Genomic DNA, 56,098 nt, shown 5'->3' on the forward strand with positions numbered 1-56,098 from the left:
GGGTCAACGGTGCGGCTGGCCACACCAGGGCCTTGCCCCGGGCGTCATTCGCCAAACACGAATCTGTCGGGAAGCTCAAAACGCTGATCATCCACGCGCACATGGTGAATTTTGTTTTCGAGACGCCAGTCCATATCGGTCCCGACACCTGACATTGTCGCGCTCGCTTTCACGAACTCACCGTGGACAAAATAGAGTTTGCGCGCAAAGCCGTTCTGAAACGTGACTACGACGGTCGCATCGCCGCCAACTCCGCGCGCGGCAGCCGCATTGCATTTGCCGAGTGCCTGCCCCTGTTCCTGCGCACAGGAGATCACCGCCTCGGCGTCGAAATCACGTTTTCCCGCACGCACGCGGCTGTCGTCCGTCCCGGTTGCCACGATACCGTCCGGCCCCTTTGCCGGTTTCAAATGCGCTGCCAGAGCGTATCCCCTGACATTGCCGCTCAGTGACCGGATATCGCACCAAACCTGACCAGCGTTCTCCGAGCAGCCTCTGTTCTGCAGAACGGCACCTTCGCCGAGCGTCATGACACGCTTCGCCGCTTCACCCGGCACTGCAAAGATCCCCGCCTCAGCCACAGTGACCTGCCAGCGCCGGACACCGCCATCGCGGGGCGGCTTCAGGTTTTCAGCGCTGGCCCTGTCCTGCGCCATGACAAAGCCGCCAGGTACCGTCACGGCGACAAAACTGATCAGAATTGTCCACAGCACTGCGCGTGACTGGTTCATCTCTTCTGCGCTCCGAAATGAATTCGACAACAGAAAAGGTATCTTATCACGCTCCCTTGCGACACCCTGCTGCGCGTTGCCGCGGTCTATGCGCAGCACGTCATTGCGAAAGCGACGACCGCGCTATAGGGATATGGTCATAAATAACAATCAGAACGCGAGGAAGTCCCGTTGCGCCACATCCTGCCGATCCTGTTGATCTCCCTTATCGCCCTGCCCGTTTTTGCCGACGTCAAGGCACCCGCGGGCCATGTTCTCGTAACGTTGGGGGGAGCCGTTAGCGAGGGCAACATGCCCGCGAGACGCGGGAATGAAGGCGGATTGTTCGGTTTTCACGATATCGTCTACGACAAGGCAGTCGGCTTCGACGAAGCCATGCTGAACGCCCTGGACCAGGTGGAAATCACGAAGCGATATGGCCCGAAGGACAATCAGCGGGACATCTCCTTTTCAGGGCCGCTCCTGGCGGAGGTGATGAAATTTGCAGGTGCCGAAGGCAAGACCGCTTTGCCACTCGCGATGGATGGCTATCAGTCGGAAATATCTTGGCAGAGCATCGACACGCACGGCCCCATTCTGGCGACGCATGCGGACGGAAAACCGATGGGGATCGGCGGTCTTGGCCCGACCATGATCGTTTTTCCGCCTGTCGAGGATGAAAGCCTGACGGAAGAGCATTCCCGCCAGCAGGTCTGGGCGATTGCCTATATCGGGATTGAGTGATTGGCAGCCGGCATTTGCTTTGTCCACCAACAACCCGGAGAAACCCGCCGCAATGCGTCCGTGTGAGCGGGTAGTGACAAACGGCAATGACAGCCACCATTTTTCATCGCATCGAGCGCAGTTGGCAGCTTGTCCATTGCCATACAGACAAGTCCGGTGGTGCAATTGGCGTTCTTGAGAGCTTGGAGCCATAGCGCAGAAAAGCGCGTTGCGAATTCCAGAATTTGTTTTGCAACTTCACATGATGCACGGCTTCAATACCTGTGAAATCCGTCAAAATCCGCCTTGCCGATGTGCAACCCTGCATGTCGCAAACCTGCGTAAGCCTGTGTGAAGTGAAACAACATGTTTGGATAAGCGAAACGAACAACATAGTCGGCGGTCACCTGATCCAACTGAGCCTCACCGGCGATGTGCAAGAGCTTTTCATTCCAATCAAGGGACGTTACTGACTCTATCCCTTGAGTCACTTCCTTGTACAATGATCGAAGGCTGTCTTCGTTATATGGTTCGACTATTTCTGGTACAGGACGACCTAAGGGTAAGCAAAGCGCGCGCGCTGCGAACTGGATAGCGACGGCAAAATGAAAACCCGTATCGAAAGTATCGGGCGCCAATCGTACTGCGAGCAATTCTTTTGCGTCAGGTCGTCTCAGGACCACGTCCAACAACTGGCCGGTTTGATTGAGGTAGTGCTTGATTGCGTCAATAACCGCACTGTCTACACTCGGGTCGTCACGCATCTGGTTTCCTGTTTGTTGATCGAGCACACCGTAAAGCAGACCACAGGGCGATTGCTCCCGAATGCTCCTTGTTTCGTAACTCGCCCGATACCCACAACGGAAATTGCATACAAACGCGTTATGATTGGCGGGCTTTGCATCGTCAGACATGGCTTCATTTCGAGCAGGCAGAATGATGAACAATCCTGCTGATCATAGTGTCGATGGATCAGGTTTGGGCCTGCGTGAACATCATATCGGCCCAAGCAACTTGTTAAATACGCCTGGGGCACTCCTTCAGGAGCGTCTTCGCGACGGATTTCCTCAAGATTTTGGATATCTTCGAAGCGCTCCAGGACCGGTCACAATGCAATACATCCCAGATCTGGATCGATGTGCCCGCCCATAGATAGTCAACGGCGTCGTCAACCTGCCAGCCATCCGAAAGCGCACCGTCGCCAGCCAGCGATTGAACAAGTTGACGTTCCCAGGTCCTAAGGTCTGTCATTCGGTCAATCCATGCGGCATCTGCATCATCGTCTGTTGTTCTGAGCCGGATAAGATCAGTCGCAACCGGATGAATTTTTTCGGCAAACTCAAACCAGACTTTCAGACATTCATCCAGGCGCTTGACCGGATCCTCGATTTCCAGTGCAGAAAAGAAATCTTCCTTCACTTCGAACCTCTCGTCGGCCCTTTGGACCAAAGCGAGCAATAATCCCCCGCGTGTCTTGAAGTGAAGATACACGGATTGCCGGCTCACTCCGGATTCCGCTGCGATCTCGCTCATGGAGATGTCCGCGCCCCTCTCCGAGATCAAATCCCAGGCGCGATCCAGGATTTCATTGCGGGTGACACCCTTCGCCTTTTTTCTTGACACGTGTAAAGCCACCTTATTATTTACATGTGTAAAGAATATCTGATTTGTAAAGGAATTCAAACATCATGGATGAACAGGTCACACAATTCGCAACGTGGTACGGTGACGGTCACGACGGAAGCTGCCCTTCTGCCGATCAATGGAAAAACATTCTGCAAAGGCCATCAGATTCCGAGATAACCCTCATCAATTTCTTCAAGCTCCGGGAAAAGGCCGACTACACCGATAAAGACTCGGTGGAAGGCACCCCAGCCACATCCGGTCAGGAGGCTTTCAAGTCTTATGCCGCCGTGAGCATGCCAACAATGGAGCGTGTCGGTGGGAAGTTCCTTTTCGTTGGAGCTTTCAGCGGAATGTTCCTTGGGCCTGACGAAGACTGGGATGTGATTGCAATCGGCTCTTACCCAAATCTTCAGGCACTGGTCGATCTATACTCCGACCCCGACTATCGCAAAGCCTTTGCCCACCGGACCGCTGCGTGTGAGCGGCAGAAGGTGCTGACCGGCAACTCTTTGATCTAAGTCGGGATGCGCGGTTGCTTCTCCGGGCAAAGACGGTATCAACCTGCCGGGCGATGACTGTTGGCTTTACCGCCGGATTCATCAGGGCCGGGTATTCAATCCCGTAAAAGCCAGACGCCCATTCTAACTGTGCCTCAGCCACCAGCTGTGCATCGCCTGGAACATTTCTTCCAGGTCCAGAGCTTTCTGTGTCGCCGTGTATTCAACCCGCGGCGGCACTTCGGCGTAGATCTTTCGCTCAACAAGACCATCACCTTCCAATGCACGCAGCTGGTTGGTCAGCATTGTCTGCGTAACACCATCGCAAAGCCGCCGCAGCTCATTGAAACGCTTGGTGCCCTGAAAGATCAGGATTTGCAGTATGATCAGCTTCCACTTCCCACCAATCAGTTTTGCTATGTCCGGCATCGGGCACGGTTCCGTCGGTGAAGGCTGATTGGTGTCAGATTTCTGACGTGCCGATTTTGAGGCTTTTTCGAGCATCTGCGTCCTTTTCGTTCCAATAGTATTATTTTTGGTACTATATACGAAAAATCTGCCTTCTTGTCGATCAATACCAATACCCAATATTGTTTCCGTCAAACGCCATTGCCCTTCCGATCTCTGATCTCTGGGCTCAATTGGAAAAGGAAACCGGCATGAATCCGATCAGGACAGGCTCTCGTGAAGAATGGCTCTCGGCCCGCAAGGCGCTTCTTGAGAAAGAAAAAGCACACACACGGGAAAAGGACGCCCTTTCGGCTGAAAGGCGCGCGCTGCCGTGGGTGAAGATCGAAGAAAACTATGTCTTTGAAACCGAAACGGGCGAAGCCTCGCTGACCGACTTGTTCGGCAACCACAGCCAGTTGATCGTCTACCATTTCATGTTCGGCCCCGAGTGGATCGAGGGGTGCAAGAGCTGTTCGTTCTGGGCTGACAGTTTCGACGGCCTGGAACCTCACCTGAACGGCCGTGACATAGCATTCGTGGCGATCTCGCGCGCGCCGATGAGCCTGCTTTTGCCGTTCAAGAAACGCATGGGATGGAGTTTTTCCTGGGTGTCCTCCCACGCAAACAGCTTTAACGCGGACTTCGGTGTCAGCTTCGGCTCGAACCACAAGCCCGAAAATCCCGTCACCTACAACTTCAGGGAAAAGACGTTCTATCCCATGGATGAAGCCCATGGCACGAGTGTCTTTGCCAGGGACGAAGCAGGCACTCTCTATCATACCTATTCCACTTATGGACGCGGGCTCGACGTGACCAACGCGGCGTACAGCTACATCGACATGGCACCCATGGGTCGGAACGAACAGCCAGAGGGCAATCCCATGGAATGGGTCAGGCATCATGACGCCTATTGACCTTGGCATCGCAAGGATGCTCCGCAACGCACCGGTTGTCGGATCAGGCGTGATTGCCGTTACTCTGGCGTGCTGGATGTTCTTCTTCGCCGGGGCGGGAACCGGCATGAACGTCTGGAAAATGTCCGTGCCAGGGCTCCCGCCGATCTCCGGTCAGGCCAAAATGATGGCTTCAACAACCGGCATCGGCATGACGTCCATGACATTCATGTGGTGGACCATGATGCTCGCGATGATGATGCCGGGAGCCTTGAGCCACCTTCCCTCACATGGCACGGAGCGCTTGCCGGCGGTGGAAAACACGATCGGATTCTGGATCTGTTACGCGTGCGTCTGGCTCGGGTTTTCCATAGTCGCGGCCGCATTCCAGTACCGGTTGGTGGATGCAGGCCTGCTGCACGCCATGAACATGTGGAGCACAAACACCTGGTTCAGCGCGGCATTGCTTGCGATCGCGGGGTTTTATCAGTTCACGGGGTTCAAGGCGCGCAGTCTGGCGACCTGCCGCGAGATGCCGTCCGGGACCTCTCCGTTTCGCAGCGGCCTGACCTATGGACTGAACTGCCTCGCCTCATCACTTCCCTTGATGCTGCTGCTCTTCGCAGGCGGTGTCATGAATGTTTTCTGGGTCGCGCTGCTGACTGGCGTCGTGACGCTGGAGAAGGCGCTGCCAAACCCGAAACCGTTCCGCATTGCAGTCGGTGCTGCCAGCCTTGGCGCTTCCGCAGTGCTGCTCATCACACGACACTGACAAAAGTCTGGAAACCGTATGAATTCACGTCGACAATTCTTGATGGCAGCAAGCTTTTTGCCTTTGTTGCCAGCCGCTTCGTACGCCTCCATGGGTCAAGACGCAGAATTTGAGGCTCGCGACGCAATCAATCACCTTCTGAATGAATACTGCCGGACGCTCGATGCAGGTCAGATCAGCAAGTGTGCCGCGTTGTTTGAAAATGCCGAGTTTTCAATCGAAGGCGTGGCCAAGGTCCGTGGCCGGCAGGGCGTGCTGGACTTGTTTTCGGGCATCATCCTTTACGAAGACGGCACTCCCAAAACGAAGCATGTCCTGACAAATGTGATCATTTCGATCGCCGCTGATCGCAACTCCGCTGTGGCTTCGAGCTACCTCACGGTTTTGCAGCAAGTCGAAGACACTCCACTGCAACCCATTTTTTCAGGAAGCTACGCAGATACGTTTTCCAAAGAAACGGGACTGTGGATGTTCGCTTCCCGCGTGGTGTCCGCCCCCATTTTTGGCGACATGTCACGACACCTCGTCAATCCTCCAAAACAGTAGAGCAAGCAGATGAGAAACTACGAAAGAGCCCTTATTGTCGGTGGAAGCCGTGGTGCGGGAAAAGAACTCGCGCTCATGCTGTCCGGACAGGGCGTAAACACCACCGTTGTCGCCCGGAGTGAGGACACTCTGGCGAGACTGAAATCCGAAGCGCCGGAGGTCAGCACACGCGCCATGGATGCCGCCGCTGACGGTGTCGCCAACGAGCTCATGAAGGAAGTTGACCCGGATCTTCTGGTTCTGACGGTTGGCCATGAGCCGAAAATGGTTCCGTTCTACGAGCAATCCTGGGATGAATTCAGCGGCGCATGGAATACGGACACCAGAATAGCACATGCGTTTTCATCGGCCGCGCTGACGCAACCGATGAAAAAGGGGGGCGTCGTTGTAAGCTTTTCGAGTGGTGCGGGCCTTTCCGGGTCGAGGCTGACGGGAGGATATGCCGGCGCAAAGCGGATGCAGCACTTCCTGACCGACTATGCGCAAAAGGAAGCGGAGCTCCTGGGTCTGGGACTAACATTCTATTCGATCATACCGAAGCAACTGGTTCAGGGGACGGTCCTTGGCCTTGCCGCTGCTGAAGCTTATTCAACCGCGGTTGGCAAACCCCTCGCTCAATTTCTCAACCAATGGGATGAGCCACTCACTGCAAACAAGATTGCAAATCACGTGATGTCCCTTTTGAGGCATTCCGAACCCGCGGAAAAGAAAGCTTATGTCATAACTGGTACAGGGATGGCGACCGCATGAACCGTGCAATTCTAACGACATGGATCGGTGCGTTTTCCTTGACGGTGGTGACCAGCATCGTCTGGCACGTGGTGCTGTTCGAGCAGCGTTATGTCGAACTTGGCGTCTTCACTCGCATGGCAGATCCTATCTACGCATTCGGCTGGCTTGCATGGATCATGGAAGCAACCGCGATTACCTTGCTTTACGTCAATTCCCGATGGGCAGACGCCGGGATTTGGGGCGCACTTAAACTCAGTTGGTGCGTCGGCTTGTATGCCGCCGCATCGACTTTGTTTGGAACTGCCGCGAAAGTCGAGATAAGCGATCTGACGGGTTGGTTCCTGATTGCGGGCGGGTTCACAGTCTTGCACGCGACGATGCTTGGTGCCTGGTTGTCCTTCGCTCCAAAGTCCAGGCCATCATAGATGGCCGAAACGCTCTGACCTCCCTGCTCTGATTTCTGGTGCAGCGCAAACGGCCTGTCAGTCGTCGAAACCTCCTCCGAGATCATCCGACCGGCTTCCCTGATTGTCCGCATTCATAATGGAGTGCTACCCAACGCTGGAGTGTTACCGAGCGCGCACACCGGAGGGCCACCATTGTCCGAAACAGCTTAAAAGTGCGGTGGACGCGATCGATTGTCGGTCTGCGAAGAAAGACAAAAAACGGCTGAGCCTGTGCGCCCAACTGAACGGGCACAAAACTTCGAATATTTCTTTTCAATCTAAGTCATTGGAAAAAGTGGCGACCCCGGCAGGATTCGAACCTGCGACCATTCGCTTAGAAGGCGAGTGCTCTATCCAGCTGAGCTACGGGGCCTGAAATCAAAACAACCGCGAGGCCGGTTGGAGTACGTCTTAAATTCTGTTTTTACGCTCGTGTCGATGCGGCTTTCAAGGTTTCAACAGACAATCGCGAACCGGCACCGTTTCCGGATCCGCGGGATGCCCGGTTCCAGGCATCAGTGTGTCCAGGGCGCGACCCGGTTGAACTTGAAATTGTCCGCGTAGGCTGCGCCGCGCACCTTGCGTTCCTGTGGTTTTTCAACCCGGTGCGCAATGCCGTGACGTTTGGCGTAGGCGACCGCCTCTTCCTGCGTGTCGAAATAAAGCCGCACCTGCTGCTTCATGTCCGAAGACGACGTATAGCCCATCAAGGGTTCAACGGATTTGGCGACTTCCGGCTCGTAGTCCAGAACCCAGCGCTGTGTCTTTGCCTTGCCGGACTGCATCGCGGTTTTTGCCGGGCGATAGATGCGCGCAACCATGTCTACGTTCCCTGATCCATCGGTGTTTCAACCTTCTGAATTGCTTTTTCCCGTCTTTCGCCCGGAAGTCAACTCCGTTGTCTCAGTCTTGTCTTAAAGGAACGTCACTGCCAGCGGGTTGAAACCGTCACGTCTTCCGGGAAACTTTCTGAATATTGGCCTGATGGTTAGATGACACCGGCACGCAAGATGTGCTAATAGCTACTTTAGCGTGAAGGGCGAATTCTTCTTTCTGCCCTTGAGTTTCTCGCGCTCAAGAAAAATGCCGACCGGAATGGCCGGCGCAAAATACAACAATCACGGCTACAGAGTGGGCGCATGCATCATCAGTTTCACAAGACGCTAGGGGCCTATGTCCCCGAACACGTCACCCCGTCCACAACGTCGCCGCTCAAACTGAAGTCAGCCGTCGACAAGGCCAACCTTGGCGAAATGTGGGACATGATCCTGACACTGGACTACGGTGTTTCCAACGTGAACGAATTGCCCCACGACAGACGCGACGAGTTTCTCAACGTGATGTCGCTCCTGCTTCAGGCCTTCGACCGCTAAGCCGATTACGCCGCCCGCAGCGAAATGCCGGCACCACCTAAAATTTTTCAGCCGCTTCGCGAACGCGGGATTACCCCCATTCCTCAAGCGCCTTGGAATACGCGCTGATGTCGCCGATATACTGCGCCACCCACACCGGGTCAAAATAGGTATCCAGATAGCGTTCGCCGCTGTCGCACATCAGCGTCACGACGGAGCCGCGTTCGCCGCGTTCCATCATCTCGCGGGCAACCTTCAAGGCACCCCAGAGGTTGGTTCCGGTCGAGCCCCCTGCCCGTCTGCCGATCCGTTTTTCCAGCCACAGGATTGTCGCGACGCTGGCCGCATCCGGCACCTTCAGCATGGTATCGATGACATCTGGCTGAAAGGAAAGTTCGACTTCCGGCCGGCCAATACCCTCGATCCGGCTTGACTTACTGGATGTGAGGTTGCGGTCACCTGAAATGTAGCTGTCGTAGAACACCGAATAGTCCGGGTCGACCACCATGAGCTCCGTGTCATAGCCCTTGTAGCGGATGTACCGGCCGAGCGTTGCAGACGTGCCGCCTGTGCCCGCACTCATGACAAACATTTTCGGCACGGGATGGGGCTCGAACTCCATCTGCCGATAGATGCTCTCAGCGATGTTGTTGTTTCCGCGCCAGTCCGTCGCCCGTTCGGCGAAGGCAAACTGGTCCATGAAATAGCCCCCGATCGAGCGGGCCAGTTCGATCGAGGCACCGTGCATGTCAGGAGCGGACGCGACATAGTGGACTTCGCCGCCGTATAATTCGATCAGCCGGATCTTGCTGTGCGCCGTGCTCTTTGGAACAACCGCGATGAAGGGAACGCCGATCATCCTGGCGAAATAGGCTTCCGATACGGCGGTACTGCCCGAAGATGCCTCGACCACCGCCGTTCCTTCCCTGATCTTGCCGTTGCAAAGCGCATAGAGAAACAGCGAGCGCGCCAGCCGGTGCTTCAGGCTGCCGGTCGGATGCGTGCTTTCGTCTTTCAGGTAAAGATCGACCCCCTTCAGCTTCGGTATCGGCAGCTTGAAAAGATGCGTATCCGCAGACCGATGCGCATCCGCGGAGATCTTCGCGACCGCCTGTGCAACCCAGTGATCCATGTGGCCTCTCTTCCCGTGACCCGCGAGCCTCCCGGCTCCGGCATGATCCGGCAAGACTACAAACTTTTCAGCGTGTTGTTCAGGTTTTTGCGGGCAACGGGGCCGGACCATACCTGCAGGCGGACGCGCCCCGCTCCACGACAAAAAGATCCCGGGCTTTTGGCCCGGGATCGTGAACAGCCTCATCGGATGCCGCAAGACTGCGAAATCCGGCAGGTGTTATTCGGCTGCAAGCAGCTCGCCTGCCGCTCTTCGGCGCATCTCGTAGCTCATGATCTGGCTCACATCGCTTGGCCCGCCAACCTCCGTCACCAGGTCAGCGTCTGAAAGCGACCTGCAAAACGGCTCGGCAAATCCGTCTGACGAGCGTCTGGACAGACATGAAACAATCCGGGCGTGGGCATGCGCGGTCGTGATGTGGCAATGAACGCGCGACGTGGAAACGGCAGCGGGTGCAATCAGCAGACTTGCCTCGCTGTCCTGATGCACATCATGGTCAGGAAACTTCGACTGGAGTTCCTTGACGATCAAGGGCAACTCGCGGTGCTCGCTTTCCCAGGTCATGTAGGTGCTTAGCTGTCCGATCGAGGCCTTCGTGCCAGCGAGGCAAACCCTCAGCGTTGCCGGACCATTCTCGATCAACGGTGCATCCTTGGCCGGATAGGCACTGTTTTGAACGACCTTCACCAGGTATTCGTAGAGATCGTCGGAAAACGTGTGTTCCACACGCTCAACCACCTCGTCTGCGGTCCACAGTTCGGCGCCGGAAGAGGAAAATACGCCCTTGAAGGCCTTTCTGACACTTGTTGGCAACCGCGTCATCAACTCGTTGTAGGAGACACTTGTCAGCAGGTAACACGGCCGGGAATTTGCAAAAGTGCGAAGGTAGACGGCAAAATCATGATCAATCTGGCAACAGGTTCCCGGGACCAGTGCCGCAAGGTCAAAAACAAAGACATCTTCAGCTACGGACACGGCGCGTTTGTCAAAGGATGTAAACTCGGCATGGGAAAGCATAAAAAACTCCTCCGGTTCTCTCGTGAGGACTGAAATGCAAATCTTTTGCCAAAACCCGAGAGGATCTTGGATTTAATTTTTTCCTATTTCTTTCAATGTGTTAAGCGCCACAATATTGCGCTTACAGTTAACAATTTCATTAATGAGACGACTTAACGGGCAAAGCATTTCTCAAAATCGAACATTCCAAAATTGAAACAGTTCCCGTTACGGCACTTAATTTAACTATAGCTATTAACAACTGCTCCTTTCCAGACGTCAAACATTTTCTGACTTCGTGCAAAGTCCTTGCCCGGGATCGGTCGAGATGCCGAACTTTGAAGCATGTTCTTGAGAGGCAACGCGAAACAGGGCCTTAAAACGTCAGCCCTCTCAGCGGCACGGTTGGGTTTGTGGCCCTGAGCGGGGCACAAACGCCCTGGCGGCGAACCTGTACTGTCCGCAAAAAGGCAGCATCCCGTGGACATAATGATGCTTCTCATGACGCGGCTATTTTCCTACCCCAATCAGGGAACGTGTTTAAGTGAACTGAGGTAACGCAGATGGCAAAGTGCTTTTACTGGAACGAACTGAACACGTCCGACTTTGCCGATCTGGATCCCGAGCGGGTCATTGCGATCCTGCCCACAGCCTCGACTGAACAACACGGACCTCATTTGCCGATCTCGACCGATGTCTCGATCGCGCGCGGTATGCTGGACGAAACCCGGCGGCAATTGCCCGACGAACTGGATGTTCTCGTCCTGCCGGTGCAGGAAATCGGCAAGGCAAACGAACACAAATACGGCCCGGGTACACTGTCGTTCGGTGCCGATCTGCTGATCCCGGCCTGGACCGCGATCGGAGAAAAAGTCTGCGAAGCCGGTGTCCGCAAAATGGTGATCGTCAACTCCCATGGTGGCAACACGGATATCATCAGCATCGTCTCCCGCGAGCTTCGGGTGCGCTTTGACATGGCCGTTCTGGTGACCCACTGGAGCCGTTTCGGGCATCCCGACGGCATGATTTCCGATCACGAGTCGCGTTTCGGCATTCATGGCGGCGACGTGGAAACCTCGCTGATGCTTCATTTCCGTCCTGATCTCGTGCGAATGGAAAACGCCGAAAACTTCCGCTCCAGGGCCGAAGACATGAAAGCAAGCTCGAAATACATCCAGCCGACACCGCCGCATGCGCTGGCGTGGATCGCGCACGATCTCAACCCAGCGGGTGTCGTCGGTGATGCGTCCAATGCAACTGCGGACAAGGGTTCGGCCATCTGTGCACACCAGGTGTCCGGGTTCATCGACATGCTGAGTGATTTTGCGGCTTATCCGCTGTCAGGTCTTTATCGGCCCGAATGAGCCCCTTTGAACCGGCAGGTTGCCGTCTTTCTGCAAGTCGGCCACCAGGGCACCGAGTTCCTTCAGCAAGAACTCGATGAAAAGGCTGGTTGATGCATCCATCGAGGCCCTTGCCCGAGTAAACAGTTTCATGGGCTGGTGATGCGTTTGCATGGCTGCGAGCGGCCGGAACACCAGTTCGCCGCGCCGGCACTCCGCAACCACATCGAGCGGGTTCAAAAGGCTGATCCCAATTCCCTTGCGTACAAGCTGCCGGACTGTTTCCGACGAATTCGTTTCAAGAACAGGCTCAACCGGCACCGGAACCGACGACAGAACAAGGTTGATGACATCCCGGAGGCTGGTTCCCGATTGCGCCAGCACCATACGCTCCTGAACGAGATCAACAAGATCAACGGGACCTGAGCTTTCCGCGAGCCTGTGCTGCGGCGGCACAACGGCTCCGATCGGAATATCGAAGGTTGCCAGGGTACGGATGCCCGGCATCGCCGCGATATTGAAGCCAAGGCCTATGTCAACGTCTCCGGTCAGAACGGGATTGACCGTCGTCGTGCCGCCGTCGCTGCGCAGTTTGATGTGAACCCTCGGATTCTGCTCAATGAACCGCCCGATGATTTCCGGTAACGGCCCGGAGGCGAGCCCGACGGTCGTGACCAGCGAAATCCGCCCAGCCTGCGGCATCTTCAGCGCTCTGATCCGCGTTTCCAGCTTGGAAAAATCCTTCAACACGTCGCGCACATGTTCAATGCACAGTTCACCGGCCGCCGTCAGGCGAAGGCCCCGGGGCAAGCGTTCGAACAACGGCACACCGAATTCCTCTTCAAGAGCAAGGATCTGGCGGTTGATGGCTGAAGACGAGACATTGAGGCGATCCGCCGCTTTCCGGATAGACCCCGAACGCGCGATTTCGTCGAGATACTGAAGCTTGCGGGAATGTAACTGCGTCAACGGCCGCCTCCTTTTTGTGCATGAAGCACAAATGATCGCCACTCAATTTCCGTGATGACTAATAGTCATCGCTGCGGGCGAATTTTGATGCTTTTCAACGTGCACTTCAAGGGCTCAAATATTACTGAAAAGTGCGGTTACACGGCAGGTTTGCTTTATTGGAGGGTATGAAATGACCGTTTTCCCGACTGCAAGGACGCTTCTTGCAACTGTTCTCTTGGCTGGAACCGCGACTGCCCCGGCATTCGCCCTGGACGAGGTCACATACGGCACCAACTGGCTGGCACAGGCCGAGCATGGCGGCTTCTACCAGGCCGTCGCTGACGGCACCTACGAAAAATACGGCCTGAAGGTCACCATCGCGCCGGGCGGTCCGCAGGCCGCCAACGATGCTCTCCTGATCTCCGGCAAGATCGATTTCTACATGGGCGGCGCCCTGAAAGGGTTCGACTACGTGAAGGAAGGTATCCCTTTCATCAACGTCGCCAGCATGTTTCAGAAAGATCCGCAGATCCTGACGGCGCATCCGGATCAGGGCATCGAAAAGTTCACCGACCTGACCAAACTCGAAACCATCTTCATGGGCAAAGACGGCTACGTCACCTACTTCGAGTGGATGAAGAAGAACTTCGACGGCTTCACCGATGCGCAATACAAGCCTTACACCTTCAACCCGGCTCCATTCATCGTCGATGCGAAATCCGCGCAACAGGGTTACCTCACCTCTGAGCCCTACGAGATCGAAAAGCAGGCCGGTTGGGCCCCGAAGGTGTTTCTGCTGGCGGACGAGGGCTGGACGCCTTACTCGACCATGATCACCACGTCCAAGGCCCTGGTCGTCGAGAACCCGGATCTGGTCCAGCGTTTTGTCGATGCATCCATCGAAGGCTGGTACAACTATCTTTACGGCGACAATGCCGCCGCGAACGAACTGATCAAGAAAGACAATCCCGAGATGACCGACGGGCAGCTCGCCTATTCCCTCGCCAAGATGAAGGAGTACGGCATCGTGGATTCCGGCGATACGCTCGAAAAGGGCATCGGTTGCATGACCGACGCGCACTACAAAACCTTCTTCGACACGCTTTCTTCGATCGGCGTTGTGGATGCTTCGCTTGACTACACGCAGTCTTATACCCTTGAGTTTGTCTGTAAGGGGGTTGGGCTCGACCTGAAAAAGTAAGGTCGAACCGGATCTATTCCCGCTCCGCACGAACCCGTGCGGGGCGGCGCTCACACTTTCCAGAGTTCAACATGGTCATAGCCGAACAAGGCAGCTCAGAAACACACCTGCAACCGACCGCCGACACCGCCGCATCTCGGCCCCTTGTCGAGATGACGAACGTCACCAAGGTCTTCTCCAACGGCACCGTTGCTCTTTCGGACATGACGATGACGGTCATGCCGGGCGAATTCATCAGCCTTCTCGGCCCGTCCGGTTGTGGCAAGTCGACAGCGCTGAGGATCATCGCCGGTCTTGGCGGCATATCGGCGGGGAGCATCGACTGGCCCAGCTTCAGGATCAATTCACGCGGCCTGCCCGACGGCGATATCAGTTTCGTGTTTCAGGAACCGACCCTGATGCCCTGGCAAACGGTTTTCGGCAACGTCTATCTGCCGATGCGCCTGAAGGGTATTTCTCGAAAGGCGGCCAGTGAGCGTATCATGTCTGCGCTGGAAAGCGTCGGCCTGGCCGATTTTCACAAGGCCTACCCGAGAGAATTGTCCGGCGGCATGAAGATGCGTGTCTCCATCGCGCGTGCGCTCGTGACGGAACCAAAGCTGCTTCTGATGGACGAGCCATTCGCAGCGCTTGACGAAATCACGCGCCAGAAACTCAATGACGATGTGCTCGCGCTCTGGAAATCAACAGGGATCACGGTCGTTTTCGTGACGCATTCGGTGTTCGAGTCCGCCTACCTTGCCAACCGGATCGTCGTCATGAAGGCGCGCCCTGGCCGGGTCGATTCCGACTTTCCGCTGCACACAAGCCTGGAGCGGGACAGTCACTACCGGACTTCGGAGGAATACCGTCAGGCCTGCTCTGAAGTCTCCGCCAGATTGTCAGAAGCGATGGGGGGTGAGGAACACGCATGACGCTTTCGCTCGACAAGGCACCCACATCCGCCAATTCGGCAGCACAATTGCCGACGAAGGAAACGGCGGCGGCGCAGAAACGCCGGGAGCGCCTTCTCACGATCTCCATACCGCTTTGCGTGATCGCGTCGCTGATCGTGCTGTGGCACGTCGTCGTCACGGTCAACGAGATCCCGCATTACATCTTGCCGGGGCCTTGGCTGGTCGTGAATTCGCTTGTCAACGACTGGCACATCCTGCTTCCCGCGCTCTGGGTCACAACCAAGATCACGCTCATGTCGCTGGCGCTTGCGCTGATCGGCGGCGGCGGCATGGCAATCCTCCTTGTGCAGTCGCGCTGGATCGAGACGGCGCTTTATCCAATCATGGTCATTCTTCAGGTTACGCCGATCATCGCGATTGCACCCTTGATCCTGATCTATGCGCCGACAACTCAGGCCGCGCTTCTCATCTGCGCCTTTGTCGTTGCCTTCTTTCCGATCCTTTCCAACATGGTTCAGGGGCTTAAAAGCGTCGACCACAACCTGCTCAACCTCTATGAGCTTTACGGCGCAACGCGCTGGCAGACGCTGATCTACCTGAAACTGCCCTCGTGCCTGCCCTACTTCATGACCGGTCTCAGGATCGGTGGCGGGCTTGCCCTGATCGCGGCGGTCGTTGCAGAGTTTGCGGCTGGGTCTGCCGGAGCCGGGTCAGGTCTCGCATTCCGGCTGCTGGAATCGCAATTCCGCCTGAATATCTCACGGCTGTTCGCTTCCCTTTTCCTTCTTGCCAGCCTTGGTGTTCTGATCTTTGCACTCACCTCGTTCATTTCCTGGTGGACCCTGCATCGCTGGCACGAAAGCAGCCTGAAACGGGAAAACTGATGCAGCTCGATCTTCCAACAGCCAGCCGGTTTGTGCTGCGCTCCGCAACGCTTCCAAGCGTGCTTGCACCGGAAACGGTTGGCGCGGGAAAGGACGGCCTCTGTTCCGCAGACCTTGTCATATCAGACGGCAGGATCGAAGCCGTTGTCGAAGAAGGTACAGCACCTGCGGGGATTGCGGGCCTGGATCTTGAAGACCGGATGGTCTGGCCCTGCTTCGTTGACATGCATACGCATATCGACAAGGGCCATATCTGGGAACGGCAGCCAAACCCGACGGGGGATTTCGAAGGTGCTCTGACGGCAGTCAGAGCCGACACGAAAGCGAACTGGCACGCAAAAGACGTCGAAACCCGCATGGATTTCTCGCTGCGCTGCGCCTACGCCCATGGGACTAGTCTTCTGCGAACCCACATAGACAGCCTCGCGCCGCAACACCGGATCTCGTTCGAGGTGTTCTCGGAGATGCGCGAGCGCTGGAGCGATCGCATCAAACTTCAGGCCGTTGCCCTTTTCCCGATCGATGCGATGGACGACGACGCCTATTTCACCGATCTTGTAAATGTCGTCGCTGAACACGGGGCCCTGCTCGGAGGCGTCACCTATCCGATGCCAGATCTCGACGCCCGTCTCGACCGCCTGTTTCAGGCTGCATCGGACAAGGGGCTGGATGTCGATTTGCACGTCGATGAAACGCAAGACGCCAGTGTTCTCACGCTTGCCCAGATCGCCGCGGCAAAGCTGCGCAATGGTTTCGAAGGCGCTGTTACGGTCGGACACTGCTGCTCGCTGGCACGGCAGGATGAAGACACGGCCGCCGCAACCATCAAAAGTGTCAGGCAAGCCGGCTTGTCGGTGGTCTCCCTGCCGATGTGCAACATGTATCTTCAGGACCGGCAAGCGGGCCGGACACCGCGGTCGCGCGGGATCACACTCCTGCACGAACTCATGGATGCCGACGTTCCGGTTGCGATCGCCTCGGACAATACCCGCGATCCGTTCTACGCCTATGGAGATCTCGACATGGTCGAGGTCTTCCGTGAAGGCGTCAGGATCGCACATCTGGACCATCCGCTAGACGATGCAGCCGGGCTGGTGACACGTGTTCCGGCGGATATCCTGCAGGAACCGGGTTTCGGCCGTATCGCAGTGGGGCGCGCGGCCGATCTGGTCCTCTTCAACGCCAGAACATGGAGTGAATTTCTGTCCCGTCCGCAGGCGGACCGCATCGTGATGCGGAATGGCATGGGCATCGACCGCCGCCTGCCGGACTATCGTGAACTTGACCCACTGATGAGAGGCTGACGATGGCCGATTACGAACAGATCAAGGCTGAACTCGACGGTGTGGCGATTGAAGACAATCCGCGCCTCGTGCAGGCGAAAAGCCGGGATTTCTACTGGTATTCTCCCATTTTGAAGCGCCAGCTCGACAACGTCACCGGAGACCTTCTTGTCTCACCAAAGAACGAAGACGAAGTGATCCGGGTGCTGAAAACCGCCTTCGCGCACGGTGTACCTGTGACACCCCGGGGAACGGGAACCGGAAATTACGGTCAGGCCATGCCGCTATCCGGCGGCATTGTGCTCGACATGTCGCGCATGGATGAAGTGACGGAAATCGCTCCGGGACGGGTTGTCTGCGGGCCAGGGATCGTCATGGCCAAACTGGACGCGCAGACAAGGGAACATTCCGGCCAGGAACTGCGGTTCCACCCCTCCACAGCGCAAACCGCGACAATCGGCGGCTTCATTGCCGGAGGCTCAGGCGGTGTCGGATCCATCCATTGGGGAGGCCTGCGCGATCTCGGCAACATATTGCGGCTGCGCATTGTGACGATGGAGGCTGAACCGCGCGTAATCGAACTGTCGACCTGGGACTTGCAGAAAGTCAGTCACGCCTACGGCACCAACGGCATCATCACCGAAGTCGAGATGCCGTTGACCACGGCCTATGACTGGGTCGACGTGATCGTCGGTCATGACACGTTCATGGATGCGGTCGTCTTTTCCGACCGGCTTGCGCGCAGCAACGGCCTTCTCCTGAAAGAAGTCGCGCCGATTGCCGCTCCGATCCCGTTCGACTTCTTCACACGGCACAAGCCATGGCTGAAGGAGGGTGAAGCCGTCACCGTGCTCATGGTCGCGCCGCATTCCATGTCCGCCGTGCTGGCGCTTGCCGAGCGCATGAAGGGAAGCATTCGTTTCCGCTCCGACGAAGTGGAGAGCATGAAGGGCATCCCGCATGCTTACGAACTCGCGTGGAACCACACCACCCTGCGCGCCCTCAAGTTCGACAGCTCGTTCACCTACCTGCAGACGCAGTATCCGGGGCCCAACCACGTGGAGCTTGTTCAAAAGACGACGGAGATGTTTCCCGGTGAAATCTTCGGCCATCTTGAATTTCTGCGCTTCGACGGACAGGTGCAGTGCTCGGGTCTCCCGCTTATCCGTTACACGACGGAAGAACGGCTTGAGGAAATCATCCGCCTGCACGAGGAAAACGGATGCCCTGTCTTCAATCCGCACAGGTACACGCTGGAAGAAGGCGGCATGAAACGGACCGATCAGGTACAGCTGGACTTCAAGAAGGAAACCGATCCAAAGGGTCTGCTCAATCCAGGCAAGATGATCGCGTGGGAGAACCCGGATTTCGACTTTGATGCCGGTGGAACCTATCTCTTCCCCGGTCTTCAGTCCTTCGCAGAGGCTTGATGCGATGCGCGTTCTGGTTCTGCATTCCCACCCGCAGGAGGCAAGCTTCGGCCGTGCCCTCTTTCACAAGACCTGCGAAAGCCTGGAAAAGGCCGGGCACGAGGTCGACCGCTGCAATCTGTACGAAGAAGGCTTCGATCCCGTCCTGTCCGCCCATGACCGGGACATCTATCACACGGTTCCGGACAACCGGAAACTCGTCGACCCCTATTGCGAGCGGCTGCTCGCCTGCGAGGCGCTCGTGTTGTGTACACCGGTCTGGAATTTCGGCTTTCCCGCCATCCTGAAAGGCTATTTCGACCGGGTCTGGCTGCCGGGCGTTTCCTTCGACCTGGTAGACGGCACGCTCACCCCTACCCTTCGCCATATCCGCAAACTCGGCGCGGTGATGACCTATGGCGGCAGCCGGTGGCGCGCCCTTCTTGTGGGGGATCCACCACGCAAGATCGTCAAGCGCGTGATCCGCGCCCAGATCAAGATCGGGGCGCCGGTGAAATACCTCGCCCACTACGACATGAACAACTGCACGCCGGAGACGACCTCCGCCTTCCTCAATAAGGTCGGTGAAGAAATGGAGCGTTTCTGACACCTGACCGTGTCTGTGCATCTTTGTCTGGCCGCGAACGTTCTTCAGAAAACCTTCGCGGCCGTCACCTCCACCTCGACCAGGAATTCGGCACGGGTAAAACCGCCCACGACCAGAAGCGTCGAAACAGGCTTGATTGCACCCGTGTACCGGTCCCGGACGGCCATGTAGTCGGCAAAATCCTCGCGCCGCGTGACAAAGCCCGAGATCCGGATGACATCTTCAAAGCTCATGTCCGCTTCGCGCAAGATCGCGCCGATCGCCTCAAAGCAGATCTCGGCCTGTCCGATGACGTCCGCCGGGATGGTGTCATCCGGCCTGATGCCGAGCTGGCCCGATGTCACCAGGAGACTTGCCCCCGGCGGCACATAGAGCCCGTGATTGTAGGCTCCGAAAGGCGCGCGCACGGACGGCGGATTGAAGGTTTTCGTTTCCGGATCGCTTGGCATTGACTTGAAGGCTCATATTGAAATTGCCGGACCGGTATCGATCCAGGCTCACTCATATCACTCTTTTCACTGCCAAGTTGGAACAACCGCCTATAGCGGCAGGTTTTATGCAACCGCGTTCAATTCACCCAAGATGCATCAATCCTCTTAACAATTTTCGCGTGTATCACGATTCTGTAGCCTGCCTCTTGTCTAGCAACCAGACGAGGACATTCCCATACTCAAGCCCGGTATGCAGGCAGTGGTGCACGGTCCTGCAGTTCGATCATCCGGCGCAGCATGGTTTCCGTCATGTTTTTGCGAACATCTGCTGCAGTCGCAGCGTCGAACAGATTGGTGAGTTCGTCGGGGTCGGTCTCAAGATCGTATAACTCATCCCAATCCTCACCTTCACGCAGCGACATCCGATAGCGATCCGTGACAACCGTGCGGACACGCTGCGGGCGGTCAAAACCGGTCATTGTGCGTTGGCTGTCCTCTTCCACCACGATCGCTTCAGGCGGTTCCGTGGTGAAGAGGTCCCGGCCCTGAAGACCGTTGTAGGGCTGTATTCCAGCTCGGGCGAGGATGGTGGCCGCGATGTCGATTGACGATCCCAGCCCGTGATCGACGTTGCCACGGATTGCAGCGGTAGGATCGTTCCAGATGAACGGCACCCGAATGATGCCCTGGTAGTGCAACAGCAGCTTCAGCATCAGGCCGTGATCGCCCATGTAGTCGCCGTGATCCGAGGTGAAAACCACGATCGTATTGTCGGCCAGACCCAACCTTTCGAGCCGGTTCAATACCCGGCCGATGGCATCATCGATCATGGTGATCATTCCATAGGTCAGCGCGATGATGCCCCGCGCCTCATCTTCGGTCACAGCGAACGGGTTCTGGTTGTCTCTCGGATCAGTCCCCTTCTCCATCGCCTCTTTCATGGCCCTGATCGGCGGCAGGTCCCCAAGGCCGAACGATGCCGGCAAGGTGATGTCGGCGGGATCATACATATCCCAATAGCGTCCCGGCGGCGTGAATGGGTGATGCGGGTCCGGAAATGACATCTGCAGGAAGAACGGGGCGTCCTGATCCGCCTGATCCGCAAGCCAGCTTTGCGACCGCTCGGCAATCCATGACGTGGAATAAAGCTCCTCTGGAACGGCGGTACGCCAGGCCTGCGGGGCCCTGATACGATTGTCAGGCATCGCGTTTTCCGGACCGGTCAGCATATCGAATTCCTGCGCCTGTGCACGCGCCCACAAAAGGTAATCACCGGAGGCCTGATCGCCGTGATCGGCGGCAACCTCGACATGATTGAAACCGTAGAAATCCCCATTCAGCCGCTCGGCCAGCGGCGTCTGCCAATTGGGAACAACTTCGAGATCATACTCGCTTGAGTGGCGGTTGTTCTTGTAGGCATCACGCAGATGCGCCGACGGAGTGGTCAGGCCTTGCCTGGCTTCAAACCGGTTCGTTGCCGGCAAACCGGTGAAGCTCTGCAGGTGGGATTTGCCGATCAGACCGGTGTTGTAACCGGCGTCACGCAAGAGTTCGACGAATGTGGTGTGATCCTTCGACAGGGGAATGCCGTTGTGACGGGCACCATGCACCGAACACATGCGTCCGGTCATGATCGAGGCCCGGTTGGGCATGCAGATCGGGTTGGCGACGTAGAAACGGTCCCAACGCGTACCATCTGCCGCGATCCCGTCGAGATGCGGCGTTTTCACGACCGGATTGCCGTAGCAGCCCAGATGATCGGCCCTGTGCTGATCGGTGATGATGAACAGGAAGTTTGGTCTCTTGGTCATTGGGATGCCCTGGAAATCATGGCTTTGGCCCGGCCGGCACGGATATCGAACGCAACCAGTGCCATACCGATGGCGATCCCCGGCATGTGGATCAGCGGGTCGGTTGCAAGGCATGCGAACGCGGCCACGAAGCGGATAACGATCTCGGGCACGGTCAGCTTACGGCGGTCGAATCCGGACAAGGCGGACGAGAACAGCCAGATGCAGAAGCACGTACGCGCCACGATCCACAGGAAGGGAAGCAGGCTGAATTCCTCGATGATCAGGATTGTCGGATAGAAGGCGAAGATGAACGGGATGATGAATTTCGCCATGCCCAGCCGGAAAGACATGAACGCGGTCATCAGGGGGTTGGCCTGTGCAATGGGAGCCGCTGCATAGGCGGCGATTGCGACGGGTGGTGTCAGCGACGAGGCCACGCCGTAGTAAAAGACAAACATGTGCGCTGTCAGCATCGAGACCCCAAGTTCCTGAATGGCCGGTCCCATCACCAGGATGATGATGAGATAGGCAGGCAGCGTCGGCATTCCCATCCCGAGGATCAGGGCTCCGGCCATGGCCACGAGAAGCGCGGAAAACAGGCTCTCACCCCGGATGCTGGCAATGACGTTGGCCAGTTTCAGGCCGAGGCCCGTACTGTCGAGCGAGCCGACAAGAATGCCAATGGCAGCGATCGCAATCAGCAACGTGGCCCCGGACTCGGCCCCTTTCAGAAAGGACCGCCAGAGCCGTGCCGGATCGCTCCGCACGTCCGGATTGATGACCGACAGGACCAGAAGAACCACGACCGCGTAAAACCCGGCGGCTGATGTGGACAGACCGGCAACCAGCGACCCCACAACCACGACAATCGGCCCGACGAAGAGCACCGAATTGATCAGATCCGTCCGTGTTATCTGATCATCGACGGTCATCTCCTGCACCTCGATCCCCTGGCGCCGGGCTTCGACCGTGACAGCTGCGAACAGGCTGAAATAGTAGAACAGCGCCGGCAACAGGGCAGCGACGATAATGTTGAGATACCCGGCCCCTGTGAGATCGGCCATGACCAGGGCCGCGGCTCCCATGATCGGTGGCATGATCTGCCCGCCGGACGAGGCTGTCGCCTCGATCCCGGCTGCGAAGGTGGGCGAAAACCCGCGTTTCTTGATCATGGGTATGGTGAATGTACCGGTACCGACGATGTTGGCGACTGTCGAGCCTGACATTGTGCCGAACATCGAGGACGCAAGAATGGCGGCATGGGCCGGGCCACCCCGGGTGCGGCGGGTGGCCAGAAAAGCGAATTTCAACAAGGTGTCACCCGCACCGGTGCCTTCCAGGAGCACACCGAAGATGATGAAGATGAAGACCGTACTGAGCACGATATTGGTAATCGAACCGAACACACCCTTGTTGGTGTTGTACCAAAGCGCCTCGGCGACTTCCTTCAGAGAAAAGCCTGAATGGGCCAGAATTCCCGGCAGGTCCTGCCCGAAGAGAAGGTAGACGACCCCGAACGTGCCGACGGCAAAGAGACCCCAGCCCCAGAGGCGGCGGCAGAGTTCCAGAAAGACGACCAACCCTGCCAGAGCCGGCCAGGCATCGCGGTTTGTCACGTCATAGAGCGCAGTCTCCATCTCGGTCTGGACGAAGTAGAACGACCAGATCGACCAGAGCCCGGCGAGGACCAGGACCACATCGACAGCCAGATGCAGAGGTTTTGTCGCCCCTCGCCGCTTCTGCGAAACGGAGACGGCGACGATCAGGGCAAGCGCGAAGCCGAGCGCCCGGTGAAGCTTGGGATCGATCAGGCCAATACCTGAACTGTAGAGCGTGATCAGACCCAGGGCGCAGCACGCCAGAGCCGCCGCAAAGCCGAACAGACGGGTCGTGACGCCGGCAGGAGAAGCCGCATCGGTCATGGCGTATCTTCACTTTTGGAAGGGATCGGGGACGCTGCCGGGTGACGGTGGGAGCCGTTGCCCGGCAGACACGAACTGTCAGGGACGAAGAGCATCCGGGACCGCGATACCTGCCTCGTCATAGTAACGCACGGCGCCTGGATGAAGCGGCACGTTGACGGACGTAAAGGCAGTGTCGCTTGTCACATCCTTCAGGAAGAATGCGGTGCCATGAACCTCATCAAGGTTCTCCCAGAATGCCTTGGTGGCTTCGTAGACCACATCATCAGAGACCCCGGCATGGGTGCCCACAAATTGCGTGAAACCAAGTGCCGTGATCTGGCCATCGGTCAGCTGGCCCTTGTAGACATCGCCGTCGAACTGAAGCATTCCGCGCCCCGGCCGGCCGAACAGGGCCTGCATTTCTTCGCTCTCAACCTTGTCTTCAGGGATCGACAGCACCCGGAACTCGCCGCTGAGGCCGAACCGTTCGATGTTGGCCGAACCGATCTCGGCGGGACGCACCATCATGTCGATTTTTCCATCTGCAAGCGCGGCATAACCCTCACCCCAACTCAGGCGAACGGCGGTGTAGTCTTCGCCGGCCACGTAGCCCGTGATGATCTTGATGAGAGCTTCCGACGTGGCGGAGGCCGACCCGGCGGGTGGACCGGTGAAGACGGTCTTGCCCTTGATGTCTTCCCAGCTTTCAATCCCAGAACCTGCCAGGGTCACCGGATGATAGGCGCCGGCCTTGAAGCCGAGAATAGCGCGAATGTTCTTGGCCAGTTCGGGCGCGGCCTCGATCTTTTCATACATCCGCTTCTGACCTGCCATCAGGTTGACCAGAGACGGCACTGTCGAAAAGAAATCGATGTCGCCCTTTGCGCCCTTGAGCATGGACTTGGTCAACGTCTGTCCCGCGTTGACCTGGATTTCCACACCTGCCTTCCCGGCCTGGTTGGCAAAGGCAACGAACATCGTATGTACCGGGTCGCCGACACCTGCGGTCTCTCCCTTGAAGATTTCGGCTGACACGGTTCCGGTCAGAGCAAGGGCGACGGTTGCGCCCAGAAATGCCCGGCCCAATGGCTTGAAATGAAACATGCTATCCTCCCATAGACGTTTCATGGACGTTACCAAGCCTTATTGATGTGGAATAATCAAACTTTTGGCGTTATACATATCAATCTGGCATGAAACTCGATCCCAAACATCTGGCCCAACTCTCTGTCGTCGTCGAAGCAGGCTCCTTTCAGTCTGCCGCCAATCGCCTTGGCACGACACAGCCTGCACTCAGCAGAAACATGAAGGCCTTGGAGTCCAGGCTCGGAACGCCTCTCTTCCAACGTGAAGGACGCCGGTCGATCCCAAACAATCTGGCGCTGCGGCTGGCAAGAAACGGGCTGGCCATCCGGCTTGCTGAGGAACAGGCCGGTATCGTTGCGGACCAGTCCGCAAAGGGCTCTGTGGGAGAATTGCGCATCGGGGCGCCGCCGATCGTTTCAGGCCGGTTCCTGAGTAATGCCCTGACGCTCTTCATCAAGGCCAACCCGAATTGCAGTGTCGAAATCCGCACGGGACTGGTTCACGAGTTGCGGACAATGCTGGAGCGCGGTCAGGTCGATCTTGTCTTCGGCCCTGAGAGCCTCGCCGAACCGGTTGACGGGTTGGAGTTCGAGGAACTGATCGACGACGGTGTCGGTGTGATGTGCAGGTCGGGTCATCCCCTGACCTCACGCCAACGGATCATGGCGTCTGATCTGGAAGCCCAGGTCTGGCTCGCCCATTCCCGGGGCAGCCTGCTGCGCCAGCAAACCGAAGCGGCGATGATCGCTTCCGGCGTCCGCTCGATGCAGATCGGCTGCGAGACCGATTCCATCCGCTCGGTCCTGGAAATCGTCTCGGAAACCGACCTGATCACCACGATGCCAAAGGCCACAACCGCGCCTTATCTGGAAGACCGGCTGGTTTTTCTGCCCTTCGACCACCCGCGATTTCACCGGCCCCTGGGCGCCGTCCGCCGTTCGAACGCCAAGTCGAGTGCCATCGAGGATCGGTTTCTGAAATTGCTGAAGCAGAGAATTGAGTTCGAACACCACCGCTGACGCCGTTTACGGCCCGACGCCGCGCATTGAGGAACAGTTTCGCGAGCAGAACCGCTGCTTCAGGTACCCGCCTTGAGATCAACCCAATTTCCGGGCTGCCTTCCTGCTCAAATCGCCCTAGTCCAGCGGCGGAAGCCGGTTTTCAAAGACGAAGGACTTCACAATCGAGGTGTTCGTCTCGGCACGGTCGTGGAACGGCAGTAAAATATCGTCCAGTTCGGCAACATCCTTCAAAAGCAACCGGGCGACATAACAATCGTCGCCGGTAACCCGGTCACAGGCTATGAACCGCGCCTCCTCGCGGATCATGTTTTCAACCGTGTGAAGCTGCCCGCTGCGGGGCTTGATCCTGACCAGTGCCTGGATCGTGTAGCCGAACCGCTTCAAATCAAGCCGCGCGCCGAACCCGGCAATAAAGCCATGATCCTGCAGACTCCGCAGCCTTTCACCAACGGCAGGACCCGAGAGGCCGACCTCCTTGCCGATATCTGCAAGGCTGGTGCGGCCATGAGATTCAAGGATCTCGACGATCCGGCGGTCTGTTCGATCCAGTTCCTTCGACATGAAAACAAGTTAAGTCAGACGACAACGAACCGAAAGAAAAAAGGTCAAAGTGCCATCGGTACTGCGGGGACAACCCCTCGCCTGACGGCTAAATTCGCTTGACGAAAAGACAGGAGCTTTCAATGGACATTCAACGAATAGCGGCATTCAGCCAGGGATCTGAAGGCGGTAATCCAGCTGGCGTGGTGCTGTTGCAGGACGCTGTCAGCGAAAACGAAATGGCGCGTGTTGCAGCCGAAGTCGGGTATTCCGAAACAGCTTTTGCGGTCGCACACGGAGATGATGGAAAAACCTGGCGCGTGCGATACTTTTCACCCGAATCCGAAGTCCCCTTTTGCGGTCACGCGACGATCGCCCTTGGTGCTGCATTGGGGAAACACAGTGGTACCGGCACTTATACCCTCGTTCTGAATGACGCCACGATCACGGTCGATGCGGAGGCCACACCGGAAGGGATGATGGCAACCCTTTCGTCGCCCCCGACCAAGAGCCGGGCCATGACCGGTTCTGAGATGGAAGACGTCATGGCGCTGTTCGGTCTGACCTTGGAGGATCTCGATCCCCAACTGGCACCGGCGCACATTCACGGCGGTGCCAATCATGCTGTTCTGCCCCTGACGGACCGCGCCCGGCTTGCGGCCATGACTTACGATCTTGACCAGGGACGCGCCGTGATGCGCAAGCACGACCTTGTGACGGTGATGCTTGTTCACATCGAAGGACCTCAAACCTTCGTTGTCCGTAACGCTTTTGCCTCCGGTGGCGTCCTTGAGGATCCGGCGACCGGGGCGGCTGCTGCTGCGTTTGCGGGATACCTAAGAGACAGTCGCTGGCCCCACAACGGCGGCTTTTCAATCCGTCAGGGCGAAGACATGGGCAGCCCGTCCCTTATCAAAGTCGCGCTGGACGACACCAAGGGTGCCTCCGTGCAGGTGTCCGGAGGGGCCAGAGACATCAAATGAGCGATTTGCCGGATGCGCCGCGTCCTGCTTGACCCGCGATCACCGGCCACCTGCAAGGCCGCCATCAGCGCCTTGTGGTGGTCGGGACATCTTGTAAAGGTGGGCCAAATGGGTCCGGATGACCTCCCATGGTGCCAGGATGTTCAGCGGCACGCCGAACTCGCGCGCAGTCTTTATCACCATCCGGCTGAGTGCCCGATTGTGCGAGTGCGCAAAACGCGGAAAGAGGTGGTGTGCGCAATGGGCGTTCGCCCCGCCTGTCAACGCGATTGCCAGTCTGGAGGTCGGCGCCCAGTCAACGGATGTGCGAATTTGATGATGCGCCCAATCCAGCGGCAGCGTGCCGTCTTCTTCGGGGTCATAAAACTCTGCCTCATCGCTGATGTGGCTGCCGACATTTATCGCGACAAACAGCAATGACGCGGACGAGACGAACACGATGTAATAGCCCAACACCATTGAGATCCCGTGTTTGGACAAGACCAGCGGCATCACCAGGAATAAGCAAATGTGGATGATTTTCGATGCGGCGAATTCGGCCAATGGCCGGAGACCCGAAAACTTGTCCGGCCAGTCCCGTCTTGCTTTGCGGAGGTGTTCAAAATCTTCCACGAACGCCAGATGGGGCAGCACAAGTGCATACAGGAAAGCGGCATACCAGCACTGAAACCTGTGCCAGGCGCGCCAGGGTCTCGATGGCGACAGCCTGAGCAGGCTGGATCCATCGGCATCAATGTCGGTTCCGGCTACGTTCGGATACATGTGATGCAGCCTCAGATGCCGCTCAGCCCAGAGCTTCCCGGAAACCCCGATGAGCGAAAACCCGGCGAACAGGCAAATCCCGTTCACCCATCTGGATGCCGCAAACGAACCGTGGGCCGCATCGTGACACACCGTTGCGATCAGCGTGTAGATACACGCACCCAACATGGCGGCAGAAATCAAAACAAGCCAATGGCTAAGGTCAATGTACAACAGGCCGTAGATCGCAGCGCAGAGCAGGAACAGAAGGCCGGATCTGATCCACTGGCCGCTTCCGGCGAACCTGCCGGTCTTGCTTCGGGAGAGATATCTGCCTGCACGGCTGTTGAGCCGCGATGTGAACTCGGTCTTCGGCTGAAAGTTTGGCATTGGCTCGCATCACTTGACGGTTCTGACTGATTCCAGCGCGCAACAAATCTGCCCTGAAACGGTCTTTGCGGATGCGATAGACCTGTTCCGCGCCCGCATCGTCCTGCCCTATAGGCCGGGAACGCGAGCCGGTTCGGCACAAGCGGGCAGCACACACCCCCCCTGCCCGGAGGTGTCTCCGGTTAGCGCATGACAAGCAACGTCTTATCTTCCTAATGTCTGGCTGTTGCCGACTTGTAAGACGACGGCGTGTGACCGGTTTCGCGTTTGAACGCGGAATAGAAAGCCGATCTGGAGTTGAAGCCGACCTCGTAGGCGATGGCGAGAATGGTTGCCTCGCCCTTTGCAACGAGCGGCATCGCTTCCCTGATGCGCCAGCCGTTGACGAATTCAAAGAAAGACTGGCCAAGGTTCTGGTTCAGTGTCTGCGAGACATAGTTGAGCGATACACCCACATGCCGCGCCAGCATAGCGAGTGTCAGATTGGGGTCCCGGTAAAGAAAGTCGTGTTCCATTGCATGCACGAGCTTGCGGGCAATGCGTTCGGATTGCTCTGCATCCAATGCGCTTTTTTCGTACTTCTTTTCTTTCCGGGGCTCAATTTCAGCCAGGATCCTGGTTGCCTTCTCCAGATCCGGAGACGGCCGCAAACTCCACAGCGCCAATGCCGTGACAACCACGAGGACCAGAAAACTGTCCAAGAGCGGGGTCACTGGATCCTGCCCGCCCAGGAGGATGATGATCTGCCCGATCAGGTGTTGCAGGACATAGACGCCCAACGCGCAGGCCAGGATGGATACCCATCTGAGTTCCAAGCCTTCCGTACTGGCATAATACTGTTTCAAACGTTCGACATGTTTTGCCTGCGTGATCAGAACCCAGACAACATAAACAGCCCATTGTACGGCGAGTGCGACGGACAGAAACATGAAGCCGTAATGCACAAATGTCAGGAGCAGCGTTTCAAGGCTCGACAAGTTGCCTGATTGCCGATTGTCATGCGTGATTTCCAACAACGCAAACGTACCGATCACAAAGACAGTCACCGCGGCTGGCAATAGAAAATGCCGGTTGCCGATCCACCTGCTGCCGGGTTCGCGCCCCATGCCGGCGATGTCTCTTACGTAGGTGAAAAACAGCGGCCCAAGCCAGAAGTTGGCTGCGAAACCCGCGAACTCCGATCCGTCCCGCACACTCTGCGGCGGCGTCTCGATCAAGATGGCGGCAATTGAATCCACCTCGCTTGCTGCAAAGATCGCAAAAAACATGGCGAGGGTTGCGCGGGACGGGTTGATCCGCCTTTGGGACAAGCTCAACAAGGCCGCCAAAAGGGTAACAGCCAACGTGGCCGAAATCATTGCGGCTCGTAATACATTCGCGTCAAAGGTCATCTTCAAGACTTGTGTGCGGAAGTGGAGGCTTCTTGCGCTCCATCACTATCCTCAAGACCACTCCAGCTCAACGCCGGTCCGGAAACCCTTGTCCGCGCGTGCCGGGAAAGACAGCTTGACCGCCCGTTCGGACGACTGTCCCGCTTCGCACATTGACCGGATGCCTGTGTTGATGAACACCGGCTCACCACACAAGGGCAGCCATTGGCAGGTTCCACTTCCAGGCTGCAAACAGAGACCAGACAAAAAGCGGCAATGCGGAAATCAGAGCCAACCGTTCGGCTCTCAGGGTGCGTTCCTTGCGTGTCGCCAACAACCAGGCAGCGGCTAACAGCAACGAGGCGGCACCGGTTCCGTGAAGGACTGTCATCGTCCACATCCCAGCCCCGGGTGAAGCCAGTTTCGCCAGATCATTGCCTTGCGTGATCTGCTCGAGGATCTCAACGGACCCGAAAACGATGCCGATCCACAGGACACCCAGACAGACAGGCATGCTCAGGTATCGCTGCCGGCTTCGCCAACCAAGTGCACCGCCTGTCAGGCAAAGAAGCGAACCGGTCAAGGCCGTCCACAAGGCTGAATCCAGCGAGACGGAGCTGTGCCAGAAATCCAGCGCATCAAAGCTGTGAATCCCGCCATTCAAGTAGGCACCGGCGATGAGGCCGTTTTCGTTGCGCCGAAACCCCAGGCGCGTGTCGCCTTCCGGGGTTTCAAACCCGTCGTCGCCGATAGCCTCGAACCGGCGCGCGTGGCCAAGCCCGGTGACCAGCAGCGTGCTGTTTCCCATGGCCGTGACGGTGAAGGCCGTTTGATGCGGGACCAGAATCCGGTCCAAACCGGTCTCGTTCCGCCGCGTTGTAATGTACCGGCCCTGATACGCATGAAGGCACGCCTGATCGCAGTTCATCCGTTTGGCGACAGGTTGTTCTCCGGGGAAAACGAGCTCGCGCAGAACACGTCGCGGCAGCGCCATCAGCGAACCGCCGTTTGGGCCATTCGCCGCGACAAAGATCCCGATATCCAGCGCAGGAACAAGCGTCATGTTGGTGTGAAAACCGAAATGAGTACCGCCATGATGAAAGACCTGCTTCCCTGCCCAGACCTCCGTCCAATATCCGAGTGTCCGCGCTGCAAATGCCTGCCGGTCCGGCCATGCAGCCCGTTGCAAATCCGCGATTGCCCTTGTGACGGGCAAGGCATCTGCTCCTTCGGAACCCTTGCGCAGCAGGGCCTGCATCACGCGGCCCATGTCAGTGGCGGTCAAAGCAAGCCCGCCGGATGGCGTATGGATGGCAGGAAAAGGTTCCGGATCGACAGCTTCATAGCGACCGGCTTGCCAGACGTGAAACGGGCTTATGGTTCCCGCCGCTTGGCGTTCAAGCATGAAATGCGCCGTATCCACATCCAACGGGGTCAGAACCGCCTCTCGAAGATACGCCTCGAACGGTTGGCCCGAGACGCGCGCAACGATCGCACCGAGCAGGACAAAACTTGCATTGGAATAGGAAATCACGTCTTCCGGCGGTCTGACCTGTGCCGGAAGTATCGCCGAAATCCGGTCAAGCCCGGTCATGTCCAAACGATCGCCGTGATCTGCCAGATAACCCCAGTAGCGATCTTCCAGTCCGGCTGTGTGGCTCAGCAGATGGATTATGCGCATATCCCCGAACTGCTGGTCCAGCTTCAAGCCCGACAGATGCTCTGAAACCCTGTCATTCAGGGCAAGACGGCTTTCCCGGGCAAGCCGAAGGATCGCAAGCGCCGTGAATACCTTCGTTACCGACGCCAGCGGCACCACGTCGTCATCCGGTGTCATCAATCGTCCGGTTCTCGCATCGCCCAGCCTGTAGCCTTTCGACAGAAGGACATCATCACCCGAAACAATGACGACAACCGCACCCGCCACCGCGTCCTGATCCATCCCGGTGGTGATCAGCCCATCGACGAACCCCTCCAGAGACGATTGCCAGGAGGGAGTTGTCCGGGCGCCTGCAGCCAGGGCCGAGCAGGATACGGCGATGCCCATCCATAAAACCAGGACCATGAAACAGAGTGCGCGCTCACCGTGGAAGCGGATCGCAACGATGGAGAATTTAGGCATTGCCGCTGCTGAGAAGGAATTTAGGGAACCGTGGCTGATGACAAGCGCACATACGCCGCGCACGCCCCTGGACGTCGTCCTGCTGTATCGGCCAGGACAGCTTTTTCAGTGTTACAAGATCACCTGTTAATTGCCCTGATGGGCGGGCGGCTTGCGATGCGTCCGGAAGCGTTGAAGGAACACGCCGTCCTTCCGCTGGAAGTTCCTCAAAAACCGCTTTTCACGTTCCCGCTTCAGCTCCCGCAATCCGGCCTAGCGAATGTCTGGCGCTCACGGTGTCCCCGTCTCCGTTTTGACGGGAACTTTTTCGGCGCATTGCGACACGCCATATGAAGCCGGTCAAAGGACAGCCCAAAAGGATGCGGGTTTTCAAAAGCGCTGATCGACGACGAAGGCGCGCAAACGGGCGCAGCTCATCAAAAACAGAAACGTGAGCCGGATATCCCGGATCCAGGGCACGAATTTGCTATCAGACGGCTCCTGCAAGAACCCCTGATGCGAAACGCAAAATCGCCAAAACGTTGGAAAAGTGGTCGGGGCAGCAAGATTCGAACTTGCGACCCTCTGGTCCCAAACCAGATGCGCTACCAGGCTGCGCTATACCCCGATCCGTTGATTTGGGCGGTGTACAGAGGTTCGCAGATCGCGTCAAGCGAGAATAGAATGCGATGTCACGGCCCGTGTGGACAAAGACGGACTATGCGCTTTCAAAACAGTCATGAAATCCGTTCATTGTGTGTTCTCACCACGGAACACTATAGTGGTCCAAGCTTGGCCGTCGGACGGTTTCGGTGATGTCGGCTGGCGCGCGGGCCCGGGAAACAAAACGCGCGCGCATCTCGGAACTTCGTTGCGGCAAAAGGAGGATGGTTTGACGACCTGCCGAACGGCAGTTTCAAGGACAACGGCACCGGTGTGTCCACCGTTATCGTTATGATTGAAAGATGACAGGGTTCTGGAGCTGCTAAAGCAGCCGCACTGGATAGCCGAACATCGAATCTATTGGGAATGTGCGCTTATCAGAACCAAACGCGCTAAAAGATGCCTACAATCCAATCAACTGCACCAGGGAGACGGTCGAGCCCTTCTTTCATTAGTCGCTGACCCACAGTTCGCACGGCGCTTGACGGCATTTTTTGAATTTCTTCGATAATCTTTGACTTTGTGGCTGCATCTGTATCTGAGGCGGCCACTTTGTCGATCAGCAACGCCTTAATTGTCTCGTCATCCAGACGAACGGTAACAACCCCTAAAACTTCCCCTAACCCGCCGTCATCTTGCAGAAAATCAAGTCCTTTCGCCGTTATGGTGGCAAGTTCGAAATTCTGAACAATCAGGCCTTCAAACCATTTCATTCTTACAAGACCGTGCTCCTCAAGATAAGCCATGTTAACCAGTTGCTCATTTCCTGATCCCGCTGGTAAATCTTGCTGAAGGACAAAACGTGGGTAGCTGTCAGCAAGAACTTCCAGCAGTACTCTTTGAAAATCTCTGTTTAATAATTCGCCCATCAATTTCTCCGTTGTTCTGATGTTCTTCAGATAGGTGGCTATTGTCTCGCTGCCAACCTATCCCGCTCCGTCCTTAGGATCGCGTTGCCGATCACCTGTGGGATCTGCACCTGGACCGTGTTGCCTACAGCTCCAATTCGGTCTACTGCTCCGGGCAAGGCGGTGTGGTCTTACGAAATGCAGCACCACCCGCACCGCAGCAAGCGCCGGGTAGTGAGCTACAACAGTTTCAAGCGCACGACGCACAAGCCTCTGAAGGCGGCACGCGTCACCGACTTCAGGATCCATGATCTCAGGCACGATTTCGCATCAAAGCTTCTCCGCGCTACCCGCGATCTCGCGCTTGTTCAGAACGCCCTCAAGCACGCCGACATTTCCTCAACCGTTCGCTATGCCTACGTTCTCGACGAAGATGTCCGTGACTGTCTGGCAGCGTTCGAAACCAGAAGCCCGGCAATTACGCACAACTTGGGAAAATTTCGGCGGTGACGATACCGCTTTCATCTTGGTTTTTGCTAAAATACATTGCGGTCACCTATAGAATCGCTTGGCGCACGAAACAAAAACTGAGATAAAATAATAACAATACAACAGATACTTAGGCAATTGAAAGGCGGCATTAACCACCACCGCTGATAGTCGGGCAGATAATTCGGGAGAATAGCAATGTACGATGCACGTGTCGTCGCAAATGAAGTACTCATCCGCGCATGGGATGAAGAGTTAGAGTTGACACAGATTGATGTTCAGAAAATCTGCTACTTCTTGCATGGCCATTTTTTGGTTGAACACGGCCAACCATTGATCAGCAGTGAATTTGAAGCTTGGGAGTACGGGCCGGTTCAGAAAACAGTTCACGACGCATTCAAGTCGTTTGGCGATCAACCGATCGACAAACTGGCGCGAAAATTTGATCCGGTCAAAAGAGAATACAAGGAACTTCCCCGACTGCTCGACAATTCAGCTATCGCGTCAATTGAGGAGCATTTGTACAAATACTTGGAAATCCCAAGCTTTACACTAGTTGACATCACGCATGCGCCAAACACGCCGTGGTCGAAAACTATGGATGACGCGAAAACAAAAACAAATATTGGTATGCGAATCAAAAATGATGTGATTTCCTCAAACTTTGAAGGACTGATACACGCATAAGGGGTGGCCCTTGAGCAAACGTAAGCGCAAAGTTGCAGCTCTCATAAATCGCATACAATTTATTGACTTGGCCAGCGCGGTGGTCCTACCCGCCTCCTCACGAAAGGATTGGCTGCGACGCTATGTCGAAAGGGCAATGAAGGGAGGTGACTTTGCCACATATAAGCCACTTCGTAATGCCTACCCAACAATTTACGGCGTTCAACGTGGACTGGACGTATCGCCCAAAGTTGAGTGGGGCGAACTGGAGCGGTCTCTCGTTCAGGCTTGCAAGGGCAAAGATGAAGAGATGAACGTCAGCGCGGCCAAGGTTCTGTTCGATTTGGTGCGCGCCAAGGACTATCTTGCTTACGACCATACGCCTCAAGATCTGTCGCTTGGCCTCAACAGAAAGGCCGCAATAGGCATATCAATCTATCTGGTCGAGGGCGAGGAAGTTGTTTTCCAGTTTCCATACCCAAGACGGAACAGACTGGATGCAGCCGTCAATAATCTGATGATGTCGCTCATCTATCATTCTTACGCGCGAGGCGACTTTGCTGGCGCCGCTGTGGAAATTGCTGACTTGAGCTGCGCTACCAGCACTTATATCAAGGGGAAAGATGGTACCCGGAGGCCACCCCCACGCGACCCACGTATTGTCCGTCTGGAGCAGGACAACCTTATTCAGTTGGATGATCTGACTCCGCACGTGCAAAATGTGCATGAGCTTCTCATCGAAATCGGCACTGAGCCTGATCCCACGTAAAAGGATGTCGCGACAGCGCGCAACATCGTCCGATGTGGTGCGTGGGATTTCGCGCTTGTTCAGAACGCGCTCAAGCACGCGGATATTTCCTCGACCGTCCGCTATGCCCATGTACTCGACGAGGACGTTCGGGACGGTCTGGCGGCGCTGGAGATCAAGAGCCCGGCAATCGGGCACAATTCAAGTAAACTTCGGAAGACTTAGAAAAGGGTCAATAGAGTGCTGCAAGGACAAAAGAAGCACATAATCATATTCGGCTGCTTCTGGTTACTATTCACATGCGGAATGCTATATTACGAGCTTACCAAAGGCCTTGCGATGCCGATTGTTGGAATTTTAGTGGTTCCGTTAGTTTTTGCGGCCCTCGCCGCTTTGTGGAGTATGGCTAGGGACTGGAGGGCAAGAGTATTGCAACGAGCCAGAGAATAGAAAAATAGCGCTAAACGGAAATAGCTTCGTTGTTCGCAATGCCCATGTCCTCGACGAGGATGTTCGGGACGGACTCGCGGCACTTGAAACTGGCAACAGGGTCTCGGGACTGGGTTCCGGTAAAATTTAACGCTGATACGGAGGATAAGCGATGCTTGATCCCAAAGCGCTACTGAAAGTCCTTGAAGATGACGAGGCGGTTTTCATTGACCGCATAAACGAGATCAAAGCGGGCCGCGCGCGGTTCTGGTCGCTTAACGTGGACGGTGACCAGGTCGAGACAACAGAGAAAGACCTGATTTACGCGAGACAGAAACTTGATACGATTCAACCAATCATAGAGCGGCTCAAAAAGCAGATCGAAAACGAAGAGTAGGTTTTCAGATGATTGAGTTATTAAGCTGGTCGTCGGTCGCATTCGCTTTTCTGGCGGCGCTATTTTGGTTCTGGTCTGGCCTCGTGAAACTCCCGAAAGACATTACAGTCGGCTATGGCGGTGTTGGTGGTTCTGTCCAAGAACTTGGCGACGAGCTACGCAGACAAAGCAAACGCAGTGCAAGAGCGGCTATCTGTGCCGGCATCGCCGCTATTTGTCAGGGGTTGGTTCTTCTCCTGACGACTTAAATCTGATTGGAACTTAGGAGTGATGAAATGCTGCTCGGAAAAGCGCTGAAGTTGCTCGCAGTTATTTTAGCTCTCATTTGGTTTTGCGGTTTTTTCTACGTTCTAAAAAATCATGTCCCAAACGGCGACAGCTCTTTCTGGGTTTATTTTGCGACAATCGCGAACTTGAATCATTTCACCTTCGCCATTCTTGTTGCAGCACCGGTCCTGGTCACCTTCTTTCCCTTTGCGATCATTGGCGAATGGCTTTCTCACAAAGGAGAAACAATTGAAGACCGTGCAAAAGAAAAAAGAGACGCGGCAAACCCCAAACCTCGAATGGGTCAATTCGCCCCGCCTAAACCACGACTCACCAGTGAAGAAAAGCAAAAATTTGTAGAACTCAGTAAAGCTGAAACCGATAAGACAAAGGCGCACTTGGACGAATTCTTCAGCAAACCCCGGAGCTACAATAAGGCTGACAATCGCCGCAAACGCAGCAGCAGAAGAAGGCGATATTGATGTCGTTCTTTCGCACCTTGAGTCCCAGAAAAGTCCCAGAAAGCTTGTTTTGGGCGTGGGAAGAAGCTGATTTATAGAAGTTTTTTCAACGGGTTGTGTATTTTAGGAGCCGTCCTCCCAAACCAGATGCGCTACCAGGCTGCGCTATACCCCGATCCGTTGATTTGGCGGTGTACAGAGGTTCGCAGATCGCGTTAAGCGAGAATAGTATGCGATGTCACGGCCCGTGTGGACAAAGACGGACTATGCGCTTTCAAAACAGCCCTGAAATCCGTTCTTCCCTAGTTCTCAGTCCCGACGAGCGTTTCCCTCTAAGGTTTCAACGCCACCGCCAGACCGGTGAACCTATCGTGGTTGACAAGCACAGTGACGCAAATCGAGCGATGACGGAATAAGGCCTGATCTGAAAGGCCCGACGCGGCCCGTCACGCAATAGCGTACTTTTCAAGTTGAGAGCAGATCGAATTTTATTATCAAACGTGGTAGGAGGCCGCGATCAAAAGAGACAAGGAAAAAACAATGTTCGGCGAATTGCTCTCAAAACTGAGATCTGGTGATCGCAAATCCAACCGCCGCGCTAAATCCGACGCTGCGCGAATGGCTGGTTTGCCGGAGGAATACCTTGCTCTGTATGAAGGTATCCACGAGACCTGTGCACCCGGTGTCCCAGCCTCCCCGTTGAAAATTCGCAGGAAATACTTCGTTTTTCAATATTTGAAGCTGCTGAGGGCAAACTCGACAAAAGCAACGACCGCGGAGTTCGGAGTGTTCCGAGGCCAAACGTCGATGATGATGACGAAGGTCCTGGACCGCCCAGACGATCAACACCATATCTTCGATTCGTTTGAGGGACTGTCGGAGTCGACGAAATTCGACAAAGAGACGAGTAGCAGCTTCGGCGACATGAGCCCTGACATGGCCCATATCCGGTCACTCTTGCCGAAAGCACACCTTCACCGAGGATGGATTCCCAGGGAACTGCCGGACCTTGATGAAAAAATAGACTTTGCCCACGTCGACCTCGATCTGCACGAACCAGTAAGTGGAGCGCTGAAGTGGATTTATGAAAGACGGGTATCTGGATCGACCATCATCGTGGATGACTACTCGGGCAAATGGCCTGGATGCGTCAAAGCCGTGGACGATTTCGTTAAAGAAAACGCCAAAAACATCGCGTTCGCCGCCGATACGACTTGCGCCAACTTCGTGATTGTTTTGCGCTAGGGTACGGACTCATAAATGAAGTCAATTTGGTTTGGATCGTTTTGACCAACTGCAAGAAGCGAAAGCGCAGGAAGTGTGCTCATTTTCAAGCCTTTCGCGACGTGGCAGATGGCTGAAACGACCCAAATCCGAAGGACGGCAAAATGGCCTCACCTCGCAGCGTCACCGCGCTTGACCGGGCATAAAGCCCGCTCTACTCACGCTTCCTCGCGAGATTTTGCCATTTCTGCCGCCAAATCGGCTTCATTTATGGGTCCGTACCCTAGAGCGTTTCTGGCCAATTTGGATCAGAAAACGCTCTCATTCGATATCGAGGACAAAAGCGCACACCTCTTCAGGCCTCGTGTCCCATGCGCTCGTTGTCGCCGGGCGAATCCGGACCAATTTCAGCATCTGTTCCAGCTGCGTGCCCGGTGCAGACTGATCCACCTACTTCAAAACCAAAGCCACGAAACAAAGCGCTCCTGCACGGAATGCGCGCAAATCGTGCCTTTTGTGATGGACATCATAACGAATTTTTCGCCGTCTCCCTATTTCAGGTCCCACGCGATGCCGGCACCCGACCGGCCAGATTTGCATGGAGACCGATGATGAGTTCAGTAAAAGCCAAACGCGGTTACAAGGGCCCTTACGTTGAGCAATTGCAACGTCAGCTCAACCGCTCCGCCATCGGCGTGACATTGACACCAGACGGCGATTTTGGGTCCCAGACGGAAAGCGCGGTCTACGCGTTTCAGATTCAGGAAAGCCTTATGGTAGACGGTGTCGTGGGCGCTTTCACCGATGCAGTCCTGTTCGAAAAGGTTCATCAGAAACTGCGGCGTCAACCCACCGAAGTCTACCAGGGCTCCACGTCCAATTGCTGGGCGGCCGCCACCGAAAGCTGGCTGACCACGCAATCCGGGCGCCGCAACTACACGCAGGAACAGATCATATCCGGTATGATATCGGAAGGTGGCGCGAAATCGAATGGCGCCTTGCGGATCCCAAGCGGTCAAACACTTTGGGAACTCTATTATGGTCTTCGCCCTGTCTCCGTTTCTGCCGACAGGTTCTATGCTGAAACGGCCTTCACCCGCATGTCCTGGCACGGGCCGCTCATGATCGGATACAAGCCCTCCGGTTCCGACGTCGGACATGTCGAAGTCATGTGGGGCACGACGATCCACAAGGGCAAGCCCGCCGTGATCACCATGGACCCCCTGAAGCAAACCAACGCCATGAAGGTGATCATGATCCCGGAACTGCACGGCATGGGTGGACGCGTCACCACATGGATGCCGAAGGTGCCGCTTTTGATCTAGCCGGCCGGCAGGACCCGGCCGGCGATGTCCTCGATTTCATGACATGTTCTAGATGCGGCGTGAAACGCAGGTGAAACTGCTAGCCTCCGCCGGGCCTGTCGGCGAACAGACAAATGCGCAGCTCAATTTCTGTCTTTTGCACTCACCCGCCCGTCATCGACGCGCTGGAGACCGTGTCGCCGACCACGATACCGCGCTCCGCCGACGTTCCGGCGTTGAGTTCCAGGACGTATTTCGCCGGCGCGCCGGAGGGGATGGTCTGTTCCGAGAAAGGCGTCGTGTCGGCGGCAATGCTGACGATCTTGCCCGCAGCATCGATATAGATAATATCGAGCGGCAGCGGCGTGTTCTTCATCCAGAAATACCGGTCGCCTTCTTTTTCGAAAATAAACAGCATGCCGTCGTCGGCGGCCATTTCCTCACGGAACATCAGCCCCCGGGAACGTTCGGGCGCTGAAACCGCGACTTCAACGGTGAACCGATGGGTCTTCTCAGCGCTTTCAACGGTCAGCGGTTCGGTACGCAGCCGCTTGCCGTCATCCTGTGCGAAGGTTCCGGACGTCAGGCCGGTGACCAGGAACAGGGCAAGAAACACTTTGGCAACAGAACGGAAAACTCGAGACACGGGCATTCACCTTGGGTCGGTTTGGTTTGGGCGGGCCTGCCCGTCAATTGAAATCCGGGTCTGTGGCATTTTCGAGAACAGCCCGCATTTCCGGACATTCAGCAAACAAAAAGGCCGGAACAAGTCCGGCCGGAAGGAAGCACCGCCTTCGCTTCGTCTGGTCAGTGCGAGGCTGGAATATGTGTTCCGGTTCCCATCGGCCGGATCTCGGCCGCCATGCGCCCTTTCGGCCCCTGGCCGAAGCGGACCTGCACGTCCTGGCCGGGCCGCAACTCGGTGATCCCGAAACGGCGCAACGTCTCCATATGGATGAAGATGTCTTCCGTGCCCTCGCCCTGTGTCAGGAAACCGAACCCTTTCACCCGGTTGAACCACTTGACTGTCGCGGTCTCAAAGCCGCCTTCGGGCACGACCTGAACATGCGTTCTGGAGGGCGGCAGTTGCGAAGGATGGGTTGCCGTCGTTTCGTCCATGGACAGAATTCGGAACGCCTGCAGGCCACGGGGCCGGTCAAGCACCTCACAGACGACGCGCGCGCCCTCGTAGGCTGTCTGGTAACCGTCTCGCCTGAGACAGGTCACATGCAGAAGTATGTCGCCGTCTCCGCTGTCGGGGACGATAAAGCCATAGCCCTTGCCCACATCGAACCACTTTATTGTTCCGGCGATCTCGAATACGTCGACGGCAACGTCTTCTGCCGTCGTCTCGAGCGCGCGGGGTTCCCGTGCGGTTTTCACCCCCATAGCGATCTTGTCCCGTCTCTGGTCCGCATCATTAGGCCGAGGGGAAGTTGCGACTCACCTCACGACCGATTCCTAATAAAAGGATAACATTGCGACTTATAGCGAGAAGCGAAATTGTGGAACTAACCACAGACCATTTACAGGTTTTGATCAAATTCTTCGCCAAAACCTGAAAAAGTTTGTGCCAGTGGCGTTCGAATGACAGTAGAAGCCAGCGAATCGAGCGGCGTTTCTTGTCCATTGAGAATCACCAGTTCAGCGCGGTAACGAACAGCATTTACCGGCAACTGGGCTGCCGGATGCACGACAAGCGACGTTCCCATCGCAAGAAAGACATCACAGGACTGCGTCGCGTGAAAGGCGGCTTCAAGTTCTGCCTCGGGCATTTGCTGTCCAAAGCTGACAACCGCGGCCTTCAGGAGACCGCCACACGACGGACAGCGCGGCGAACGCCCTTGCTCAACGCTTGTCCTGTGATCGGCAAGTTCTGCCCGCGCACCGCAATCAAGGCAGCTGGCATAGGTCGAATTGCCGTGAATTTCGATCAGTCTGTCCTCAGGAAATCCGGCTGCCTGGTGCAATCCGTCGACGTTCTGAGTAACGAGGCATTTGAGCTGCCCTGTCTCGGCCATTCGGGTGAGTGCCATGTGGGCGGCGTTCGGCTTGGCCCTTGTAAAAAAGTCCTCCATCTCGAAACGCCGGTCCCAGTCCTCCAGGCGGCTTTTTTCTGAGGCAAGGAAATCCTGGTATTGAACCGGCTGGCGCTGGGACCATATCCCTCCCGGGGACCGGAAGTCCGGTATTCCCGATTCAGTCGAAATTCCCGCGCCGGTCAAAGCGACGATGCTGAGGCCGTCATCTTGCAAAAAATCGGCTACAAAGCCTCTGGCTTCGGCAAGGCTGGTGATAAGGGTCATGAGCCGGTCGGGCACCTCTGGATAGATCCCTCGATTGAGGAAAAGGACAAACTATGCGTTATCTGCACACGATGGTTCGCGTAACCGACATTGAAGAGTCGCTGGACTTTTATTGCAACAAGATGGGCATGACGGAAATCCGCCGTCACGAAAGCGAACAGGGCCGCTTCACCCTGATCTTCCTTGCCGGTGGCGACGATATCGAGGCGGCAAAGGCAAACAAGGCTCCGCTTCTGGAACTGACCTACAACTGGGATCCGGAAGAATACGGCGGCGGCCGCAACTTCGGTCACCTCGCGTTCGAGGTCGATGACATCTATGCGTTCTGCGAAAACCTGCAGAGCAAAGGCGTGACGATCAACCGTCCGCCGCGCGACGGGCACATGGCTTTCGTTCGTTCGCCGGACAACATTTCCTTTGAATTGCTTCAAAAGGGCGAAGCCCTTGAAAAGAAAGAACCATGGGCGTCGATGCCGAACACCGGCGAGTGGTGATTCTGCCCGGTTTTCAACATGTGCGGGTCCGGAATACCGGGCCTGCAAAAAATTGTCTCAAAGGCTCTTGCGGGCAAGTCCATTCCCGCCTATAAGCCTCCCCACGACGCAACCGCGTCGACCGCGCGCCCATCGTCTAGCGGTCTAGGACGCCGCCCTTTCACGGCGGAAACACGGGTTCGAGTCCCGTTGGGCGTGCCATTTTCCCTCAGGTTGAATCAGGCTTCAGGCAGACGTTTGTCCGCATGTCATTGTGTGGGCGATACGTAGCGGCCTTCCACGGCCTGGGCCGGATCGTCCTTGCCGAAAAACGTTCTGCCCGGAAACTCGCGCCGGTAAAAGGCTGCAAGGTCGTTCGCGGAAGGGCCTGCATATTCGATCCTGCCATCGGGAAAGAAGACGTCGAGATCGTCGTCTTCGTGATCCGAAGCATAGGTTTCCTGAGATCCGTGCAGGATCATGTTGACGCCGATGCGTCCGTTGACAAAATTCTGGACGTCAAGGAATTTCGGCGATCTCGCATGCGTCTGTCCTAGCCTCTTCTCCTTGACCCTGACGATGCTGTCAGGGGCATCCATGTCGACAATGCCGTAGAGATCAAAATCCCCGTGAATGCACTTGCCCGCGGTGATCAGCGATCCCGACGTGAATTTCACGCAGCCGTAATACGGGTCTTCCGGGTCGCGCTCGACGAAATACTGGCCACCCCCCGGAATGTAGGTGAAGCCCTTCTGCTTCTCATGGGTGGTCATTTCCGGGTTCAACTGGTTTGCAAAAGAACGCCAGGCGACAAGCGCCTTTGCATATTTGCCATCGGTATAGGCACCCTCCCCGAACAGGTTCGGATCGACCACAAGACCGGCGATGACGCCTCTCTTTGCGGCGGGCAGACGCGCGCCTGTCGGCGCAACATCAAAATCAGCCGTCTTTGCCTTGCAGTCCAGCCTCTTTGGCACCGCGTAGGGTTCGCCGATATGCTGTAGCGACGCCGTGTTGGTGCGCCTTACCAGGATCGCGACATTGTACAGCTTCGCCGCGTTCTTGAAGACGCCGATATGCGAAGCCTTCATGTGAGAGAGAATATCTGAACGACCAGCCATGAAAACCGCTCCTGCATGAGCCGAACCGCGGCAATCCGGTATCACCGCTCTGATGGTTGGATCATAGCAAGATCCTCTAGGGAACATACGTGATCTCCATCACTCTTGTTTCTTGCTTCCACTACGATATCTGCCCTGCCCGTGACGCGCGGACAGCCGCCCGTCGCCAACGTCGCCCGTTTTCTGGCGATACAGACGAAAATTTGATGCGAAAAACGTTGAAGCGCCTGCAAGAGCGGTGGAATCGCCTACAAAGTTTGGCTATGATCTGCGCGGAAATTGAAGCGTTCTTGAAACCTTCGCACTCGGGCAGGTGGGCATTTTTAAGACCAATTTCACCAAAACGCATACTTGTGACACGTATTACATCGCGATTAATGCCGCAGAGGTAGGTTAAAGAAGAAGAGGAAACAGGCCTCACAAAAGATCGGACTAACCGACGGGCAATATTGATCTTACGAGAGGACAGGACATGTTCACACGAATGATCGCCGTGCTGGCAATTCTATTGGCAGGGACGATGCCGGCTCTGGCAAAGCGCGTTGCCCTTGTTATCGGCAACGGCGCTTACGAACACACGATACCGCTACCCAACCCATCCAACGATGCCGAAAAGATGGCTGCAAAACTGCGCAGCCTTGGCTTTGAAGTCGTGGCCGGTCAGGACCAGACGTATACCGACATGCGCCGCTCGGTCCTGGATTTCGCCAAAAAAGCCTACGGTGCCGAAATTGCCCTGCTGTTTTATGCAGGTCACGGCATGCAGGTCGGCGGCCAGAACCTGCTGGTTCCGATTGATGCCAGGATAGAAGACGAGACGTCGCTCGATTTCGAGACCATTTCCGTCGACTTCATCATGCGCCAGATGTCCAAGGACGTTAAGGTGCAAATGGTGTTCCTGGACGCATGCCGCGACAACCCCCTCGCACGCACACTTGCGCGCCGCATGGGACCGAGCCGCTCGGGCAGCCTCGGCACCGGCCTCGCGGAAATCAAGGTCGAGGAAACCGGCGGCGAAGGCTCCGTGATTGCATTTGCGACAAGCCCGGGCGATGTCGCGCTCGACGGCGAAGGCCAGAACTCTCCGTTTACCTCCGCTCTCATCCGTCACATCGATACGCCGAACGCATCGATCCAGACCGTGATGACGCGCGTTACCGGAGATGTTTATGACGCGACCGAAAAGCGCCAGCGCCCCTGGGTCAATGCCTCGTTGATCGGTGAAGTTTTCCTGAACAAGCAGGCAGCACCGGCAGCCGCCGGAACCGAAGTCGCAGCGCTCGGCAACACGGCGACAACCACACCTGTGCCGAACCAGGCAGTAACGAATGCGGCAACCGCTGCAGCTGCCACGGCTCAGCCGAACCTCGACTGGGAACGCGAGAAGCTGATCTGGGAAGCTGCGAAATCCAGCGACACGGTGGCAGACTACGAATCCTATCTGTCGGCCTATCCGAACGGCACGTTCGCTGATTTCGCCCGCAACTCGATCAAACGCCTGCAGGGCGGTGCACAGGTTGCTGCCGTGAACCCGGCAGCCACGGCCCCAGCAAACGCTGCCCCGGGTGCGGCTCAAGGTGCTGCGGTCACAACCTTGCCCAATCCGCAGGCTGCCGTTCCCGGCACGGCTGAGACGGAGGCAGCGCTTGGCTGGAACAGGACGGCGCGCCGCGAAATCCAGACGCGCCTCAATCTCACCGGCAACAATGTCGGCCGGCCTGATGGTGCCTTCGGGCCGAAGACACGGGCAGGAATCACCGCCTGGCAGACGGCGAATGGTCTGGTTCCGACCGGCTTCTTCACCGCCTCGCAGCAGCTGCTTCTGACCAATCAGACGGCAACGCAGTACTCGGCCTATATTGCTGAAATCAAGCGCAAGCAACAGACCACATCTGCATCGCGCAGCACCACCACTCGCCGCAACTCGCAGCCGCAGCGTGCAAACAACACGCAAAGGCGGAATGGCGGAGGTGTCAACCCGGCAGGAGCAGCCTTCATCGGCGGCGTTGTCGGCGGCATCATCGGCGGTGCGATAGGCCGCTAGGCGTCAGACACAACAATCAGAAAGCCCGGCGACACCGCCGGGCTTTTTTCGTTCAATCCAGCTTGAGACTGACACGTTTGAGCCGTGACGACTTTGCCTCGTCAAGGACCCTGACGACCTGCTGAAAATCGGTTGCGGCATCAGGAATAAGCACTGCGGCCTGAGCGCCCGCGGCCGCAAGCCGATCAAGTTCCTGCGCCAACATGTTCAAAGGAACAATTATCCCGTTCACAACAAGTTGGGGCTGAACTGCACCCGGCACGGCCTTCAGGTTGATCAGGATGGCAGGCCCGCCCTGCGCGGCGGCGGTTTCGGAAACATCGGACCTGTCTCCACCACCCAGAGCAACATCCAGCGGCCGCCAGATCCCGAATGTCGACGACAGCAGAAAGAACATCACAAGAATGAAAATCACATCGATAAGCGGCGTCAGCGGGATGCGCCTGCGCTTTCCAATGGGTGGGTGGATCAGGATCATGTGCGATGTCTTTAATCAATACGCCCGAGATATCCTGACCTTGTCATATTCTCACGCGCGGCGTCAAACCGCATCGCGAACGGGAAATTGACGGTGGCAGCACTCTTGCTTAGCGTAAGTTCCCAATGATCGGAGTGTGTTCTTTCATGGTAACGGCTGCTTGCTTCATGCACCGGATTTTACGCGCGCGGCTCAAGCGCCGGGTCGCCACCTTTTTGTCTGTCGCAATACTCATGCTGCTGACAGCGCCCCAGAGCGCCCATGCCGGATTGCGCGTCTGTAACGGTTCCGTCGATCTGGTGAATGTGGCGATCGGATACGACACCGAGGATGGTTTGCGGACCGAAGGCTGGTGGACGATTACCTCCAACGCCTGCAGCCAGGTCCTCCAGGAACCTCTCAAGGCGACAAACTACTACCTTCATGTCTCGGACGGTTTCGGCGAAGGACGGCTTGGCGGTGACGTGACGCTTTGTATCCGACAGGAAAAGTTCGTTCTTTTCGATGGCGATCAATGCTGGCAGAGGGGCCTGATCGAAGCGGATTTTTTCAAGATCGAGACAGAAGGTGCCGAAGACTGGACTGTTTTGTTGTCATATGACTGATTTTTGTGTCAGATGGCGTTGAGTGCTGATTTTGTTATCGTTTCGGCGTGATGTTTTCGGGGGAATTACATGCGGTTTTTGACGCAGTTCGTCGCAAGTTGTTTTTTGTGTGTTGTCTGTGTTGCGCCCGCGCTTGCGCAGGCACCGACCGGCAAGATCAGTCTGGAACTGAACCATGTCCAGCCAACACAGGACGGCGGATGCCGTTTGTCCATCATCGCAACAAACGGTCTGGAGCGCCCGATAAACCAGCTTGGCCTGGAAATCGTTGCCTTCAACACCGATGGCCTTGTCGACCAGTTTCTGCGTCTTGAGTTCTCGCGCATTTCTGCAGGCAAAACCAAGGTTCTCCAGTTCGACCTTGCCGGAAAGGCCTGTGACAGCCTGTCGAGGCTTCACATAAACGACGTATTGAACTGCGTTCCGGCGAGTGTCACCGACGTCTATTGCCCCGATTTGCTGGACCTTGGGAACCGGACAGCCATTCAGTTCGGCGACTGAGCGTGTCAACCGAGACCGAATGGAGCCGGATCTGAATGCCTGAGTCGTCTTCCTCACTCCTGGAATTGGGCGGACCGGTTGTCCTGGTGCTGCTCGGGATCTCGATCCTCGCGCTCGCGGTCATCCTTGCCAAGGCCTTTCAATTCTCGAACGCGCGGGTCGGCCGCCACACGCTCGTCCGCCAGGCCGTCACCATGTGGCGCACAGGGGACCGGACAAAGGCCACGCAGGTCCTTCTCAAGGACCGCTCCCTTTCCGCAGGGCTTATCCGCAGCGCGATGGACGCGATCCAGATGCTGGAGAACCAGCCGCTTGGACCACAGGAACGCGACATCCGCGAAGAGAGATTGCGCGAAGAGATATCCGCGCGGGCGGCGGACCGGCTGTTCGCCCTTGCAAGCTGGCTCAAGGCGCTTGATCTCGTGACCCAGATAGCGCCGCTGCTCGGGCTGTTCGGTACTGTTCTGGGAATGATCGAAACCTTTCAGACGCTGCAGGAATCCGGCTCGGCGGCCAATCCGGGCACACTGGCAGGCGGCATCTGGGTCGCGCTCCTCACCACGGCCTGCGGCCTTGCCGTCGCTATTCCCGTATCCGTCGCCGTCACCTGGTTTGAAACGCGCCTGGAAAAAGAGCGGGCAGCGCTTGAAGTGCTGCTGACAGGTGTCTTTACCGCCGGGACCGGCGCGCAGCAGCCGTCATCGTGACACCTTGAACGCCTCGATCGAATAAACGCCCGGCTCTGCAAGAACGCTGGCAATACGCCCTGCCGGCCGTCTTGTGAACGGAGCGGGCTGGTTCTCTTTCGGTCTGTTCCAGATGGTCAATATCAGGCTGTATTCGTTCTGTTCGTTGCCTGGAAACGAGACCGGAAAACTGAAACGCCAGCCCCCAATTCTGTCCGTGCTGTTTTCGGGGCGAACATACTTGCGGGCATCGTGAATCTGTCCGTTCCTGTCAATAAGGTAGAGTTCCGGTGGCCCCTTCCCGTTCAACTCCAGACCCGCAGCTTCCGCCTGCGCAATACGCCCGATCGGCAAATCGCGCTGTATGACGCCAGCCAATTGAGATCCGCTTCTGATGTTTGTTCTCGCCAGTTGCACCAGTCCCGGCGCTTCGATCCCGTTGGAGGTTTCGAGCGTGTCGAGCACGGCGCATTGTCCATTTGAGATTGGACGCACCTGCATGTCGGGAACATAGCCCTGCGCTCCCTGAAACTTGCTGTAGAATTCCATGAAACGGGGGATACCGACACCGAATGCGAGGATGTCCGCTGTATTGGTTCCGGCTGCCAGGACCGTTATATGCGCACAGCTGCCGATATCGTAGTCGGAAACATAAGCCGTTACCTTCGCAAGCGGATCGATCGTCGGTACGTCTTCCGGCGGCACGTTTGGCTCGGGATCTGAAACGGTTGGCGCCGGAGGAACACTGGACGTTTCGGGGTCGCTTGGAAGTACGGACGGTGAAATGATTTCCGAGGGCTGGACCGCGGCAACCTGCTCTTCTGCCGGAGCAACCGCCTGCACATTTCCCGGGGCCACCTGGACGGGGCTGGCGCTTGCTACGGGGACGGCCTCACTCTCGACCCGGCTGACAGGCGCACTCTCTGCGACGGCCACGTTTTGCGTGGCGTCCGTCGACGGGATTGCCTGCACTGCGCCGGCAGACGGCGTAACGGCGGTGACCGGTGAAGAACTCGCCGTGGTCGCGACAGGTGCCGGACTTGCAGCCGCCGTCACCGTCTCGACCGGCGGTGCGACAGTTGCTTCCGGCGGCCTGACAGCGGTTTCGACAGGTTGCGGTGCGACCTGCGTGGTTGGCTGGACGCTCGTTACAACAGCGACTTCATTACCGGTCTGTGCCGGAACGGCACTCGGAACGGCGACGATGGTTTCTGGCTCGCTCGCAGTTGACGGCGTATCTTCGGGAATGGCTTCAACGACAACAACATCCGGGGCAACGCCGGTGACCACTGTTGCTGCAGGAGACACGACGCTCGAACTGGTCTGCTCAACCTTGTCTGCCGTTTCCGGCTGTGCTGCGGCGACCGGCCGGACAGGCGCTGCAACCGCAACATCTGTCGCCGGCGGCACAGCCGTTTCGGCTTTGCCCGGCTCAACCTGTTCCGTCGGCGGAACCGGAGCTGCCTCGACCTCGACCGGTTCCTGCACGAGGGGCGACACTGCGCTGGAAACGGCCGTTACACTTTCAGCGGGACGAACGGCTTCAACCCGGGCGGGCTGCAGCTCGGAGACGGACGGTGTCAGTGCCTGTTCGATTGCATCTGGTGAAACAGGTTGAAGAGCGGTTTGGCCAGCGGCTTGAGGCGTGACGGCGTCGGGCTGTGCCGCTTCGGCAACCACGGACTGGACCTGCTCGGTGGTTTCGAAAACCGGTCCTTCGCTTTCGATGACAATCTCGGTTTGCGCGATATCGGGATCTTGCGGATCGGCGAATTGAAGCGAAATTCCATAGACGAGCAGTGCGATGTGCACGGCAACCGAAACGCCGAGGACCGCCGTCCAGACGGACGCGGGAATGCGTGCCTCGCCGCCCAGGTTATAGACAGCGACCGTCACGGATTTTCCGCCTCAATGGTCACGAAACTCAACCCTTTGACGCCGGCAGTGCGCATTCTCGTGGCGAGACGGCCAAGATCCTCCATTTTCGCATGGCGGTCGACTTGAACTGACAAGGTCTCGGTGCGGCCCGCAAGATCGGCAAGAAAGCCGTCAAAGCCCGCCTCATCAAGAATCTCGCCTTCAAACCAGATGTCACCTGTGCGCGTGAGCACCAGCGTGTTGCGGACCTGTCCTTCCCCTTCGGTTTCGGTCGTCTCGGCCCATTCAAACGCATCCGGGAGCGGCGGTCGCAGGGTACCGGAAACCAGAAGAAACAACAGCAGGAGGAAAACGACGTTGATGAGGGCGAGCGAACTGTCCGCTGATCTGCCGGGCAGCGGTTTCGGCAAATGAATCGGCTTCGTGTAACGCTTCATTGCGACCTAAAACCTGCCTTCCTGGCAGTTTCTCCTTCAGGGTACCACTTTGACCGTGGTCGCGGTCGCCCGCAAGATGGGAAGTTCCTCCATCAACGCTTCGAAGTAGGCATCGGCCTGCGTTTCGCGCCGGCCCGCCAGGCTGGCAACCAGACCATCACCAACCATGGATATGATCAGGCCGGTCTCTTCCGAAGGCGTTTTCAGACTGAGCGGCACAACAAAACCCGCGCCTCCGTCATCCGACTGAAGAAACGGAGACAGGTTGACGACATTTCCGCTGCTGGAGATGAACAGGAGGCCAAGTTCACCTGTTGACGCGTCAAATCCCGAGATTCGTCCGGCCATGTTCTCACCGTTCGGCACCACGGTGCGTTGCATGTCCAGCCGAAGTTCGGTCTTTTCACTTCCCTGAGGTGTCGCCCTCAGGAATTGAACGGCCGGACACTGGGCATCCGACACGAGATTCGCCTGGATTTTCGCCTCAAATCCCTGTGTCTGGGTGAAGTCGCTGTCAAATGCGATAAAGGGCGGCGTACGGGAAGCGAACCCCTCGATCTCCGCGGAGTTGGCAGCAATCCGGACAGGCTGCAAATACATGCATTCTCCGGACTTGTAGTTGGCCACAAAATTCCGCACCCGGTCTTCCGGTTTTACCGGCTGCTGCGTGACAAGATCCTCGACCGGATCGTCGTCCGGAGTATCAGGCAAAACCGGGCTGATATCAGCGACATCATCCTGGTCGTCCGTCCTTATCGGAATGTCCGGGACGGTGTAGTCCTGTGCCTGATCGCTCGCGCTGCTGTCTGTATTGTCTCCCGTTTGCGATGCCGTATCATCCGCCTGCCCCGTGTCTTGAATCGGCGCATCAGGCGCATTGTCCCGCGGCTGCGCCACAAGGACCGGTTTCTGGTCCTGCTGCGGAACCGATTGCCCTGCCAGGAAGTAAACCCCGGCAGCACCGACACCGGCAAAGCCCAGCAAGGACAGGCCGACAAGGATCTGCCGTCCCCAGCGCACCTGCGGAGGTGGCAGATCCAGCGCAGTCTGCTCAGGCGGCGGAGCGGACGGCCTGATGATCGTCTTGTCTTCGCGCGGCTTGAACATGGGCGCGCCAAGCGTCCATTGGGCGATGTCGGCCATCGAGGCCGGCCGGTTCGACGGATCCGGCTGCAGCATGGCTTCCAGCAGCGGCCGAAACCGATTGTCGACGCCATCAAGAGATGGGACAATCCGCCGTTTTTCGACCATTTCTACCTGAGTACCGCCCATATCTGGCTGTTTCCCGGTCAACGCCTCCGCGATGACGAGACCAAGCGAATAGATATCACTTCTGGCCGTCACCTTGCCGTCGAACAGACCGACCTGTTCAGGAGAGACGTAGTTGACCTTGCCTGCAAAACCGTCGCCGATGATCGTGGGCCCGCCGGTATTGGCGCGCGAAATACCGAAATCGATGATTTTCGCCTGACCGACATCGCCGTTCTGCAGGATTATGTTGTCCGGCGAAAGATCGCGGTGGATGACCTCGCTGTCATGCACATCCTGCAAGGCCGAGGCCAGGCGAATGACCAGCCGATAGGCTGCTTCCGGTTCCAAGGGGCCCGACTCAAGCCGTGACTTGAGCGAAGGTCCACCCACGAACTCCATGGCGAGATAATAGACACCGAGCGTCGGCTCCTTGGCGAAAACAAAGTAATGCGTCAGGGCATCATGCTTGAGTTTCCGCAGGATCTTCGCTTCGCGCTTGAAAAGATCGAGGATCAGGGGATCCTTGGCGAAATTTGCCAGCAACACCTTGATCGCAACCGGATCACCGCTTTCGACGTCGCGCGCACGATAAACGGTTCCGATGCCGCCGTCGGCAATGTGTTCCTCGATCTCGTAGAGGTTGTTCAGCCTTGTGCCGGTCGGCAGCAAATGGTCATCCGGCTTCATATACGGCCCACTCCTTCACTCCGCTTGACCTGGTCAAAGTCCACCACGACCACCGTGACATTGTCCGTGCCGCCCTTTTCCAGGGCCCCGGACAAAAGGTGCTGTGCCACCGATTTCTGCGCGCCGTCAAGGAGCATGTTCGAGATGACCGCATCTTCGAGATGGCCCGTCAACCCGTCGGAGCAGAGCAGGAAGCGGTCGCCATGCCTGAGATTTCCCGAGACCAGTTCAAGCTCGAGCTCAAGTCCTGAACCTATCGCGCGGGTGATAACGTGCCTTCTGGAGAAGTTCTTCGCCTCTTCCGGTGTCAGCACATTCTGGTCCACGAGTTCCTGCGCCTCCGTGTGGTCGGTGGTGAGTTGTTCCATGGTGCCGTCGCGCAAACGATAGACGCGGCTGTCCCCCGCCCAGAGGCAGGCGAAATCCGTTCCGTACGCAAGAAGTGCCGCGATTGTCGTGCCCATCGCCGCCCCGTTGGCCTTGGCCGCGACACTCTCGATGTCTTTCTTCGCATCGATTACCCGGCCTTCGAACTGATCCAATAGATCGACGGCGCTGTGCGGCGCACGGATGTAGCCGAGCGCGTTCTTGACAAGCCCGGACGCCATCGCGCCCGCATGCATGCCGCCGGCACCATCCATGACGGCGAATACACCCTTGGCTTCGTCGCAGAAATACGTGTCCTGATTTTCGCTTCTCACACAGCCAACGTGAGTCAGTCCAATCGAAAATCCCTGCAGTTCCTCGGAAATCTGCTGGTTCATGTTCGATGATCCTCCTCCTGATATCGCCCATGTTGTTGCCCTGCCAATTCCCTTTTGTCCGTGTCCGGCTCGAATGCTTCCGGCAAAAGAAGCCAGCGGAATGCCTCCGGTGACGGCAAACCGTCGCAGTCGAACCTGTAGGACTTCGGTCCGGCTTCGCACCAGAACCGCGATGCGACGCTGTCCCTTGTTTCCGGGTCCGGCTCCAAGTGTTCGCAGGCAGCGGTTGCCTGACCTTCTGCGTCCGCGACCGGTGCTGCGAGATCTGCGACGGCATGCTGGAAACCGGAGAGGGTCGCTTCTTCATGAAGCGCACCGACAAGAACCGCTTCCACGCCGTCATGCCAGTCTTGCAAGGGCTGGCCGGAAAAACCGGCATCATCCAGCGCCGCAACAACGGTCAACGGGAATTTGCGCCCCACCTTGTCGACACTCGGCATCAGCGCACCGGCAACGGGCACTAGGGATGCACCGGCCTCGGGAGACGGTCTTACCAGGAAATGCCAAACCGGCATTGTCATATAGGCCTCCTCCCAGTCATCTCCGAGTTGTTGTCTGGACTGCGCGAGCCCGCGCATCAGAAATGGCTCCCACAGCTTCAAAAACCCGTCCGGACAACGACCTGTCACGAAATCCGCGCGGTCCGGCAACTTCCCGAAATATCCGGTCAGGTCTGGCTGCATCCAGGTCCCCTCAGAAACTCGTCGGGCACTTGAAGTCACCGACCGCAGACAGGAAGAACGGGTTCGGCTTGGTGCGCAGCGTGACCGTGAAGGCGACCTGCCGCCCACCAAGCGTCTTGCGGATCACAAACTTGTTCTGTCCCGAGCTGACCCTGTTGGCCCGGATGAACCTGTAGAATGCCCAGTCGCCGTGAACCTCCTGACGGGACCTGTAACCGGGTACCTCCGGCTGAATGACCAGAACAACGCGCGGGGTGGCCGTGTTGCTCGGCCAGTCGAAACTTGCCGGGAGGGGCTGAATATCGGCGTTGAAACCCGGTCCACGGGTGACAAGAACAAGATTGCCGTTCACTTCGAGACTTGCCGCATCCGCCTGCTGGGACAGGGCGCGCGGTACCACTTGCAGACCGATCGACGGGAACGCGTTGCCGGTCGGGAAAAATGCCTCCTTGATCAGGTCGGCCCGCTCGAACTGGCGCAGCGTGGCATTGGACAACCGGTCAGCCTGCGCGACTTCGGGTTTCCAGTTCCACGGCCGCGACGAAGTATCGACAAGCGGTTTCAGGTTCTGGTCGAAAAACTGCTGCATGATGCCGGCCGGGGAAAACAGTTTTGCGAACTCGGTCATCGGAACTTCCGACCGGCCGTTCGTGAACGGATAGTTCCGCGCCACGATCCTGCGGCAGGCGTCGACCACCTGGGCCTTGAGCTTCTCGTTCAATTGCGTGATCGAGGTTTCCTTGAACTCCTCGTCGAATTCCTTGGCCGCCTGCAGGATGAGCTGGTCAAACGGCTTCGGAAAGCGCGTTGCATTGCTCCTGAGAAGCGATGCCTGGATCTGCACATTGGAGTTCGCGGTTTCGCTCTGGATCGGGTTGTTTGCAACAACAAGCAGATTGTCGAGAATGTTCTTGAAGTTGACCAAAAGCGCATCGATCTTGCGACTGTTCTCGCCTTCCACCAGCACGTGATAGGGCCGGAAATGATCCTCGATGCCCTTGCCCGGAATGATGGCCGGGCCCCCTCCTCCGGCCGCCGCGTTCAACGCATCAGAAACGCCACCGGGCGCAAGCGCCTTGATGCCGGCCTCAAGACCGATCCGCTTCAGACCGCCGGCCCTGTCGAGAACGTAGTACTGGAAGACCTTCGCACCGGCCTCCTTGCCGGCTTCAGTGGCGTTGCCGCCATCAAGCGCACTGGCAACGCCTTCCTGCGACAGGTCCTGAGTCAGAAGTGTTTCTCTGCGGATGCTTTCAAGCAGTTGCACCACCGGCGACGTGGGTGCGGACACCGCCTGCAACGTCGTGTAGAGCGGCTTGTCATTGCGCATCGACTTGAACTTGAGATTGCCAAGCGCTTCTTCCCAAGCCTCGATGAAGTCCTTGGTGTACAGCGCAAGAACCTCGCCGGGCAACGACTGGTACTGGTCGGCAAAGGCGTTGGCATCGCCGATCTCGCCGAAAACCCACTTGTCACGTTCAAGTTCCTCGCGAATGCCTGCCAGGTTCGGCAAGACGGACAGATGGAAGCCAGGATAGGTGTAAAAGCGATCGACAAGGACCGTGTCGAGCGTGTCGCCATTGACCGTCTCAAACACGGTCTCCATGTCCGGTCCGCCGCGCTGTTCGGCGATCCAGTCCTCGCTTGCAATGCCTTTCGACCTCGATTTCAACAAGGCGTAGCCGCGCTCGGCCAGGCTTACCCGCGCCAGTTCGCGCTGGACCTCCGCAACAAGGACGCCGTCAAGCTGATCGGTCAGAACGTTGCCGCCGAAATCAAGATCCAGCATGGCTGCGATATGGGAATTCAGTTCATTGCGCAGCACCTCGCCCTGCGGGCCGGGGAAGCTTTGCAGGAAATCGGCACGGAACGAATTCTTGATCTGATCCTTGTCGATCTCCGGTGCATCGCCGGCGACCATCCGATAGAGCTTGGTGAGGTTGTAAAGCGTATCGATGTCCTGTCCGCCCGGTCCCGTACGGTTGTCGAGAACGTCGGTCATCTGCTCCTCGATACGCAGCAGAAGACGCGGACGGAGCAGTCTTTCAAGGCCGCTGCGATAGGATGTGACGCCGGCAGCCTCGAGGCGCTCGCGCTGGCTCAAACCGAACTGTTCCATGAAGGGCACAGGATCGTTCCGGCTGTCATAGCCCACGGGAAGCCCGCGCAACAGCGACAGGATATAGACAGAATCGCGCAAGCTATCATCGCGCACGATCCTTTGATCGAGCACCCCTTCACCTTCCGCCCGTATCGTCGCGACCGCCTTTGCGGTGTCATCTATGAGCGCCTTGTTGTTCAGGTAGCTCAGGGTCCAGAGGGTTCCAAGACCAAGCGTCACGAGCACGATCGCCGCATAGGCCGCAATCCGGGCGGCCGTGGCCATGCGCACCGCCTGCCGGTTATGCGTCACCCAGCCGGCTTCACCGATAATCACCTTGTTGACCAGATCCCGAAGGAAGTAGCTCTTGCCCTGCCCCGACAGGGCTGCCGCCTGGTAGGAGGTTCCGAAAGCCTGGCTCATGGAACCGATGACCCGGTCGATCGCCGTGCCGGTCTGTGTGCCTGAGGTAAAATAGAAGCCCCTCAGAACCGCGTTTGGATAATAGCGGCTCGGTTCGAAAATCGCGTTGAGAAAGCCGCTCAGGCGATCCTTAAGCGCGGCGATCTGCGTCGGGAAGCCGTAAAGCATCAACCGCGCTCTCGGATCGGGCTCTTCCTGCAGCCGGTCGGCCAGTTCCTCGTTGAGGCGCTCGACCAGAAGATCGAACTCGGCCGGCGTTTCCGCGACCATGTTCTTGTTCTTTTCGCGGGTCTGGAACGTCGCGCCCCAGACAAGGTTCCGTCTGCTCTCCGGATAGGAGCCGAAGAATTCCAT

The 56,098-nt window shown here is 57.1% G+C and carries 57 protein-coding genes and 3 tRNA genes (1 of these 60 cut by a window edge); 30 read left to right on the forward strand and 30 right to left on the reverse strand.

The annotated features are described in order from the left end of the window. Positions 1-44: 44 nt before the first annotated feature. Positions 45-731: a hypothetical protein gene (locus RBB49_RS28430; protein WP_306146047.1), complete on the reverse strand. Its 687-nt coding sequence runs from the start codon at positions 729-731 to the stop codon at positions 45-47. Positions 732-902: 171 nt separating this feature from the next. Here RBB49_RS28430 and RBB49_RS28435 point away from each other — a divergent pair, with 171 nt between their 5' ends. Then, the gene (locus tag RBB49_RS28435; protein ID WP_306146048.1) at positions 903-1,454 is read left to right on the forward strand and encodes a hypothetical protein; all 552 of its coding nucleotides are present in this window, start codon (positions 903-905) and stop codon (positions 1,452-1,454) included. Positions 1,455-1,708: 254 nt separating this feature from the next. On the opposite strand, the gene RBB49_RS26880 is transcribed toward RBB49_RS28435, so the two are convergent. Next, complete coding sequence (locus RBB49_RS26880) at positions 1,709-2,347, reverse strand: DUF1993 family protein (protein WP_306146049.1); 639 nt, start codon at positions 2,345-2,347, stop codon at positions 1,709-1,711. A gap of 103 nt (positions 2,348-2,450) precedes the next feature. Further along, on the reverse strand, positions 2,451-3,068 hold the full coding sequence (locus RBB49_RS26885) for a TetR/AcrR family transcriptional regulator (protein ID WP_336623445.1): 618 nt from the start codon (positions 3,066-3,068) through the stop codon (positions 2,451-2,453). 53 nt (positions 3,069-3,121) lie between these two features. Between RBB49_RS26885 and RBB49_RS26890 the strand changes: the two genes are divergently transcribed. Beyond that, positions 3,122-3,577, forward strand: coding sequence for a DUF1330 domain-containing protein (locus tag RBB49_RS26890; protein WP_306146050.1), 456 nt, complete (start codon positions 3,122-3,124; stop codon positions 3,575-3,577). Between the two features lie 123 nt (positions 3,578-3,700). On the opposite strand, the gene RBB49_RS28440 is transcribed toward RBB49_RS26890, so the two are convergent. Then, the gene (locus RBB49_RS28440; protein ID WP_369293660.1) at positions 3,701-4,144 is read right to left on the reverse strand and encodes a winged helix-turn-helix transcriptional regulator; all 444 of its coding nucleotides are present in this window, start codon (positions 4,142-4,144) and stop codon (positions 3,701-3,703) included. A gap of 71 nt (positions 4,145-4,215) precedes the next feature. On the opposite strand from RBB49_RS28440, the gene RBB49_RS26900 reads away from it, so the two are divergent. From RBB49_RS26900 to RBB49_RS26920, 5 genes are read left to right on the forward strand one after another with little or no spacing between them, the layout of a single operon-like run. Further along, positions 4,216-4,920, forward strand: a complete 705-nt coding sequence (locus RBB49_RS26900) for a DUF899 domain-containing protein (RefSeq protein WP_306146051.1) — start codon at positions 4,216-4,218, stop codon at positions 4,918-4,920. Next, on the forward strand, positions 4,907-5,671 hold the full coding sequence (locus RBB49_RS26905; RefSeq protein ID WP_306146052.1) for a DUF2182 domain-containing protein: 765 nt from the start codon (positions 4,907-4,909) through the stop codon (positions 5,669-5,671). Before RBB49_RS26900 ends, RBB49_RS26905 begins: the two co-directional genes overlap by 14 nt. An 18-nt stretch (positions 5,672-5,689) precedes the next feature. Next, positions 5,690-6,217, forward strand: a complete 528-nt coding sequence (locus RBB49_RS26910) for a nuclear transport factor 2 family protein (RefSeq protein WP_306146053.1) — start codon at positions 5,690-5,692, stop codon at positions 6,215-6,217. 9 nt (positions 6,218-6,226) lie between these two features. After that, positions 6,227-6,967, forward strand: coding sequence for an SDR family oxidoreductase (locus RBB49_RS26915; RefSeq protein WP_306146054.1), 741 nt, complete (start codon positions 6,227-6,229; stop codon positions 6,965-6,967). Beyond that, positions 6,964-7,374: a hypothetical protein gene (locus RBB49_RS26920; protein WP_306146055.1), complete on the forward strand. Its 411-nt coding sequence runs from the start codon at positions 6,964-6,966 to the stop codon at positions 7,372-7,374. The genes RBB49_RS26915 and RBB49_RS26920 overlap by 4 nt, the downstream gene beginning before the upstream one ends. Positions 7,375-7,691: 317 nt before the next feature. Here the strand turns inward: RBB49_RS26920 and RBB49_RS26925 are convergent. Together RBB49_RS26925 and RBB49_RS26930 are read right to left on the reverse strand one after the other, a co-directional pair. Beyond that, a tRNA-Arg gene (locus tag RBB49_RS26925) sits at positions 7,692-7,768 on the reverse strand. A 142-nt stretch (positions 7,769-7,910) separates the two neighbouring features. Continuing rightward, positions 7,911-8,216, reverse strand: a complete 306-nt coding sequence (locus RBB49_RS26930) for an ETC complex I subunit (protein WP_306146056.1) — start codon at positions 8,214-8,216, stop codon at positions 7,911-7,913. A gap of 318 nt (positions 8,217-8,534) precedes the next feature. Here RBB49_RS26930 and RBB49_RS26935 point away from each other — a divergent pair, with 318 nt between their 5' ends. Beyond that, positions 8,535-8,768 (forward strand): hypothetical protein, encoded by a 234-nt coding sequence (locus RBB49_RS26935; RefSeq protein ID WP_306146057.1) that lies wholly within the window; start codon positions 8,535-8,537, stop codon positions 8,766-8,768. Between the two features lie 70 nt (positions 8,769-8,838). Here the strand turns inward: RBB49_RS26935 and RBB49_RS26940 are convergent, their stop codons facing one another. After that, a complete protein-coding gene (locus RBB49_RS26940) occupies positions 8,839-9,879 on the reverse strand; it encodes a PLP-dependent cysteine synthase family protein (RefSeq protein ID WP_306146058.1) in 1,041 nt (346 codons plus the stop codon). A gap of 219 nt (positions 9,880-10,098) precedes the next feature. Next, complete coding sequence (locus tag RBB49_RS26945) at positions 10,099-10,896, reverse strand: hypothetical protein (protein WP_306146059.1); 798 nt, start codon at positions 10,894-10,896, stop codon at positions 10,099-10,101. Positions 10,897-11,438: 542 nt separating this feature from the next. On the opposite strand from RBB49_RS26945, the gene RBB49_RS26950 reads away from it, so the two are divergent. After that, positions 11,439-12,239 (forward strand): creatininase family protein, encoded by an 801-nt coding sequence (locus RBB49_RS26950; protein ID WP_306146060.1) that lies wholly within the window; start codon positions 11,439-11,441, stop codon positions 12,237-12,239. On the opposite strand, the gene RBB49_RS26955 is transcribed toward RBB49_RS26950, so the two are convergent. Further along, positions 12,216-13,187, reverse strand: coding sequence for a LysR substrate-binding domain-containing protein (locus tag RBB49_RS26955; RefSeq protein ID WP_306146062.1), 972 nt, complete (start codon positions 13,185-13,187; stop codon positions 12,216-12,218). The two genes, RBB49_RS26950 and RBB49_RS26955, sit on opposite strands and share 24 nt — an antisense overlap. A gap of 172 nt (positions 13,188-13,359) precedes the next feature. Here RBB49_RS26955 and RBB49_RS26960 point away from each other — a divergent pair, with 172 nt between their 5' ends. The 6 genes from RBB49_RS26960 (at position 13,360) to RBB49_RS26985 (ending at position 19,449) form a co-directional block, all read left to right on the forward strand. Continuing rightward, the gene (locus RBB49_RS26960) at positions 13,360-14,370 is read left to right on the forward strand and encodes an ABC transporter substrate-binding protein (RefSeq protein WP_306146063.1); all 1,011 of its coding nucleotides are present in this window, start codon (positions 13,360-13,362) and stop codon (positions 14,368-14,370) included. A gap of 71 nt (positions 14,371-14,441) precedes the next feature. After that, on the forward strand, positions 14,442-15,284 hold the full coding sequence (locus RBB49_RS26965) for an ABC transporter ATP-binding protein (RefSeq protein ID WP_306146065.1): 843 nt from the start codon (positions 14,442-14,444) through the stop codon (positions 15,282-15,284). Further along, positions 15,281-16,150 carry an ABC transporter permease gene (locus RBB49_RS26970; RefSeq protein WP_306146066.1) on the forward strand — a complete coding sequence of 290 codons (870 nt, stop codon included), beginning with the start codon at positions 15,281-15,283 and terminating at the stop codon, positions 16,148-16,150. Before RBB49_RS26965 ends, RBB49_RS26970 begins: the two co-directional genes overlap by 4 nt. Then, positions 16,150-17,454 (forward strand): cytosine deaminase, encoded by a 1,305-nt coding sequence (locus RBB49_RS26975; RefSeq protein WP_306146067.1) that lies wholly within the window; start codon positions 16,150-16,152, stop codon positions 17,452-17,454. The genes RBB49_RS26970 and RBB49_RS26975 overlap by 1 nt, the downstream gene beginning before the upstream one ends. A 2-nt stretch (positions 17,455-17,456) precedes the next feature. Next, entirely contained in the window at positions 17,457-18,863 is a 1,407-nt protein-coding gene (locus tag RBB49_RS26980) for an FAD-binding oxidoreductase (protein ID WP_306146068.1), read from the forward strand. 4 nt (positions 18,864-18,867) lie between these two features. Next, positions 18,868-19,449 (forward strand): NAD(P)H-dependent oxidoreductase, encoded by a 582-nt coding sequence (locus RBB49_RS26985; protein ID WP_306146069.1) that lies wholly within the window; start codon positions 18,868-18,870, stop codon positions 19,447-19,449. 44 nt (positions 19,450-19,493) lie between these two features. On the opposite strand, the gene RBB49_RS26990 is transcribed toward RBB49_RS26985, so the two are convergent. The 4 genes from RBB49_RS26990 to RBB49_RS27005 form a co-directional block, all read right to left on the reverse strand. Continuing rightward, the gene (locus RBB49_RS26990; RefSeq protein ID WP_306146070.1) at positions 19,494-19,898 is read right to left on the reverse strand and encodes a RidA family protein; all 405 of its coding nucleotides are present in this window, start codon (positions 19,896-19,898) and stop codon (positions 19,494-19,496) included. Between the two features lie 221 nt (positions 19,899-20,119). Further along, positions 20,120-21,691, reverse strand: coding sequence for a sulfatase (locus RBB49_RS26995; RefSeq protein WP_306146071.1), 1,572 nt, complete (start codon positions 21,689-21,691; stop codon positions 20,120-20,122). Further along, complete coding sequence (locus tag RBB49_RS27000) at positions 21,688-23,595, reverse strand: TRAP transporter fused permease subunit (protein ID WP_306146072.1); 1,908 nt, start codon at positions 23,593-23,595, stop codon at positions 21,688-21,690. Before RBB49_RS27000 ends, RBB49_RS26995 begins: the two co-directional genes overlap by 4 nt. 78 nt (positions 23,596-23,673) lie before the next feature. After that, positions 23,674-24,681: a TAXI family TRAP transporter solute-binding subunit gene (locus RBB49_RS27005; protein WP_306146073.1), complete on the reverse strand. Its 1,008-nt coding sequence runs from the start codon at positions 24,679-24,681 to the stop codon at positions 23,674-23,676. An 89-nt stretch (positions 24,682-24,770) separates the two neighbouring features. Here RBB49_RS27005 and RBB49_RS27010 point away from each other — a divergent pair, with 89 nt between their 5' ends. Then, positions 24,771-25,682, forward strand: a complete 912-nt coding sequence (locus RBB49_RS27010) for a LysR family transcriptional regulator (RefSeq protein WP_306146074.1) — start codon at positions 24,771-24,773, stop codon at positions 25,680-25,682. A gap of 117 nt (positions 25,683-25,799) precedes the next feature. Here the strand turns inward: RBB49_RS27010 and RBB49_RS27015 are convergent, their stop codons facing one another. Beyond that, a complete protein-coding gene (locus RBB49_RS27015) occupies positions 25,800-26,246 on the reverse strand; it encodes an Lrp/AsnC family transcriptional regulator (protein WP_306146075.1) in 447 nt (148 codons plus the stop codon). A 122-nt stretch (positions 26,247-26,368) separates the two neighbouring features. Here RBB49_RS27015 and RBB49_RS27020 point away from each other — a divergent pair, with 122 nt between their 5' ends. Further along, positions 26,369-27,208 (forward strand): PhzF family phenazine biosynthesis protein, encoded by an 840-nt coding sequence (locus RBB49_RS27020; protein ID WP_306146076.1) that lies wholly within the window; start codon positions 26,369-26,371, stop codon positions 27,206-27,208. A 39-nt stretch (positions 27,209-27,247) separates the two neighbouring features. On the opposite strand, the gene RBB49_RS27025 is transcribed toward RBB49_RS27020, so the two are convergent. The 5 genes from RBB49_RS27025 to RBB49_RS27045 all read right to left on the reverse strand — a co-directional run bounded on the left by RBB49_RS27025 (position 27,248) and on the right by RBB49_RS27045 (position 33,342). Next, positions 27,248-28,339, reverse strand: a complete 1,092-nt coding sequence (locus tag RBB49_RS27025; protein ID WP_306146077.1) for a fatty acid desaturase — start codon at positions 28,337-28,339, stop codon at positions 27,248-27,250. 212 nt (positions 28,340-28,551) lie between these two features. After that, entirely contained in the window at positions 28,552-29,655 is a 1,104-nt protein-coding gene (locus tag RBB49_RS27030; RefSeq protein WP_306146079.1) for a helix-turn-helix transcriptional regulator, read from the reverse strand. A 259-nt stretch (positions 29,656-29,914) separates the two neighbouring features. Then, a complete protein-coding gene (locus tag RBB49_RS27035; protein ID WP_306146080.1) occupies positions 29,915-31,831 on the reverse strand; it encodes a serine hydrolase in 1,917 nt (638 codons plus the stop codon). Positions 31,832-32,361: 530 nt separating this feature from the next. Further along, positions 32,362-32,438: transfer RNA gene (locus RBB49_RS27040), tRNA-Pro, on the reverse strand. Between the two features lie 427 nt (positions 32,439-32,865). Continuing rightward, a complete protein-coding gene (locus RBB49_RS27045) occupies positions 32,866-33,342 on the reverse strand; it encodes a hypothetical protein (RefSeq protein WP_306146081.1) in 477 nt (158 codons plus the stop codon). Positions 33,343-33,555: 213 nt separating this feature from the next. On the opposite strand from RBB49_RS27045, the gene RBB49_RS27050 reads away from it, so the two are divergent. The 7 genes from RBB49_RS27050 to RBB49_RS27080 all read left to right on the forward strand — a co-directional run bounded on the left by RBB49_RS27050 (position 33,556) and on the right by RBB49_RS27080 (position 39,327). Then, positions 33,556-33,831, forward strand: a complete 276-nt coding sequence (locus RBB49_RS27050; RefSeq protein WP_306146082.1) for a tyrosine-type recombinase/integrase — start codon at positions 33,556-33,558, stop codon at positions 33,829-33,831. 177 nt (positions 33,832-34,008) lie between these two features. Continuing rightward, on the forward strand, positions 34,009-34,497 hold the full coding sequence (locus tag RBB49_RS27055) for a Panacea domain-containing protein (protein ID WP_306146084.1): 489 nt from the start codon (positions 34,009-34,011) through the stop codon (positions 34,495-34,497). 10 nt (positions 34,498-34,507) lie between these two features. After that, a complete protein-coding gene (locus RBB49_RS27060; RefSeq protein WP_306146085.1) occupies positions 34,508-35,245 on the forward strand; it encodes a hypothetical protein in 738 nt (245 codons plus the stop codon). Between the two features lie 580 nt (positions 35,246-35,825). Further along, entirely contained in the window at positions 35,826-36,050 is a 225-nt protein-coding gene (locus RBB49_RS27065; protein WP_306146086.1) for a hypothetical protein, read from the forward strand. Between the two features lie 275 nt (positions 36,051-36,325). Then, positions 36,326-36,799, forward strand: coding sequence for a hypothetical protein (locus RBB49_RS27070; protein WP_306146087.1), 474 nt, complete (start codon positions 36,326-36,328; stop codon positions 36,797-36,799). A gap of 519 nt (positions 36,800-37,318) precedes the next feature. Beyond that, the gene (locus tag RBB49_RS27075; protein ID WP_306146088.1) at positions 37,319-38,023 is read left to right on the forward strand and encodes a TylF/MycF/NovP-related O-methyltransferase; all 705 of its coding nucleotides are present in this window, start codon (positions 37,319-37,321) and stop codon (positions 38,021-38,023) included. A 590-nt stretch (positions 38,024-38,613) separates the two neighbouring features. Further along, positions 38,614-39,327, forward strand: a complete 714-nt coding sequence (locus RBB49_RS27080; protein ID WP_306146089.1) for a peptidoglycan-binding protein — start codon at positions 38,614-38,616, stop codon at positions 39,325-39,327. A gap of 142 nt (positions 39,328-39,469) precedes the next feature. Here the strand turns inward: RBB49_RS27080 and RBB49_RS27085 are convergent, their stop codons facing one another. The 3 genes from RBB49_RS27085 to RBB49_RS27095 form a co-directional block, all read right to left on the reverse strand. Then, complete coding sequence (locus tag RBB49_RS27085; RefSeq protein WP_306146090.1) at positions 39,470-39,958, reverse strand: DUF192 domain-containing protein; 489 nt, start codon at positions 39,956-39,958, stop codon at positions 39,470-39,472. 155 nt (positions 39,959-40,113) lie between these two features. Further along, entirely contained in the window at positions 40,114-40,695 is a 582-nt protein-coding gene (locus tag RBB49_RS27090; protein WP_306146091.1) for a cold-shock protein, read from the reverse strand. 137 nt (positions 40,696-40,832) lie between these two features. Then, positions 40,833-41,612 (reverse strand): Sir2 family NAD-dependent protein deacetylase, encoded by a 780-nt coding sequence (locus RBB49_RS27095; RefSeq protein WP_306146092.1) that lies wholly within the window; start codon positions 41,610-41,612, stop codon positions 40,833-40,835. A gap of 53 nt (positions 41,613-41,665) precedes the next feature. Between RBB49_RS27095 and gloA the strand changes: the two genes are divergently transcribed. Both gloA and RBB49_RS27105 read left to right on the forward strand, forming a co-directional pair. After that, positions 41,666-42,106 carry a lactoylglutathione lyase gene (gene gloA, locus RBB49_RS27100; RefSeq protein ID WP_306146093.1) on the forward strand — a complete coding sequence of 147 codons (441 nt, stop codon included), beginning with the start codon at positions 41,666-41,668 and terminating at the stop codon, positions 42,104-42,106. A gap of 125 nt (positions 42,107-42,231) precedes the next feature. Beyond that, positions 42,232-42,307, forward strand: a tRNA-Glu gene (locus RBB49_RS27105). 47 nt (positions 42,308-42,354) lie between these two features. Here RBB49_RS27105 and RBB49_RS27110 read toward each other — a convergent pair. After that, a complete protein-coding gene (locus tag RBB49_RS27110; RefSeq protein ID WP_306146094.1) occupies positions 42,355-43,206 on the reverse strand; it encodes a hypothetical protein in 852 nt (283 codons plus the stop codon). 472 nt (positions 43,207-43,678) lie between these two features. On the opposite strand from RBB49_RS27110, the gene RBB49_RS27115 reads away from it, so the two are divergent. Continuing rightward, positions 43,679-45,250 (forward strand): caspase family protein, encoded by a 1,572-nt coding sequence (locus RBB49_RS27115; RefSeq protein ID WP_306146095.1) that lies wholly within the window; start codon positions 43,679-43,681, stop codon positions 45,248-45,250. A gap of 52 nt (positions 45,251-45,302) precedes the next feature. Here the strand turns inward: RBB49_RS27115 and RBB49_RS27120 are convergent, their stop codons facing one another. After that, on the reverse strand, positions 45,303-45,728 hold the full coding sequence (locus tag RBB49_RS27120) for a biopolymer transporter ExbD (RefSeq protein WP_306146096.1): 426 nt from the start codon (positions 45,726-45,728) through the stop codon (positions 45,303-45,305). 146 nt (positions 45,729-45,874) lie between these two features. Here RBB49_RS27120 and RBB49_RS27125 point away from each other — a divergent pair, with 146 nt between their 5' ends. From RBB49_RS27125 to RBB49_RS27135, 3 genes are all read left to right on the forward strand, one after another. Further along, a complete protein-coding gene (locus RBB49_RS27125) occupies positions 45,875-46,333 on the forward strand; it encodes a DUF1036 domain-containing protein (protein WP_306146097.1) in 459 nt (152 codons plus the stop codon). Between the two features lie 69 nt (positions 46,334-46,402). Next, positions 46,403-46,834, forward strand: a complete 432-nt coding sequence (locus tag RBB49_RS27130) for a hypothetical protein (RefSeq protein WP_306146098.1) — start codon at positions 46,403-46,405, stop codon at positions 46,832-46,834. Positions 46,835-46,869: 35 nt separating this feature from the next. Continuing rightward, complete coding sequence (locus tag RBB49_RS27135) at positions 46,870-47,541, forward strand: MotA/TolQ/ExbB proton channel family protein (RefSeq protein WP_306146099.1); 672 nt, start codon at positions 46,870-46,872, stop codon at positions 47,539-47,541. On the opposite strand, the gene RBB49_RS27140 is transcribed toward RBB49_RS27135, so the two are convergent. The 6 genes in view from RBB49_RS27140 to tssM are tightly spaced (at most 36 nt apart) and all read right to left on the reverse strand, a layout consistent with a single transcriptional unit that may run on beyond the window. After that, a complete protein-coding gene (locus RBB49_RS27140; RefSeq protein WP_306146100.1) occupies positions 47,533-49,416 on the reverse strand; it encodes a hypothetical protein in 1,884 nt (627 codons plus the stop codon). The genes RBB49_RS27135 and RBB49_RS27140 overlap by 9 nt on opposite strands. Then, positions 49,413-49,835 (reverse strand): biopolymer transporter ExbD, encoded by a 423-nt coding sequence (locus RBB49_RS27145; protein ID WP_306146101.1) that lies wholly within the window; start codon positions 49,833-49,835, stop codon positions 49,413-49,415. Before RBB49_RS27145 ends, RBB49_RS27140 begins: the two co-directional genes overlap by 4 nt. Before the next feature lie 36 nt (positions 49,836-49,871). Continuing rightward, positions 49,872-51,773, reverse strand: a complete 1,902-nt coding sequence (locus RBB49_RS27150; RefSeq protein ID WP_306146102.1) for a serine/threonine-protein kinase — start codon at positions 51,771-51,773, stop codon at positions 49,872-49,874. Next, positions 51,770-52,537, reverse strand: coding sequence for a PP2C family serine/threonine-protein phosphatase (locus tag RBB49_RS27155; RefSeq protein WP_306146103.1), 768 nt, complete (start codon positions 52,535-52,537; stop codon positions 51,770-51,772). Before RBB49_RS27155 ends, RBB49_RS27150 begins: the two co-directional genes overlap by 4 nt. Continuing rightward, positions 52,534-53,220, reverse strand: coding sequence for a type VI secretion system-associated protein TagF (tagF, locus tag RBB49_RS27160; protein WP_306146104.1), 687 nt, complete (start codon positions 53,218-53,220; stop codon positions 52,534-52,536). Before tagF ends, RBB49_RS27155 begins: the two co-directional genes overlap by 4 nt. A gap of 10 nt (positions 53,221-53,230) precedes the next feature. After that, positions 53,231-56,098 carry the 3' portion of a type VI secretion system membrane subunit TssM gene (gene tssM / locus RBB49_RS27165; protein ID WP_306146105.1) on the reverse strand. It continues 786 nt past the right edge of the window, so only the last 2,868 of its 3,654 coding nucleotides appear in the window; its start codon lies off the right edge, out of view; the stop codon is at positions 53,231-53,233.

The sequence above is a fragment of the Roseibium sp. MMSF_3412 genome (assembly GCF_030733265.1).
In the GTDB taxonomy this organism is placed as follows: Bacteria; Pseudomonadota; Alphaproteobacteria; order Rhizobiales; family Stappiaceae; genus Roseibium.

What these genes read in the sequence shown, in the direction of transcription:
- RBB49_RS28430 (WP_306146047.1), bottom strand. Translation starts at nt 731, where the DNA reads ATGAACCAGTCACGCGCAGTGCTGTGGACAATTCTGATCAGTTTTGTC.
- RBB49_RS27020 (WP_306146076.1), top strand. Translation starts at nt 26,369, where the DNA reads ATGGACATTCAACGAATAGCGGCATTCAGCCAGGGATCTGAAGGCGGT.
- RBB49_RS27125 (WP_306146097.1), top strand. Translation starts at nt 45,875, where the DNA reads ATGGTAACGGCTGCTTGCTTCATGCACCGGATTTTACGCGCGCGGCTC.
- RBB49_RS26970 (WP_306146066.1), top strand. Translation starts at nt 15,281, where the DNA reads ATGACGCTTTCGCTCGACAAGGCACCCACATCCGCCAATTCGGCAGCA.
- RBB49_RS27055 (WP_306146084.1), top strand. Translation starts at nt 34,009, where the DNA reads ATGTACGATGCACGTGTCGTCGCAAATGAAGTACTCATCCGCGCATGG.
- RBB49_RS27085 (WP_306146090.1), bottom strand. Translation starts at nt 39,958, where the DNA reads ATGCCCGTGTCTCGAGTTTTCCGTTCTGTTGCCAAAGTGTTTCTTGCC.
- RBB49_RS27025 (WP_306146077.1), bottom strand. Translation starts at nt 28,339, where the DNA reads ATGCCAAACTTTCAGCCGAAGACCGAGTTCACATCGCGGCTCAACAGC.
- RBB49_RS26920 (WP_306146055.1), top strand. Translation starts at nt 6,964, where the DNA reads ATGAACCGTGCAATTCTAACGACATGGATCGGTGCGTTTTCCTTGACG.
- RBB49_RS26880 (WP_306146049.1), bottom strand. Translation starts at nt 2,347, where the DNA reads ATGTCTGACGATGCAAAGCCCGCCAATCATAACGCGTTTGTATGCAAT.
- RBB49_RS27145 (WP_306146101.1), bottom strand. Translation starts at nt 49,835, where the DNA reads ATGAAGCGTTACACGAAGCCGATTCATTTGCCGAAACCGCTGCCCGGC.
- RBB49_RS26910 (WP_306146053.1), top strand. Translation starts at nt 5,690, where the DNA reads ATGAATTCACGTCGACAATTCTTGATGGCAGCAAGCTTTTTGCCTTTG.
- RBB49_RS26930 (WP_306146056.1), bottom strand. Translation starts at nt 8,216, where the DNA reads ATGGTTGCGCGCATCTATCGCCCGGCAAAAACCGCGATGCAGTCCGGC.
- RBB49_RS27035 (WP_306146080.1), bottom strand. Translation starts at nt 31,831, where the DNA reads ATGCCTAAATTCTCCATCGTTGCGATCCGCTTCCACGGTGAGCGCGCA.
- RBB49_RS26960 (WP_306146063.1), top strand. Translation starts at nt 13,360, where the DNA reads ATGACCGTTTTCCCGACTGCAAGGACGCTTCTTGCAACTGTTCTCTTG.
- RBB49_RS26975 (WP_306146067.1), top strand. Translation starts at nt 16,150, where the DNA reads ATGCAGCTCGATCTTCCAACAGCCAGCCGGTTTGTGCTGCGCTCCGCA.
- RBB49_RS26890 (WP_306146050.1), top strand. Translation starts at nt 3,122, where the DNA reads ATGGATGAACAGGTCACACAATTCGCAACGTGGTACGGTGACGGTCAC.
- RBB49_RS27070 (WP_306146087.1), top strand. Translation starts at nt 36,326, where the DNA reads ATGCTGCTCGGAAAAGCGCTGAAGTTGCTCGCAGTTATTTTAGCTCTC.
- RBB49_RS26965 (WP_306146065.1), top strand. Translation starts at nt 14,442, where the DNA reads ATGGTCATAGCCGAACAAGGCAGCTCAGAAACACACCTGCAACCGACC.
- RBB49_RS27155 (WP_306146103.1), bottom strand. Translation starts at nt 52,537, where the DNA reads ATGAACCAGCAGATTTCCGAGGAACTGCAGGGATTTTCGATTGGACTG.
- RBB49_RS27090 (WP_306146091.1), bottom strand. Translation starts at nt 40,695, where the DNA reads ATGGGGGTGAAAACCGCACGGGAACCCCGCGCGCTCGAGACGACGGCA.
- RBB49_RS27065 (WP_306146086.1), top strand. Translation starts at nt 35,826, where the DNA reads ATGCTTGATCCCAAAGCGCTACTGAAAGTCCTTGAAGATGACGAGGCG.
- gloA (WP_306146093.1), top strand. Translation starts at nt 41,666, where the DNA reads ATGCGTTATCTGCACACGATGGTTCGCGTAACCGACATTGAAGAGTCG.
- RBB49_RS26995 (WP_306146071.1), bottom strand. Translation starts at nt 21,691, where the DNA reads ATGACCAAGAGACCAAACTTCCTGTTCATCATCACCGATCAGCACAGG.
- RBB49_RS26985 (WP_306146069.1), top strand. Translation starts at nt 18,868, where the DNA reads ATGCGCGTTCTGGTTCTGCATTCCCACCCGCAGGAGGCAAGCTTCGGC.
- RBB49_RS27095 (WP_306146092.1), bottom strand. Translation starts at nt 41,612, where the DNA reads ATGACCCTTATCACCAGCCTTGCCGAAGCCAGAGGCTTTGTAGCCGAT.
- RBB49_RS27045 (WP_306146081.1), bottom strand. Translation starts at nt 33,342, where the DNA reads ATGGGCGAATTATTAAACAGAGATTTTCAAAGAGTACTGCTGGAAGTT.
- RBB49_RS26980 (WP_306146068.1), top strand. Translation starts at nt 17,457, where the DNA reads ATGGCCGATTACGAACAGATCAAGGCTGAACTCGACGGTGTGGCGATT.
- RBB49_RS27135 (WP_306146099.1), top strand. Translation starts at nt 46,870, where the DNA reads ATGCCTGAGTCGTCTTCCTCACTCCTGGAATTGGGCGGACCGGTTGTC.
- RBB49_RS27120 (WP_306146096.1), bottom strand. Translation starts at nt 45,728, where the DNA reads ATGATCCTGATCCACCCACCCATTGGAAAGCGCAGGCGCATCCCGCTG.
- RBB49_RS27005 (WP_306146073.1), bottom strand. Translation starts at nt 24,681, where the DNA reads ATGTTTCATTTCAAGCCATTGGGCCGGGCATTTCTGGGCGCAACCGTC.
- RBB49_RS27115 (WP_306146095.1), top strand. Translation starts at nt 43,679, where the DNA reads ATGTTCACACGAATGATCGCCGTGCTGGCAATTCTATTGGCAGGGACG.
- RBB49_RS27015 (WP_306146075.1), bottom strand. Translation starts at nt 26,246, where the DNA reads ATGTCGAAGGAACTGGATCGAACAGACCGCCGGATCGTCGAGATCCTT.
- RBB49_RS26900 (WP_306146051.1), top strand. Translation starts at nt 4,216, where the DNA reads ATGAATCCGATCAGGACAGGCTCTCGTGAAGAATGGCTCTCGGCCCGC.
- RBB49_RS26940 (WP_306146058.1), bottom strand. Translation starts at nt 9,879, where the DNA reads ATGGATCACTGGGTTGCACAGGCGGTCGCGAAGATCTCCGCGGATGCG.
- RBB49_RS27000 (WP_306146072.1), bottom strand. Translation starts at nt 23,595, where the DNA reads ATGACCGATGCGGCTTCTCCTGCCGGCGTCACGACCCGTCTGTTCGGC.
- RBB49_RS26945 (WP_306146059.1), bottom strand. Translation starts at nt 10,896, where the DNA reads ATGCTTTCCCATGCCGAGTTTACATCCTTTGACAAACGCGCCGTGTCC.
- RBB49_RS26990 (WP_306146070.1), bottom strand. Translation starts at nt 19,898, where the DNA reads ATGCCAAGCGATCCGGAAACGAAAACCTTCAATCCGCCGTCCGTGCGC.
- RBB49_RS27080 (WP_306146089.1), top strand. Translation starts at nt 38,614, where the DNA reads ATGAGTTCAGTAAAAGCCAAACGCGGTTACAAGGGCCCTTACGTTGAG.
- RBB49_RS27150 (WP_306146102.1), bottom strand. Translation starts at nt 51,773, where the DNA reads ATGAAGCCGGATGACCATTTGCTGCCGACCGGCACAAGGCTGAACAAC.
- RBB49_RS27130 (WP_306146098.1), top strand. Translation starts at nt 46,403, where the DNA reads ATGCGGTTTTTGACGCAGTTCGTCGCAAGTTGTTTTTTGTGTGTTGTC.
- RBB49_RS26935 (WP_306146057.1), top strand. Translation starts at nt 8,535, where the DNA reads ATGCATCATCAGTTTCACAAGACGCTAGGGGCCTATGTCCCCGAACAC.
- RBB49_RS27010 (WP_306146074.1), top strand. Translation starts at nt 24,771, where the DNA reads ATGAAACTCGATCCCAAACATCTGGCCCAACTCTCTGTCGTCGTCGAA.
- RBB49_RS27110 (WP_306146094.1), bottom strand. Translation starts at nt 43,206, where the DNA reads ATGGCTGGTCGTTCAGATATTCTCTCTCACATGAAGGCTTCGCATATC.
- RBB49_RS27075 (WP_306146088.1), top strand. Translation starts at nt 37,319, where the DNA reads ATGTTCGGCGAATTGCTCTCAAAACTGAGATCTGGTGATCGCAAATCC.
- RBB49_RS26905 (WP_306146052.1), top strand. Translation starts at nt 4,907, where the DNA reads ATGACGCCTATTGACCTTGGCATCGCAAGGATGCTCCGCAACGCACCG.
- tagF (WP_306146104.1), bottom strand. Translation starts at nt 53,220, where the DNA reads ATGCAGCCAGACCTGACCGGATATTTCGGGAAGTTGCCGGACCGCGCG.
- RBB49_RS26950 (WP_306146060.1), top strand. Translation starts at nt 11,439, where the DNA reads ATGGCAAAGTGCTTTTACTGGAACGAACTGAACACGTCCGACTTTGCC.
- RBB49_RS26915 (WP_306146054.1), top strand. Translation starts at nt 6,227, where the DNA reads ATGAGAAACTACGAAAGAGCCCTTATTGTCGGTGGAAGCCGTGGTGCG.